The 55952-nt window shown below is 68.6% G+C and carries 51 protein-coding genes and 1 tRNA gene (1 of these 52 running past the window's edge); 28 read left to right on the top strand and 24 right to left on the bottom strand.

What is annotated here, in order from left to right; all coding sequences use genetic code 11:
- Positions 1-1556 carry the start of a penicillin-binding transpeptidase domain-containing protein gene (locus tag ACP7EY_RS15020; protein ID WP_426194930.1) on the bottom strand. It extends 1873 nt beyond the left edge of the window, so 1556 of the gene's 3429 nt are visible here — the first part of the coding sequence; the start codon lies at positions 1554-1556; the stop codon falls past the left edge of the window.
- 245 nt (positions 1557-1801) lie between these two features.
- Between ACP7EY_RS15020 and ACP7EY_RS15015 the strand changes: the two genes are divergently transcribed.
- The 4 genes from ACP7EY_RS15015 (at position 1802) to asd (ending at position 4671) form a co-directional block, all read left to right on the top strand.
- Entirely contained in the window at positions 1802-2050 is a 249-nt protein-coding gene (locus ACP7EY_RS15015; RefSeq protein ID WP_426194928.1) for a hypothetical protein, read from the top strand.
- 154 nt (positions 2051-2204) lie between these two features.
- Positions 2205-2963: a YXWGXW repeat-containing protein gene (locus ACP7EY_RS15010; RefSeq protein ID WP_426194926.1), complete on the top strand. Its 759-nt coding sequence runs from the start codon at positions 2205-2207 to the stop codon at positions 2961-2963.
- A gap of 92 nt (positions 2964-3055) precedes the next feature.
- On the top strand, positions 3056-3787 hold the full coding sequence (locus ACP7EY_RS15005) for a ribonuclease HI family protein (RefSeq protein WP_426194924.1): 732 nt from the start codon (positions 3056-3058) through the stop codon (positions 3785-3787).
- Between the two features lie 32 nt (positions 3788-3819).
- A complete protein-coding gene (gene asd / locus ACP7EY_RS15000; protein ID WP_426194922.1) occupies positions 3820-4671 on the top strand; it encodes an archaetidylserine decarboxylase in 852 nt (283 codons plus the stop codon).
- A 10-nt stretch (positions 4672-4681) separates the two neighbouring features.
- Here the strand turns inward: asd and ACP7EY_RS14995 are convergent, their stop codons facing one another.
- Positions 4682-5596, bottom strand: coding sequence for a LysR substrate-binding domain-containing protein (locus ACP7EY_RS14995; RefSeq protein WP_426194920.1), 915 nt, complete (start codon positions 5594-5596; stop codon positions 4682-4684).
- A 119-nt stretch (positions 5597-5715) separates the two neighbouring features.
- Between ACP7EY_RS14995 and ACP7EY_RS14990 the strand changes: the two genes are divergently transcribed.
- The 3 genes from ACP7EY_RS14990 (at position 5716) to ACP7EY_RS14980 (ending at position 7811) form a co-directional block, all read left to right on the top strand.
- A complete protein-coding gene (locus ACP7EY_RS14990) occupies positions 5716-6315 on the top strand; it encodes an FMN-dependent NADH-azoreductase (protein WP_426194918.1) in 600 nt (199 codons plus the stop codon).
- Between the two features lie 63 nt (positions 6316-6378).
- Positions 6379-7263 (top strand): pirin family protein, encoded by an 885-nt coding sequence (locus ACP7EY_RS14985; RefSeq protein WP_426194916.1) that lies wholly within the window; start codon positions 6379-6381, stop codon positions 7261-7263.
- 26 nt (positions 7264-7289) lie between these two features.
- Positions 7290-7811: a hypothetical protein gene (locus ACP7EY_RS14980; RefSeq protein WP_426194915.1), complete on the top strand. Its 522-nt coding sequence runs from the start codon at positions 7290-7292 to the stop codon at positions 7809-7811.
- Here the strand turns inward: ACP7EY_RS14980 and ACP7EY_RS14975 are convergent.
- Positions 7765-8934 carry an acyltransferase family protein gene (locus ACP7EY_RS14975; RefSeq protein ID WP_426194913.1) on the bottom strand — a complete coding sequence of 390 codons (1170 nt, stop codon included), beginning with the start codon at positions 8932-8934 and terminating at the stop codon, positions 7765-7767. The two genes, ACP7EY_RS14980 and ACP7EY_RS14975, sit on opposite strands and share 47 nt — an antisense overlap.
- A 275-nt stretch (positions 8935-9209) precedes the next feature.
- On the opposite strand from ACP7EY_RS14975, the gene ACP7EY_RS14970 reads away from it, so the two are divergent.
- Together ACP7EY_RS14970 and ACP7EY_RS14965 are read left to right on the top strand one after the other, a co-directional pair.
- Positions 9210-10181, top strand: a complete 972-nt coding sequence (locus ACP7EY_RS14970) for a succinylglutamate desuccinylase (RefSeq protein WP_426194911.1) — start codon at positions 9210-9212, stop codon at positions 10179-10181.
- A gap of 150 nt (positions 10182-10331) precedes the next feature.
- Positions 10332-11183: a substrate-binding periplasmic protein gene (locus ACP7EY_RS14965; protein WP_426194909.1), complete on the top strand. Its 852-nt coding sequence runs from the start codon at positions 10332-10334 to the stop codon at positions 11181-11183.
- On the opposite strand, the gene sugE is transcribed toward ACP7EY_RS14965, so the two are convergent.
- Positions 11124-11444 (bottom strand): quaternary ammonium compound efflux SMR transporter SugE, encoded by a 321-nt coding sequence (sugE, locus tag ACP7EY_RS14960; protein ID WP_426194907.1) that lies wholly within the window; start codon positions 11442-11444, stop codon positions 11124-11126. The two genes, ACP7EY_RS14965 and sugE, sit on opposite strands and share 60 nt — an antisense overlap.
- Positions 11445-11581: 137 nt before the next feature.
- On the opposite strand from sugE, the gene ACP7EY_RS14955 reads away from it, so the two are divergent.
- The 5 genes from ACP7EY_RS14955 to ACP7EY_RS14935 all read left to right on the top strand — a co-directional run bounded on the left by ACP7EY_RS14955 (position 11582) and on the right by ACP7EY_RS14935 (position 16995).
- Complete coding sequence (locus tag ACP7EY_RS14955; protein WP_426194905.1) at positions 11582-11941, top strand: DUF1304 domain-containing protein; 360 nt, start codon at positions 11582-11584, stop codon at positions 11939-11941.
- A gap of 103 nt (positions 11942-12044) precedes the next feature.
- Complete coding sequence (locus tag ACP7EY_RS14950) at positions 12045-12341, top strand: ArsR/SmtB family transcription factor (RefSeq protein ID WP_426194903.1); 297 nt, start codon at positions 12045-12047, stop codon at positions 12339-12341.
- A 10-nt stretch (positions 12342-12351) separates the two neighbouring features.
- The gene (locus ACP7EY_RS14945; protein ID WP_426194901.1) at positions 12352-13410 is read left to right on the top strand and encodes an alkene reductase; all 1059 of its coding nucleotides are present in this window, start codon (positions 12352-12354) and stop codon (positions 13408-13410) included.
- A 212-nt stretch (positions 13411-13622) separates the two neighbouring features.
- Entirely contained in the window at positions 13623-16307 is a 2685-nt protein-coding gene (gene pepN / locus ACP7EY_RS14940; protein ID WP_426194899.1) for an aminopeptidase N, read from the top strand.
- Position 16308: 1 nt separating this feature from the next.
- Positions 16309-16995, top strand: a complete 687-nt coding sequence (locus ACP7EY_RS14935) for a hypothetical protein (protein WP_426194897.1) — start codon at positions 16309-16311, stop codon at positions 16993-16995.
- Positions 16996-17013: 18 nt separating this feature from the next.
- Here the strand turns inward: ACP7EY_RS14935 and ACP7EY_RS14930 are convergent, their stop codons facing one another.
- A complete protein-coding gene (locus tag ACP7EY_RS14930) occupies positions 17014-17847 on the bottom strand; it encodes an aldo/keto reductase (RefSeq protein WP_426194895.1) in 834 nt (277 codons plus the stop codon).
- Positions 17848-18019: 172 nt separating this feature from the next.
- Here ACP7EY_RS14930 and ACP7EY_RS14925 point away from each other — a divergent pair, with 172 nt between their 5' ends.
- Positions 18020-19183, top strand: a complete 1164-nt coding sequence (locus tag ACP7EY_RS14925; protein ID WP_426194893.1) for a DUF1565 domain-containing protein — start codon at positions 18020-18022, stop codon at positions 19181-19183.
- A 15-nt stretch (positions 19184-19198) separates the two neighbouring features.
- Here the strand turns inward: ACP7EY_RS14925 and arsC are convergent, their stop codons facing one another.
- Positions 19199-19546 carry an arsenate reductase (glutaredoxin) gene (gene arsC / locus ACP7EY_RS14920; protein ID WP_426194891.1) on the bottom strand — a complete coding sequence of 116 codons (348 nt, stop codon included), beginning with the start codon at positions 19544-19546 and terminating at the stop codon, positions 19199-19201.
- A gap of 196 nt (positions 19547-19742) precedes the next feature.
- Between arsC and ACP7EY_RS14915 the strand changes: the two genes are divergently transcribed.
- Complete coding sequence (locus ACP7EY_RS14915) at positions 19743-20348, top strand: 1-acyl-sn-glycerol-3-phosphate acyltransferase (RefSeq protein ID WP_426194889.1); 606 nt, start codon at positions 19743-19745, stop codon at positions 20346-20348.
- Between the two features lie 18 nt (positions 20349-20366).
- Here ACP7EY_RS14915 and ureG read toward each other — a convergent pair whose 3' ends face one another.
- The 10 genes from ureG to ACP7EY_RS14865 all read right to left on the bottom strand — a co-directional run bounded on the left by ureG (position 20367) and on the right by ACP7EY_RS14865 (position 30679).
- Positions 20367-20987: an urease accessory protein UreG gene (ureG, locus tag ACP7EY_RS14910; RefSeq protein WP_426194888.1), complete on the bottom strand. Its 621-nt coding sequence runs from the start codon at positions 20985-20987 to the stop codon at positions 20367-20369.
- Positions 20988-21037: 50 nt separating this feature from the next.
- Positions 21038-21703 carry an urease accessory protein UreF gene (locus ACP7EY_RS14905; RefSeq protein ID WP_426194887.1) on the bottom strand — a complete coding sequence of 222 codons (666 nt, stop codon included), beginning with the start codon at positions 21701-21703 and terminating at the stop codon, positions 21038-21040.
- A complete protein-coding gene (ureE, locus tag ACP7EY_RS14900; protein ID WP_426194885.1) occupies positions 21700-22230 on the bottom strand; it encodes an urease accessory protein UreE in 531 nt (176 codons plus the stop codon). Before ureE ends, ACP7EY_RS14905 begins: the two co-directional genes overlap by 4 nt.
- A 12-nt stretch (positions 22231-22242) precedes the next feature.
- Positions 22243-23943: an urease subunit alpha gene (ureC, locus tag ACP7EY_RS14895; protein WP_426194883.1), complete on the bottom strand. Its 1701-nt coding sequence runs from the start codon at positions 23941-23943 to the stop codon at positions 22243-22245.
- Entirely contained in the window at positions 23940-24248 is a 309-nt protein-coding gene (locus tag ACP7EY_RS14890) for an urease subunit beta (RefSeq protein WP_426194881.1), read from the bottom strand. The genes ureC and ACP7EY_RS14890 overlap by 4 nt, the downstream gene beginning before the upstream one ends.
- A 25-nt stretch (positions 24249-24273) precedes the next feature.
- Positions 24274-24576 carry an urease subunit gamma gene (ureA, locus tag ACP7EY_RS14885; RefSeq protein WP_426194879.1) on the bottom strand — a complete coding sequence of 101 codons (303 nt, stop codon included), beginning with the start codon at positions 24574-24576 and terminating at the stop codon, positions 24274-24276.
- Positions 24577-24601: 25 nt separating this feature from the next.
- Positions 24602-25468, bottom strand: coding sequence for an urease accessory protein UreD (locus ACP7EY_RS14880; RefSeq protein ID WP_426194877.1), 867 nt, complete (start codon positions 25466-25468; stop codon positions 24602-24604).
- Between the two features lie 116 nt (positions 25469-25584).
- Positions 25585-27357, bottom strand: a complete 1773-nt coding sequence (locus ACP7EY_RS14875) for a DUF1302 domain-containing protein (protein ID WP_426194875.1) — start codon at positions 27355-27357, stop codon at positions 25585-25587.
- 122 nt (positions 27358-27479) lie between these two features.
- Positions 27480-29189 carry a SulP family inorganic anion transporter gene (locus ACP7EY_RS14870; RefSeq protein ID WP_426195101.1) on the bottom strand — a complete coding sequence of 570 codons (1710 nt, stop codon included), beginning with the start codon at positions 29187-29189 and terminating at the stop codon, positions 27480-27482.
- A gap of 26 nt (positions 29190-29215) precedes the next feature.
- A complete protein-coding gene (locus ACP7EY_RS14865; protein WP_426194873.1) occupies positions 29216-30679 on the bottom strand; it encodes a diguanylate cyclase in 1464 nt (487 codons plus the stop codon).
- A 206-nt stretch (positions 30680-30885) separates the two neighbouring features.
- Here ACP7EY_RS14865 and ACP7EY_RS14860 point away from each other — a divergent pair, with 206 nt between their 5' ends.
- The 3 genes from ACP7EY_RS14860 (at position 30886) to ACP7EY_RS14850 (ending at position 33689) form a co-directional block, all read left to right on the top strand.
- Positions 30886-31617, top strand: a complete 732-nt coding sequence (locus tag ACP7EY_RS14860) for a hypothetical protein (protein ID WP_426194871.1) — start codon at positions 30886-30888, stop codon at positions 31615-31617.
- Positions 31618-31774: 157 nt separating this feature from the next.
- Positions 31775-32746, top strand: a complete 972-nt coding sequence (locus ACP7EY_RS14855; protein WP_426194869.1) for an SDR family oxidoreductase — start codon at positions 31775-31777, stop codon at positions 32744-32746.
- 4 nt (positions 32747-32750) lie between these two features.
- Entirely contained in the window at positions 32751-33689 is a 939-nt protein-coding gene (locus ACP7EY_RS14850) for a Ku protein (protein WP_426194867.1), read from the top strand.
- Between the two features lie 12 nt (positions 33690-33701).
- Here ACP7EY_RS14850 and ligD read toward each other — a convergent pair whose 3' ends face one another.
- Entirely contained in the window at positions 33702-36248 is a 2547-nt protein-coding gene (gene ligD / locus ACP7EY_RS14845) for a DNA ligase D (RefSeq protein ID WP_426194865.1), read from the bottom strand.
- 174 nt (positions 36249-36422) lie between these two features.
- On the opposite strand from ligD, the gene ACP7EY_RS14840 reads away from it, so the two are divergent.
- Entirely contained in the window at positions 36423-36734 is a 312-nt protein-coding gene (locus ACP7EY_RS14840) for a hypothetical protein (RefSeq protein WP_426194863.1), read from the top strand.
- Between the two features lie 99 nt (positions 36735-36833).
- Here ACP7EY_RS14840 and ACP7EY_RS14835 read toward each other — a convergent pair whose 3' ends face one another.
- The 5 genes from ACP7EY_RS14835 to ACP7EY_RS14815 all read right to left on the bottom strand — a co-directional run bounded on the left by ACP7EY_RS14835 (position 36834) and on the right by ACP7EY_RS14815 (position 43988).
- Positions 36834-38252 carry an efflux transporter outer membrane subunit gene (locus tag ACP7EY_RS14835; protein ID WP_426194861.1) on the bottom strand — a complete coding sequence of 473 codons (1419 nt, stop codon included), beginning with the start codon at positions 38250-38252 and terminating at the stop codon, positions 36834-36836.
- The gene (locus ACP7EY_RS14830; protein ID WP_426194859.1) at positions 38252-41449 is read right to left on the bottom strand and encodes an efflux RND transporter permease subunit; all 3198 of its coding nucleotides are present in this window, start codon (positions 41447-41449) and stop codon (positions 38252-38254) included. Before ACP7EY_RS14830 ends, ACP7EY_RS14835 begins: the two co-directional genes overlap by 1 nt.
- A gap of 4 nt (positions 41450-41453) precedes the next feature.
- A complete protein-coding gene (locus tag ACP7EY_RS14825) occupies positions 41454-42674 on the bottom strand; it encodes an efflux RND transporter periplasmic adaptor subunit (RefSeq protein WP_426194857.1) in 1221 nt (406 codons plus the stop codon).
- Positions 42675-42891: 217 nt separating this feature from the next.
- A complete protein-coding gene (locus ACP7EY_RS14820; RefSeq protein ID WP_426194855.1) occupies positions 42892-43797 on the bottom strand; it encodes an alpha/beta hydrolase in 906 nt (301 codons plus the stop codon).
- Positions 43794-43988, bottom strand: coding sequence for a hypothetical protein (locus tag ACP7EY_RS14815; protein WP_426194853.1), 195 nt, complete (start codon positions 43986-43988; stop codon positions 43794-43796). Before ACP7EY_RS14815 ends, ACP7EY_RS14820 begins: the two co-directional genes overlap by 4 nt.
- Positions 43989-44122: 134 nt before the next feature.
- Here ACP7EY_RS14815 and ACP7EY_RS14810 point away from each other — a divergent pair, with 134 nt between their 5' ends.
- Positions 44123-45055: a LysR substrate-binding domain-containing protein gene (locus tag ACP7EY_RS14810; protein WP_426194851.1), complete on the top strand. Its 933-nt coding sequence runs from the start codon at positions 44123-44125 to the stop codon at positions 45053-45055.
- Positions 45056-45077: 22 nt separating this feature from the next.
- Positions 45078-46022 carry a D-2-hydroxyacid dehydrogenase gene (locus ACP7EY_RS14805; protein WP_426194849.1) on the top strand — a complete coding sequence of 315 codons (945 nt, stop codon included), beginning with the start codon at positions 45078-45080 and terminating at the stop codon, positions 46020-46022.
- Here the strand turns inward: ACP7EY_RS14805 and ACP7EY_RS14800 are convergent.
- Positions 46019-46684 carry an ASCH domain-containing protein gene (locus ACP7EY_RS14800; protein WP_426194847.1) on the bottom strand — a complete coding sequence of 222 codons (666 nt, stop codon included), beginning with the start codon at positions 46682-46684 and terminating at the stop codon, positions 46019-46021. The two genes, ACP7EY_RS14805 and ACP7EY_RS14800, sit on opposite strands and share 4 nt — an antisense overlap.
- Positions 46685-46814: 130 nt before the next feature.
- Here ACP7EY_RS14800 and ACP7EY_RS14795 point away from each other — a divergent pair, with 130 nt between their 5' ends.
- From ACP7EY_RS14795 to ACP7EY_RS14780, 4 genes are all read left to right on the top strand, one after another.
- Positions 46815-47114, top strand: a complete 300-nt coding sequence (locus tag ACP7EY_RS14795) for a putative quinol monooxygenase (protein WP_426194845.1) — start codon at positions 46815-46817, stop codon at positions 47112-47114.
- Positions 47115-47196: 82 nt separating this feature from the next.
- Positions 47197-51564, top strand: a complete 4368-nt coding sequence (locus ACP7EY_RS14790) for a DEAD/DEAH box helicase (RefSeq protein WP_426194843.1) — start codon at positions 47197-47199, stop codon at positions 51562-51564.
- A gap of 138 nt (positions 51565-51702) precedes the next feature.
- The gene (locus ACP7EY_RS14785; protein ID WP_426194841.1) at positions 51703-52815 is read left to right on the top strand and encodes a catalase family protein; all 1113 of its coding nucleotides are present in this window, start codon (positions 51703-51705) and stop codon (positions 52813-52815) included.
- Between the two features lie 99 nt (positions 52816-52914).
- A complete protein-coding gene (locus ACP7EY_RS14780; RefSeq protein ID WP_426194839.1) occupies positions 52915-53865 on the top strand; it encodes a 2-hydroxyacid dehydrogenase in 951 nt (316 codons plus the stop codon).
- 7 nt (positions 53866-53872) lie between these two features.
- On the opposite strand, the gene ACP7EY_RS14775 is transcribed toward ACP7EY_RS14780, so the two are convergent.
- Positions 53873-55018, bottom strand: coding sequence for an alpha-hydroxy acid oxidase (locus ACP7EY_RS14775; RefSeq protein ID WP_426194837.1), 1146 nt, complete (start codon positions 55016-55018; stop codon positions 53873-53875).
- A gap of 274 nt (positions 55019-55292) precedes the next feature.
- Here ACP7EY_RS14775 and ACP7EY_RS14770 point away from each other — a divergent pair.
- Positions 55293-55369 (top strand) — tRNA-Arg (locus ACP7EY_RS14770).
- A gap of 128 nt (positions 55370-55497) precedes the next feature.
- Positions 55498-55812 (top strand): hypothetical protein, encoded by a 315-nt coding sequence (locus ACP7EY_RS14765; protein WP_426194835.1) that lies wholly within the window; start codon positions 55498-55500, stop codon positions 55810-55812.
- Positions 55813-55952 lie beyond the last annotated feature (140 nt).

Raw genomic sequence — 55952 nt, 5'->3', positions numbered from 1 at the left:
GCCGGCTGGGCCAGGATCAGGCGCAGCCGCACCACGGCTTCGCCGGCGTCGGCGGCAGGCGAAGCTGAAACCGGCCAGCTGTCGACGCGCCGCCAGTCCTGCCAGCCCTGGCCGACGGATGCGAACAGCCGCGTCGCCGACGCCGGCATGGCCGCCGTCAGGCCGGCGCGCGCGCCACCGACGCTGACCTGCCACTGGCCGTCGGCGCTGCCGCTGGCGTCGGCGCCGGCACCCGTGGCCAGCGGCAGGCGCCAGGCCAGCAGGCGCCGCTCGCCGTTAAAAACGCGCACCTGCTCGCGCACATAGGCGCCGTCGGCCATCCGGTAGAGCCGCTTGAGCAGCTTGATGGCGCCGTCGTCGAGCACCACCCGGTCCCAGCTGGCCAGCGCGCTGGCACGCGCCGCTGCCGGCGCGGCACGCCACAGCGGCAGGTCGCGCGGCGCCAGTTCGGCCAGCCCGGCACTGTCCAGGCGCGCCATGCCGCGCGCGCGCAACTGCTCGAACAGGAACTGGTCTTCGAGGCGAGACGGGAGCAGCGACGGCACCTGGTAGCGCCCCGCCGCCAGCGCGCGCGAGACGAGCGCGCCGTCCGCGCCGTAGGCGCTCACCAGGCCACGGCCGCTGCCGGCGCCGGCGCCGGCGCGCACCACCTGCAGCATGAGCTGCCCGGCCGCGCAGCCGGCGCTGCGCTGGCGCTGGACGTGAATGGCCGCGTCCGGCCGCCACACCAGCCAGCCGTCGGTGCCAAGTGCAACATCGCCGCGTTCGCCCGCGCGCCGGCGCTGGCCCGCATTGTCAGCCGCGCCGGCCGCGCCGGCCTCGCCCGCATCGCCCGCATCGCCCACCCAGGCCGTCGCCGCCGGCGCGTCCTGCCAGCGCAGGCGCAGGGGCGCGGCGGCGCCCAGCGCGTGGCCGGTAATTTCCATCTTCGGCAGTGTGGCGTCGCCACCGAGCGCGACGGCGCGCAGGCCAGGTGCGGCGCCGTCGCCGACCCAGCGGGAAAGCGCGGCGAAGTCGTAGCCGATCCGCAGCGGCACCAGCGCGCCGGCGCCAGCGCCGTGCTCACGCATCTGCTGGCACAGGTCGACGCGCACGGGCGGCGCGGCGACGCTGCCGGCGCCGAGCACGAGCACGCTGGCCGCGCCGTGGCGCTCGATGGCGATGGCGCCGTCAGCCGGCACGGTCAGCGCGGCGCCCGGCACGAGCGCCTGCAATTGCGGCAGCGGGCGCGGCGCGGCCGTCGGCTCGACCGCGGCAGTGGGCGTGGACGTGGATGTGGACGTGGATGTGGATGTGGCAACGGCAGCGGCAGCGGCCAGCGCCTGTGCGTGGCGCACGATGACGACAGCGCCGGCGGCGGCCGCCAGCATCCCGGCCCCGGCAATGATGGCGGCCGCGCCAGGCGCTCGCCAGCGTCCCGCCATGGCGCGCATGGCGCCGGTCACGACATCGCCGCGCGCGGCCGGCGGCGCCGCCGCGCCCAGGTTGCGGCGGCGCCGCCACGCCACCCTGCGCGCGTCGACTGCCTGCAACACGCTACGGATCGAGTCAGCCATAGTATCCTGTACGGCCCGGCTCTGGCGGGCCAGTCAATTGAAGGGGAACAGCAAGCCGGCAGTACCCCTGCAAGGCCCGCAGGACCCTAGCGGGGGGCGGCGAAAAAGCCGTGCGGCCGGTGCATTTTGTCGCCGCCATGTGCATTCCGGCGCGCCGATCCTGCAGCCGGTCGCACGCCGCTGGCGCGGTGCCGGCGCACCCCTTACAGTGGATCCATCGCCACCCCACCTGAAGAGGAAGCACCATGAACATCCTGCACAACGTCGAAGCCGTATTTGCCCTTGCCGCCGGCCTGGCCATCGGTGTCGCCGCCATGCTGCCGGGCGCCGCCACCGGCTCGCACGAGGCGCCGCTGCGCGAGAGCAGCATCGCCACGCCGACCCAGGTGGCGGTGGTGAAGGTCAGCGCGCAGCGCCTGACGGCGGAGCAGAAAATGCGCTCGCTGGAAAATGAACGGGCGCTGGCGCGGGCCGCGGGCGCGCCGCGCGGCTGAGGATCTGGCTGGCATTGGCGCATTTGCGCGCCGCAGCGCACATCTGCGCACACTTGCACGCAGCTGTTTCAGTTGTAAGCAACTGCATCAAATGGCGAAAATTGCCGGGGCGATCGTTATATTGATCTCATCGCATCACCACCGGAGAGAAGACATGAAACGCACACTCAATATCGCCGCCCTGATCGCCATCAGCGCCGCCGCCTGGCTGCCACTGCCCTCGATGGCGCAGTCGGGCGTGAGCCTGGTCATCAACACCGCGCCGCCGGCGCCGCGCTTCGAAAGCGTGCCAGCGGCGCGCCGCGGCTATGTGTGGGCGCCCGGCTACTGGAACTGGGACGGCCGCCGCCACGTCTGGGCGGCGGGCCACTGGGAATCGTCACGCGACGGCTACCAGTACCGTGCCAACGAATGGGTGCGCGACGGCGGCGGCTACCGCCTGCAGTCGGGCGGCTGGGTGCAGGCCGCGGCGGAACGCTACGACGCCGTGCGCATCGCCCCGCCAGCGCCCCGCTACGAGCGCGTGCCCGCCAGCCGCAACGGCTATGTATGGCAACCGGGCTACTGGGACTGGCGTGGCAACCGCTACCAGTGGACCCAGGGTGTCTGGGTCGCCGAGCGTCCCGGCTATGTGTACTCGCGGCCCCAGTGGATCGAGCGCGATGGCCGCTGGTTCTTCGATCAGCCACGCTGGTCGGCGCGCAACGGGCGTGACCGCGACCACGACGGCATCCCCGACCGCTTCGAGCATGGCCGCGACCGTGACCGCGACGGTGTGCCCGACCGTCTCGAACACAACGGCCGGCGCGACAACGACCGTGACGGCATCCCCAACCGCAACGACCGTGACCGCGATGGCGACGGCGTGCCGAATCACCGCGACGACCGGCCGGACAACCCGCGCCGCAACTGATGACGTCCTGGCGGCGTCCATGAAATCCGGGGCTGGCGCCCGATCGATCGATCGGGCGCCAGCCTTTTTTGCGCAACTGCTATGCTGCGCCCATGTTCCCCACCCCGCTCGCGCCTGACGCCACCGACCCCGCCACCCTGGCGCTGCTGTCGAACCGCGCCGAGCGCGCCGCCAGCCGCCGCCTGGCCGCGCGCGGCATCGGCAGCGACGAGGCACTGGGCCTGGCCATGCAGGCGGCCGCCGGCGGCGCCGCCAGGCTGCCCGCCCTGCTGGCACGGCGGGCGGCCGAACAGGCGGCGCAGGCGGCCAGCGCGGCGGCGCGCGAACAGCGCCGCCTGGCCCTCCAGGAGCACCGCGCGGCGCTCAAGCTGGGCGTGCCCACGCCATGGCGGGGCTGGTTCGATGGCTCGGCCTGGCCCAATCCCGGCCGCTGCGGCATCGGCGCCCTGCTCACCGGGCCTGCCGGCGAACACCATGCCAGCGCGCGCGCGGCCGGCTACGGCAACAGCAGCGAAGCGGAGTACCGCGCCCTGATAGCCCTGCTGGAAATGGCGCTGACCAACGGCGCCGGCCCGCTCACCGTGTACGGCGACAGCAAGGTCGTCATCGACGACGTGGGCGCGACCGCGGCGCGGCCAGCGGCTGCGCTGCGCCCCTTGCGCGAACAGGCGCAAGCGCTGCTGGCGCGGCTGCCGCAGACCACCTTGCGCTGGATTCCCCGCCACCGTAACGGCGCCGCGGACGCCCTGTCGCAGCAGGGGCGCGCCGCCGACGACAGCGATGACGCAAACGGGCGCGCCGCAGCCCTCGCCGCCCCGCTATAATTGCCGCTCGTTTATGTTGAAAGGCTGACATCGTGTCTGACCGTCTGAAGGTTTTGCCGCAATACCTGCTGCCCAAGCAGGCGCTCACCAACCTGGCCGGGCGCGTCGCGGGCGCCAGGGGCGGCGTGTGGACGACCAATCTGATCAAATGGTTCGTCACCAAGTACGGCGTCGACATGAGCGAAGCGGTCAACCCCGACATCGCCAGCTACAGCAGCTTCAACGAGTTTTTCACGCGGCCCCTGCGCGACGGCGTGCGCCCTTTGGCCAAGGCCGATTTTGTCTGCCCCGTCGACGGCGCCATCAGCCAGGTGGGCGCCATCGAGGACCACCAGATTTTCCAGGCCAAGGGCCACGCCTTCAGCACCACGGAGCTGGTCGGCGGCGACGCCCGCCTGGCCGCCCACTTCCAGCACGGCAGCTTCGCCAACCTGTATCTGAGCCCGAAGGATTACCACCGCCTGCACATGCCGTGCGACGGTCGCCTCACGCGCATGATCTACGTGCCGGGCGCGCTGTTTTCCGTCAACCCTACCACCGCGCGCGGAATTCCCGGCCTGTTCGCCCGCAACGAGCGGGTGGTGTGCGTGTTCCACTCGCCGCAGCACGGCGAATTTGTGCTCACGCTGGTGGGCGCGACCATCGTCGGCAGCATGCAGACGGTCTGGCACGGCGTGGTCAACCCCACCCGTCCCGGGCGCGTGTGCGAGTGGACCTATGAAGACCAGAACATCGTCCTCAAGCAGGGCGAGGAATTCGGCCGCTTCCTGCTGGGATCGACCATCGTCATGCTGTTCAAGGCCGACACCATCGCCTTCAACCCGGCCTGGGGCCCCGAGCGGCCGATCCGGCTGGGCGAGTCGATGGGCAACCGGCCCGCCTGAGACCTGGCACCTACAGCAGCAACTGCTTCCGCGCCTCTTCGCACGACAGCAACTGCATCATGTCGAGGAAGGCGCGCGTCTTGGCCGGCATCAGCCGGCGCCCCGGAAACACGGCCCATCCCGTGACCGCCGGCAGTTCCCATTCAGGCAACACGCGCACCAGCTCGCCCTTTTTCAGAAACGGCGTGGCGAACAGATCGGAGCTGGCGGCGATGCCGGCGCCGGCGCAGGCGATGCGCGCGAGCAGATCGGGCGAATTGGCGGTCAGTTTGGCCGGCAGCGCGCGCGACCATTGCAGCTTGCCGCGCGTGAGCGCCCACGACTGGGCGCCGCCCGTGCGGCTTAGCAGGCACAGTAAATCGTGCTGTTCGAGGTCGTCGGGCGACTCCGGCAGCCCGCGCAGGGCCAGGTAGGACGGCGCCGCATACAGGCCGATATGCTCGAAGGTGATGCGGCGCGCCGCCAGCGTGGCGTCGTCGGGCAGGTCGCCCATGCGGATGGCGATGTCGAAGTTTTCGGCGACCAGGTCGACCCGCCGCGGCGACAGGTCCAGTTCGAGCGTGATGGCCGGATAGCGCGCCATGAAGGCGGCCAGCATGCCCGACAAACCCAGGTTGGCGAAGTCGCTGGGCATCGACAGGCGCAGCTTGCCGCTGGGCTCCTGTTGGCGGTGTTCGGCCAGCGCCGCCACCGCCTCGACCTGCAGCGCCACCTGGCGCGCGTGCTCGAGCAGGCTCTCGCCAAACTCGGTCAGCACCAGGCGCCGCGTGGTGCGCTGCAGGAGCCGCTCGCCCAGCGCTGCTTCGAGCAGCGCGATGCGGCGCGACACGGTCGATTTGGGCAGCGCCAGGCGCAGCGCGGCCTTGCTGAAACTGCCGCTTTCGGCGATGCGGGCAAACAGCAGCAGGTCATTCGGATCGATCATCGATTGTGCCACTAAAGGAATAATGTTGTCCATTTTACGCTCTTCCGGATGGCAAATGGAACTGTTAAAGTGCTCTTCATTGAAGTCCGACACACCATCAACCCCGAAGGAAGCCACTCATGAACATTCTGCAAATTAACTCCAGCGCCCGCAGCAGCGGTTCCGAATCGACCCGCATGGGCGACAAGCTCGTCGCCGGTCTGCTCGCCGCCAACGCCGGCGCCACCCTGGTGCGCCGCGACCTGGCCAGCGATCCCCATCCGGTGCTCGACGAAGCGAGCCTGGGCGCCCTGTTCACCCCGGCCGACCAGCGCTCGGCCGCGCAGAATGCGCGCATCGCCCTCGACGACGCCCTGATCGCCCAGGTGCAGGCAGCCGACGTCATCGTCATCGGCGCGCCCATGTACAACTTTGGCATCACCACCCAATTGAAGGCGTTTTTCGACGCCATCGCCCGCGCCGGCGTCACGTTCCGCTACGGCGCGAATGGTCCGGAAGGCCTGTTGACCGGCAAAAAAGTGTATGTCAATCTGTCCCGCGGCGGCATCCACCGCGACGGCGCCAGCGACACCCAAGTGCCCTACCTGGGCACCTTCCTGGGCTTCCTGGGCATGACGGACGTGAGCTACCTCTACAGCGAAGGCATGGGCATGGGTCCCGACGCGGTCGCCCAGGGCCAGGCCCAGGCCAACGCGCAGATCGACGCCGTGCTGGCCTGAGTTTTACCGGCACCACGCCAGGGGCGCCAGCGGGCGCCTTTTTCTTTTTTTGGGAGAAGCAGCATGAGCAGTTATCGGGTACACGCAGCGCGCGCCGTGGAGCGCCTCATCAACGGACAATTCGTGATGGATGGCGCCGGCGTCAAGATCAACCGGGTGCTGACGCAGTCGCTGCAGCGCCGCCTCGACCCCTTCCTGATGCTCGACGCCTTCGGCAGCGACAAGCCGGGCGACTACATCGCCGGCTTCCCCGAGCATCCGCACCGGGGCTTCGAGACCATCTCGTACATGATCAATGGGCGCATGCGCCACAAGGACAGCGCCGGCCATGAAGGCTTGATCACCAATGGCGGCGTGCAGTGGATGACGGCCGGGCGCGGCGTGGTGCACTCGGAAATGCCGGAGCAGAACGAGGGCTTGATGGAAGGCTTCCAGCTGTGGCTGAACCTGCCCGCGCGCGACAAGATGATCAAGCCCTGGTACCGCGACATCCCGGCCGAGCAACTGCCGCGCGTCGCCACCGCTGAAGGCGCCGTCGTGCAGGTGATCGCCGGCAGCAGCCACGGCGTCGACGGCGCCGTCCAGCGCGACGGCACCGCGCCGGTCTATCTCGACATCGCGCTGCCCGCCGGGGCCAGCTTCGAACAGCAACTGCCGGCCGGGCACAACGCCTTCCTGTACGTGTTCCGCGGCGAGGTGGTGGTCGAGGGCAAGGCGGTGCCGGCGACCAAGATGGCCATTCTGACCAATCCCGCCGCCGCCGACGGCGTGCGCATCCACGCCGCCAAGGATGCGCGCGTGCTGCTCATCGCCGGGCGCCCGCTGGGCGAGCCGATCGTCCAGTACGGCCCGTTCGTGATGAACACCCAGGCCGAACTGCAGCAGGCGGTGGAAGACTTCCGCGCCGGCCGTTTTGAAGGCATCGAGGCGGGCGACGCCGCCGCCTGAGGCGGCACGGCGCCAGGCGTGCGCAATTGCGCTACACTGGCGCCATGCCCCTTCTCGACACCATCGCCGCCGGCCTCGCCCACTTGTCGCGCCTGTGCGGCTTCGACGCCATCGACGCCTTCCCGCCCGGTCACCGCTACGCCGCCACGCGCTGGAACGGCGCGTATTTCGACATCGCCTCCGACACCAGGCCGGAGCAGATCGAGCGCATCCTCGCCACTGCCATCAGCAACACGCCGCTGGTGTTCGCCCACATCACCCACCCGACCCCACGCATGCAGCACGCGCTGCTGGCGGTGATCGATCAGGTGCTCAAACGGGGCGACCCGGGCGCGCTGGTGGCGCTGCTGATCAAGGCCTACGAGTCGCCCCGCACCGAGGAAGCCATCCCCGGACTGCGCGCCGTCATCGAGGCCAGCGCCGACGGCAATGCGGCCATGCGCGCGTTCGCCGTGCTGGCGTTTTTGGGCGCGATGCCGGCGCCATTCGGCGTACTCGACGTCAGCGCAGGCGGCGTCGAAGGCGGGCAGCGCCGCCTGGCGCGCTGACGGCCGCCGGCAGGTAACGCTCGCGCAAGGCCATGAACGGCGCCTCCACCAGCACGTACAACAGCACCCCGCCCAGCACCGACACGGCCAGCACGATGCCGATGGTCAGCGCGGACTCGGGGCCGAAGCCGGCCGCGGCCAGCGCTTTGGCGGCCAGCACGCCGAGCGGCTTGTGCACCAGGTAGATCGCGTACGACCACAGCGCCAGGCGCTGGCAGCCGGGAATCCGGGTGCGGCCCAGCCAGGCGGCGCGATCGAGCGCGGCCAGCAGCAATAAGCCGAAGCCCAGCGCCAGCAGCGGGTAGCCCCACAGCGTCACGGCGAGGCCGTAACGGTCGAGCAGGAACCAGTAAAACGTGGCCGCCAGTACGGCCAGCCCCAGCGCCAGCGCGGCGTCGCCGTGCCGGGTCAGGCGCTGCCACAGGCCCGGGTGAGCATGCTTGAGCAGGGCCAGCGCGACTCCGGCCAGCAATTCGTCGAGCCGGCACAGGGACGCGTAATAGATATATTTGAAGTAATTGAACTGGGCCGCCGCCTGGCCGTCGACGTGCTCGTGCCACAGCCAGCCGCGCGCGGCCAGACCCAGCGCCGCGGTGGCCGCCAGCGCCGTCCACGCCAGCGCCAGCGGGCGGCGGCGCGCCGCGATCAGCAAGGCCAGCGCCGGCAGCAGCATGTAAAACTGCTCTTCGATGCACAGCGACCAGGCGTGCGAGAAGCCGCTGCCGGGCGCGAGCAGGATATTTTGCGTGAAACTGAGGAAGCGCCAGGGCGACAGCATGGGCGCGCCGTCGCGGAACCACGGCCACAGGTAGTACAAGGCCAGCACCGCGTAGAAATTGGGCAGGGTGCGCAGCAGGCGGCGGCCATAGAAGCGGCCCAGGGAAAAGCCGTCGGCGCTGCGCAGGCCGCTGAAAATCTGGCTGCCGATCAGGTAGCCCGAGAGGGCGAAAAACAGGTCGACGCCGACCCAGCCAATGTCGCCCAGCCAGCCGAAGGTGGATGCACCGCTGACGAACAGCACATAGTGGTGCAGCACGACGACACTGACGGCCAGCGCACGCAGGGTGTCGAGGCCGTGGATGCGGGCGGGGACGCAATTGCGGGAAAAATAAGACGGCGGCATGGGCGGTGGCGGAAGGCTGACGGGGCGATTCTACCGCAGGCCACCGCAGCCGGCCCGGCGGCGCCTTGTTGCGCTAGCAGCCTGTCGGGCTTAGGGAGTCATAGCGAAAAAATAGCTGGGCGAGGACAGATTTTGACGATTTCGCAGTGTCAATAGCGAGCTATTGACCGAGAAAGCGGCGAAATATGGCCCGTCCCAGGTATTTTTGCAGCTGACGATCCTAAGTCCGACAGGCTGCTAGAATATCGGCCACCATTCATTTTTCACGGCCAGCCATGACAAGCGCAAGCGACCTGCAATTCAAATCGATCAACTACACGGGCCTCGGTGAAGGCCCGCGCCTGATCGTCACCGGCGCCGTGCATGGCAACGAAACCTGCGGCACCATCGGCATCGGCCGCGTCATGGCCGAACTCGACAGCGGCGCCCTGCGCATCGCCAACGGCAGCGTCACCTTCGTCCCCGTGACCAACCCGCTGGCCTACCGCCTGCAACGGCGCGCGGGCGACCGCAACCTGAACCGCAACCTGTTCCCCAACCCGGCGCCGCAGGATTTCGAGGACCGCATCGCCAACTGGCTGTGCCCCCTGCTGGCCGCGCACGACGTCTTGCTCGACCTGCATTCCTTCAATGCCGACAGCGAGCCGTTCGTGATGGTGGGCCCGGCCGACAACGACGGTCCCCTGCAGCCGTTCGCCCATGCCGCCAGCGAGAAGGCGCTGGCCAAGCGGCTGGGCGTACGCCGCTTCGTCGACGGCTGGCTGGCCACCTACGGCGCCGGCGTCCAGCGGCGCCTGTCGGACGCCTCGCAATTGCAAACGGTGCTGCGCTACGGCGTCGGCACCACCGAATTCATGCGCAGCACGGGCGGTTACGCCCTCACGCTCGAGTGCGGCCAGCACCGCGATCCGCAGGCGCCCGAGGTGGCCTACCGCGCCATCATGAACACCCTGGCGCACCTGGGACTGATCGACGCGCCGGCACCGCCAGCGGTGGCGGCCGATCAGATCGAGGCGCTGTCGATGGTGGTGGTGCACGACAAACTCGACCAGGGCGACAGCTTCGCCCGCACCTGGCGCAGCTTCGACCCCGTCGAGGTGGGCACCTTGATCGGCACCCGCGCCGACGGCACGCCGGTGCTGTCTGAGCTGGAGGGGCGCATCCTGTTCCCGGACGTCAATGCCGGGCCGAACCAGGAATGGTATTACCTGACCCGGGCCAACCCCGCCTTCGCTGCGCAGGACTGATCGATCGGGTCCCCGGCGAGCGGGGCACCGGCGCGCCGCGCGCGCCCCTGGCGCTCGTGCCTGTATCGCCGGGCCAGCCCGTTACATCGTGTGCCGGGCTGGCCTGCTTTGTGCGAAAATCAATCGATATTGAACAGGCAACGATCTCCCATGCACACACCCGGCAACAGCTTGATGGACGCCACCACCCGCAGCCTGCTTGTGCTGGCGCTGGGCGCTCTTGCGTGCACGACGGGCCGGGCCGGCGCCACCATCACAGTGCCCATCATGGCGCAGGAAAGCGTTGCCCCCAAGTGGATTCTGGACCAGGGCAAGCCGCAGGGCATGTGCGCCGATCTGCTGGCGGCCATCGAACAGCGCGATCCGCGCCTGCATTTCACCGGTTACGACCGCGCCCGCTCGCTGGGCGTGATCGAACAGGGCCTCGAGCGCGGCTCGGTGTGGGCCGCGTGCGCGCTGGTCGAGTCGCCCGTGCGCCGTCGCATCGCCGTGCGCGCCAGCGTGCCGCTGTACGAGGCGCGCTACCGGCTGGCCGCCCTTGCCGGCGACACGGAGGCGGTAGCGGACCTGGACCAGCTGGCCCGCCGCAAAGTACTCATTAATACGGCACGCGGCTCGGGCTATATTCCCGTGCTCAAGGCGCGCGGCATCGAGGTCGACGACAGCACTGGCGACAGCCTGGTCAACCTGCGCAAGACCCTGCACGGGCACGGCCGCTACACCTATCTCAACGAATCGAGCCTGTTCTACTATATCCGCAGTGCCCGGCTGGAACAGCAGCTGACGGTGCTGCCCACCGTATTCGATCCGGGCCTCGTGTATTTTTGGATCAGCAACAAGGCGGATCCGGCGCTGGCGCCGGCGATCGAGGCGGCCTTGCAAAAACTCAAGGCTAGTGGCGAACTGGCGCGCATCTACACGCGCTGGACGGCGCCGGACCGTTTAAGCAGGCGTCAGCATTTTCAATCCGGCAATGCCGGCAATAATCAAGCCAATCGATAACAGCCGCAAGGCGCCAGCCGGTTCGCCCAGCAGCACCATGCCGACGATGGCCGTGCCGACGGTGCCGATGCCGGTCCAGACGGCGTAGGCCGTACCCAGCGGCAAATTGCGCAAGGCCAGGCCCAGCAGGCCAACACTGGCCGCCATCGCCGCCAGTGTCAGCAGCGACGGCCACAGGCGGGTAAATCCCTCCGTGTATTTCAGGCCCACCGCCCACACCACTTCCAGCAATCCCGCCAATACCAGCAACATCCAGCTCATGCCCACTCCCCTGATTACAGTCGTCAAACAGCCGCGACGGTAGCACGGGGGGCGGCCAGCGGCAAGCGGCGCCCGCCTGCCCGCCGGCGACCTTATGTATACTGCAAGCCTCTTTCACCACCGACCCCGGCCGCGCCATGACCATGCTTGCCCATTTCCTGATCGCCCTCATCGCCGTACTCCACGTCTACTTCGTGCTGCTCGAGACGGTGCTCTTCAAAACCCGTGGCCGGCGCGTGTTCGGCCTGAGTGCCGAAAAGGCCGAGATCATGGCGCCTGCCATGTCGAACCAGGGTTGCTACAACGGCTTCCTGGTGGCGGCGCTGGTGCTGGGGCTGCTCCATCCCGATGCCGCCGTCGCCCGCGCCTTCGCCGTGTTCGGCCTGGTGTGCGTGGCCGTGGCCGGCGCCTGGGGCGCCGCCACGGTCAAAAAAACCATCCTGTGGATCCAGTGCGTGCCGGCCCTGCTGGCCCTGGCCGCCTTGCTGCTGGGCTGAACTGCCCGGGCGGCGCCGCAATCAGGCGGCGCGAGCAAGTTTTTTCTACATATCGTAATATGACGATATTAGGTTCGCAGAAACCCGATACAGAAACTTTTATATGGACATAGACGCAATCCACAAGGCCTTGGCCAACCCCGTGCGGCGCCAGATTTTATTGTGGCTCAAAGAGCCGCAGGCGTATTTCGCCCAGCAGGAGCATGGCCTCGAGCTGGGCGTGTGCGCCGGTCTGATCGACGAACGCACGGGCTTGTCGCAGTCGACGGTGTCGGCGCACCTGGCCAGCCTGCAAAAAGCCGGCTTGATCAGCGCCCGACGCGTGGGCCAGTGGATTTTTTACAAACGCAATGAAGACGTCATCCAGGCGTTTCTTCATCAATTGCATCACGGACTTTAGGAGCACCACCTTGAGCACTATTTTCGATCCCCTCGTCGTCGGCGATTTCACTTTGCCCAACCGCATCGTCATGGCCCCCCTCACCCGCGCCCGCGCGATCGGCGGCGCCCGCGTGCCGAACGCGCTGATGGCCGAGTATTACGTGCAGCGCGCCAGCGCCGGCCTGATCCTGTCGGAAGCGACCTCGGTGGTGGCGCAAGGCGTCGGCTACGAGAACACCCCGGGCATCTGGTCCGATGAGCAAGTTGAAGGCTGGAAAGTCGTGACGGAGGCCGTGCACGCCGCCGGCGGCCTGATCTTCATGCAACTGTGGCACGTGGGCCGTATTTCCGACCCCAGCCTGCTCGATGGCGCGACGCCCGTCGCCCCCAGCGCCATCGCCGCCGCCGGCCACGTCAGCCTGCTGCGCCCCGAGCGCGCCTACCCGGTGCCGCGCGCGCTGGAGACGGCCGAACTGGCCGGCATCGTCGCCGCCTACCGCAAGGGCGCCGAAAACGCCAGGCTGGCCGGCTTCGACGGCGTGGAAATCCACGGCGCCAATGGCTACCTGCTCGACCAGTTCCTGCAAGACAGCACCAACACCCGCACCGACAACTACGGCGGCTCGATTGAAAACCGCGCCCGCCTTCTGCTCGAAGTAACCGACGCCTGCATCGCCGTGTGGGGCGCCGGCAAGGTCGGCATGCACCTGGCGCCGCGCCGCGACGCCCACGACATGGGCGACTCGACCCCGGCCGAAACGTTCGGCTACGTGGCGCGCGAACTGAAGGCCCGCAACATCGCCTTCATCTGCGCCCGCGAGGCGGTGGGCGCGGACAGCCTGGGCCCCCTGCTGAAAGAACAATTCGGCGGCGTCTACATCGCCAACGAACAACTGACGCGCGAATCGGCCGATCAACTGATTCAAGAGGGCAAGGCCGACGCGGTCGCCTTCGGCAAACTGTTTATCGCCAACCCGGACCTGCCGCGCCGCCTGAAAGAAGACGCGCCCATGAATCCGCAGCGGCCGCAGCTGTTCTACGGTCCTGGCGCTGAAGGCTATACGGACTACCCTGCGCTGCAGGCGTAAACGGGCATAACCGGGCAGAACCGGGCAGAACCGGGCATAAACGGGCAGAACCGGGCAGAACCCGGCATGACAAGTGAAGGGGACGGCGATGGCGCCGTCCCCTTTTTCGTGGGCGCGCGGGGCCGGCTGGCAGCCGACATGCATATCAAGTTGCAATGTTCATCGGCAATATGCCGTGCTATTCTTTTGCCACCCCCAGCCCAAGGAATGCCGTGATCCCATTTGCCCGCCGTCTGCCCGTCCTCGTCCTCGCCGTCGCCAGCGCCATCGCCACCTTCGCCCCCGTCACGACGACCGCCGCGACGGCGGCCGCGGCCCCGGCCGCGCGCGCGGCCAATACCTATTTGACCGAGCAGGATGCCAGCGCCCGCTCGAGCCGCGTGTCGAACGTCGCCTACGTGCTCGACTTTACCCTGACGGGCAAGCCCGATTTTGCCGGCACCAGCCGCATCGACTTCGACCTGGCCGACAACAGCGCACCCCTGACGATCGACCTCGACAAGGCCAGCGTGGTCGCGGTGAGCGTCAATGGCAAGCCGGTCGAAGCGGCCTATAACCAGTTCTTCATCACCATCGCCGCGGCCGACCTGGCCAAGGGCCGCAACAGCGTGGTGGTGCGCTACACGCGCCTGCACAGCACCAACGGCGAAGGCCTGCACCGCATGGTCGACCCGGCCGACGGCAAGGTGTATACCTACTCGCACTTCGAGCCGGCCGCCGCGCACCAGATGTTCGCCCTGTTCGACCAGCCCGACCTGAAAGCGACCTTCGAGGTCAGCGTCACCGCGCCGGCCGACTGGGTGGTGGTGTCGACCCGGCGCGAGAGCGCGGTCGAGGCCAACCCGGCCGACGCCACCACCCGGCACTGGCGCTTTCCCGTCTCGAAGGTACTGAGCCCGTACAATTTTTCGCTGCACGCGGGCCCCTACAAGGTATGGGAAGACAACAGCGGCAAGTACCCGATGCGCCTGTTCGCGCGCCAGTCGGTGGCGTCGCAGGTGACGCCGGCCGACTGGTTCAAGTACACCAAGGACGGTTTGACCTTCTTCGACAATTATTTCGGCGTGCCCTACCAGTGGGAGAAGTACGACCAGTTGCTGGTGCCGGACTTCCTCTACGGTGCGATGGAAAACGCCGGCGCCGTCACCTTCGGCGAACGGGGATTCCTGCACCAGTCGACCATGACCCAGGCCCAGCGCGAGGGCCTGGCCGGCACCATCATGCACGAGATGGCGCACCAGTGGTTCGGCGACCTGGTGACCATGAAATGGTGGAACGGCCTGTGGCTCAACGAGAGTTTTGCGTCCTTCATGGGCACCATGGCGACGGCCGAGGCGACCGAATTCAAGCACGCCTGGCTGTCGTTCTATGCGGGCGGCAAACAGGCCGCCTACGCCACCGACCAGTCACTCTCGACCCACCCGATCGAGGTGCCGGTGGCCTCGACCGCGAATGCCTTCGACAATATCGACGCCATCACCTATTCGAAAGGCGCATCGACCCTGATGCAGTTGCGCCACCTGCTGGGCGCCGAAGTGTTCCGCAAAGGGGTCCACAACTACCTGGAAAAATACGCCTTCAAGAACGCCCGGCTCGACGACTTCATCGGCAGCCTGGGTGAAGCGGCCGGGCGCGACCTCAAGCCGTGGACCCGCCAGTGGCTCTATGAAGCGGGGGTCAACACCATCGCCGCCAACTACCGCTGCAGCGCCGGCAAGGTGGCCGCCTTCAGCCTGCGCCAGAGCGCCACGCCGGCCCTGCCGACCTTGCGCGAACAGCGCGTGCAGGTGGCCACGTTCACGCGCGACGGCGACAAGCTGACCCTGGCCGCCAGGGCCGACGTCACCTACAAGGGCGCCTCCACCAGCGTGCCCGCCCTGGTGGGCAGCGCCTGCCCGGACCTGGTTTACCCGAACTACGAGGACTGGGGCTTTGCCAAGGTCCGACTCGACAAGAAATCGTTCGCCACCGCCCAGGCCAGCGTGGCCGGCGTCGCCGATCCGCTGCTGCGCTCGATGCTGTGGCAAAGCCTGTGGGACGGCGTGCGCGACGGCCAGTTGCCGCTCAATGAATTTATCGGCACGGCGCTGACCAATGCGCCGCTGGAAAAGGATTACACCCTGCTGGGCAGCGTGCTGGGCATGCTGTCGAGTTCGCACCACTACCTCGACGCCATGCAGGCGGCGCCCGCCTACGCCGCCGCGACCACGGCACAGATGGAAGAAACCGGCTGGCGCGCCGTGCAAGCGAACAGCGCCGACAGCAACTTCCAGCGCCGCTGGTTCGGCTTTTACCTGGGCGCCGCCAGCAGCAAGCCGGGCCTGGACCGCCTCGCCGCACTGCTCGACGGCTCGCTCAAGGTGACGGGCCTGGAGATCGGCCAGGATCTGCGCTGGGCCATCATCGCGCGCCTGAACCGTTTCGATTACCCGGGCAGCGCGGCCTTGATCGCCGCCGAGCAGCTGCGCGACAAGTCCGACGCCGGCCAGGGCAAGGCGCTCGCCGCCAGCGTGTCCCGGCCCGATGCCGCCACCAAGCGCGAATGGCTGGCCAAGGTGCAGGACCAGAAAACCACGCTGCCGTTTTCGCGCGTGCGGGTGGCCATCTACAGCCTCTACCCGGTCGAACAAAAGGTGCTCAACGAGGCCACCGCCGCCGAGCGCCTGGCCAGCCTGCCGGCCCTCGACAAGAGCGCCGGGCCCGTGTTCATGCGCAGCTACGCCGAGATGATCCCGGCCACCTGCACTGCGGCCAGCGTCAAGCGCCTCGACGGCGCCGCGGCGCGCTACACGACGCTGTCGGCCGGCACCCGGCGCGCCCTGCTGACCCTGCGTGAAGAGGACCAGCGCTGCGTGGCGATCAGCCGGGCGATGACGACGGGGGCGCCGAAGGGCTAAGGTGACCATCGCGGGGCCAGCCCAGCGGCAAGGGAGTGCCGCCGGCGTGCCGGCGCGGGCGGCGATCGCCTGGTCGGCCAGCGCCACCGTCGGCGCCATCGCCGGCGGCGGCGCCGGCCTGCTGACGGGGGTGCTGGGCGCCGGCCTGGTCGACTGCCGCTTGCGGACCGCCGGCAAATTTCGCAACGGCGCCACGCGCTGGTGGTGCGTGTCGCACCAGGCCTACTGGGGCGTGAATGCCGACCTGGCGCGCGCCGACGGCCGCTGCCGCGCCGCGTCCACGCCGCTGTCGATCGCGCTCGATCCGCTGCTGATCGATCCGGTCCTGCTCGCTGCCGGCGCCGCCCCGCTGCGGCTTTCCCTGCAGGACGGCGCCATCGCAGTGCAAAGCGCCACGCTGGACCTGCGCGTGCCGGCGCTGGCCTTGCGCGCCGTCGGCGTGTTCCGCCACCCGGCCATCGACCGGGTCGACGTCACCCCGCCGGCACTGGCCGCGATGGCCTTTGCCGACGGCTGCGTCGACTGTGCCCGCTGCGGCTATCCGCACCTGGACCTGGGCGCGTTCGCCGTGCGTGCGCACCGCCGCCATACCTGTGGCCACTGCGGCAACGACAGCACCCACAGCGCCTCGGCGATCGTCTCGAATCCCTTGTTCCTGCTGCGCGAGCGGGTTGGCTTCGCGCCCTAGCAGCCTGTCGGCGATGGATCAGCGCATCGCCAGCGGCGTGGCCCGCCGCGGTGGCGCAAAGGCGGTGTCGAGCACCGCCAGGTCCTCCGCTTCGAGCGTCACGCCCACAGCGGCGGCGTTTTCGCGCACGTGGCGCGCGCTGACCGCCTTGGGAATGGCAATAATGCCGTCCTGGCGCAGCAGCCAGGCCAGCGCCACCTGGGCCGGCGTCACCCCGCGCAGCGAAGCCACCGCGCGCAGGGCGGCCACGCCCAGCATGCCGGCCTGTTCGAGCGGCGAATAGGCCATCAGCGGCACGCCGTGCTGGCGGCACCAGGGCAGCAGGTCCCATTCGACGCCGCGCCGGGCCAGGTTGTAGAGCACCTGGTTGACGGCGACGCCGGCGCCGCCCGCCGTGGCGTGCGCCTCGAGCATGTCGTCGCGGTCGAAATTGCTCACGCCGTAATCGACGATCTTGCCGGCCGCCTTGAGCGCTTCGAAGCCTTCGAACGTCTCGGCCAGCGGCACCCCGCCGCGCCAGTGCAGCAGGTACAGTTCGATGCGGTCGGTGCCGAGGCGGCGCAAGCTGCGCTCGCAGGCCTCCTGCACGGCGCGCCGGCCGGCGTTGTGCGGGTAGACCTTGCTGACGATGTAGGCCTGTTCGCGCCGCCCCGCCAGCGCCTGCGCCACCACGCGTTCGGCGCCGCCTTCCCCGTACATTTCGGCCGTGTCGATCAGGCACAGGCCCAGGTCGAGCCCCAGTCGCAAGGCGTCGGCTTCGCGGTCCCGTTCGGCCGGGTCCTCGCCCATGTTCCAGGTGCCCTGCCCCAGCACCGGGATCGAACGCCCGCCCGGCATGCTCAATGTGCGCATTGCGCCTCCTCGTAATTGACCTTGTTGCCCAGCGTAGCGAAAAACGTGAAAATATGCCAACACGCCTGGGCACCGAACCACGCCGATCCCGCGCCAGTTTGCGCCATTCGAAATCGGGCGCCCTTGCCTTGCTTCAAACTTGAACGGCTTGCCCTTTGATCAGGAGACCGCCATGCCCGACCATCCGTTCCGACTTGCCGTCGTGGCCGTCGCTGCCGCCACTGGCCTGCTGGCGACGGCCTGCCGCTCCGGCAGCGCGCCGCAGGCCGGTCCCGAGGCGCCACTGGCGCCACCGACCCCCTACCACCTGTACGTGGCCACCACCGGCGCCGACAACAACCTGGGCAGCGAATCGTCGCCCTTCCTCAGCATCGAGAAAGCGTCCAGGGCGGCCTTGCCCGGCACCACCATCCACGTCGCGTCCGGCAGCTATGCGGGCGGCTTCAAGACGGTCGCCAACGGCACCGAGACGGCGCGCATCTATTATGTTGCCACCCGGCCCGGCTACGCCCGCATCGTGCCGCCGCCCCAGTCAAGCGGCACCATCGCCTGGGACAACCGCGGCAGTTACGTCGACATCGTCGGCTTCGACATCGATGGCAGCGCGCACCAGGCCGGCGTGCGCTGGCGCCACGGTCTCTACAACGCCGGCTCCTTCGATTCGCTGCGCCACAACCGCGTCCACGACATTGCAAGGGGCATCGCCTGCGACGACGCCGACGGCGCCGCCATCACCCTCGAAAGCTATTTCAAGGGCACGCACGGCGAAGTCATCGGCAACACCGTGCACGACATCGGCGCCATCGACTGCCCCTCGGTGTACGGCATCGCCATCAATACCCCGGCGCTGGTGGCAAACAATCTCGTTTTTCGAGGCGGCAACGCCGGCATCGTCATGTGGCACGATGCCCACCACGTGCGCGTCGTCAACAACACGGTGACCGGTTCGAACATCGGCATCCTGGTCGGTGGCGGCGATTTTTACCTGGCGCCGGGCGCCAACGATTTTACGACCGTCAGCAACAACATCGTGTTCGACAACCAGCGCGGCATCGTCGAGCGCGGCACCACGGGGCGCCACAATGCCTATCGCAGCAACCTGGTGTTCCAACACCCGGCCGGTGACTGGCATCTGGCCGCTGGCATGCAGCATGCCAGGACGGTGGCCGCCGCGCCCCGTTTCGTCGACTATGGCGGCACGGTCACACCCGATTTCAGCCTGGCCGCCGGCTCGCCGGCCATCGGCAAGGGTGAGCTCGAGCATGCCCATCCGGTCGACTTCAACGGCGTCATGCGCACCGCCGCCGGCGTCGACCTGGGGGCGCTCCAGCATTGAGGCACGGGTGCCCGCTTACAGGATTTCCAGCACTTTTTCACTGGGCCGGCACAGCCGCACACCCTTGCCGCTCACCACCAGCGGACGCTCGATCAGCACCGGGTGCGCCAGCATGGCGTCGACCAGGGTGTCGTCGTCGAGCGCGGCATTGTCCAGCCCCAATTCGGCGTAGGCCGCCTCCTTGCTGCGCAGCAGCGAGCGCAGCGGCAAGCCGGCCGCCCCCGCCATGGCCTTGAGCTGCTCGCGCGAGGGCGGCGTCGCCAGGTAGTCGATGATGGTCGGTTCGACCCCGGCGGCGCGGATCAGTTCGAGCGTCTTGCGCGAGGTGCCGCAACGGGGATTGTGGTAAATCGTGATGTCCATGGCGGGGTTCCTTATCAGGTGGACATCATATCAGGCCAGGTCACCGCCTCCCTTGCGGCACCCTTGCCATGCCGCTAAAATAGCTTCCCATTGGAAATACAATGCTGGCCCCCGGGCGTCTTTCTGCCCTCCCGGAGCATGCCAGCGGCAACACAAAACAATCAGTGGGCTGCATGCACAGCCCCGTGGAGACCCGATGAACGACATCATGCGCAGCGAACAGTTGCCGACCTGGCGACAGCGCGCCGCCCTGCGCCTGCTGCAACTGGCCGGCTGGAACATACGTTTCAAGCCCCTGCCCGGCCCGCACGGCGTGATGGTGGTCTACCCGCACACCTCGAACTGGGATTTTATCGTCGGCCTGCTGTGCAAGTGGGCGGTCGGCCTGCCGTTTCGCTTTCTGGGCAAGGACGCCCTGTTCAAGGGCCCGCTGGGGGTCGTGATGCGCTACTGGGGCGGCATGGCCGTCGAGCGTTCCACCTCCAGCGGCGCCACCGAACGGCTGGCCGCCACCATGCGCGCCGAGCCGTGGTGCTGGGTCGCCATCACCCCGGAAGCCACGCGCGGCTACAAGCCGCACTGGCGCACCGGCTTCTATCACCTGGCGCGCACGGCCAGGATACCGCTGCTGCTGGTGTACATCGACTACCCGAACAAGGAACTGGGCCTGGTCGACACCCTGGTGCTGAGCGGCGACCAGGCGGCCGACATGGCCGCCATCGCCGCCGTCTACGCCGGTCACCACGGCCGCTATCCCGAACTGGAAGCGCCGATCGTGCTGGCGCCGCCGCGCCAGCGCTGAGCGGCTGCGGGCCGCGCCCTACCGCTGCGCCACTTCCAGCAGGCCCTGCTCGCGGATGAACGCCACCACCTCGGCGACGCCATCGCCGCTGCGCAAATTGGTGAAGATGAACGGCCGCTCGCCGCGCTGGGCGGCGGCATCGCGCGCCATCACCTGCAGGTCGGCGCCCACGTGCGGCGCCAGGTCGGTCTTATTGATGATCAACAGGTCCGAGCGGGTAATGCCGGGGCCGCCCTTGCGGGGGATTTTTTCGCCGCCGGCGACGTCGATCACGTACAGCGTCAGGTCCGACAGTTCGGGGCTGAAGGTGGCCGCCAGGTTGTCGCCGCCCGATTCGATCAGGATCAGGTCGAGGTCGGGAAAGTCGGCCTGCATGCGGGCGATCGCCTCCAGGTTGATCGAGGCGTCCTCGCGGATCGCCGTGTGCGGGCAGCCGCCCGTTTCCACCCCCATCAGCCGCTCGGCCGGCAAGGCGCCCGCGCGCAGCAGGATGTCCATGTCCTCGCGGGTGTAGATATCGTTGGTGATGACGGCCATGTCGTAGTCGTCGCGCATGGCCTTGCACAGCATTTCGCACAGCGCCGTCTTGCCGGAGCCGACCGGGCCGCCGATGCCGACGCGCAGGGGATTGGAAGTCATGGTGATGCTTTCGTCTGGTAGTAAAATAAGTTAAGTGAAGGGCCGGGCCATCATGAACGATACAGGCGGCCATGCTGCACCTCGTGGCGCATCGACAGGATCGACAGGCCGGGCGACCAGTTCGACAGCGCGTCGTCGGCCAGTTGCTGCGCCAGCGCGGCCGCCGCCTCGATCTCCGGCGCCAGCGACAGCAGCAGGCGCTGGCCCGCCACCTGTCCCAGCGGGATCGACTTGACGCACACCAGCACCTGGTTCTCGGCCCAGGAAAACAAGGAAGCCACCAGCGCGTCGCGGTGGTCGATGCCGAGGGCATCGACGGCGCAGGCAAAGGCGGTCGGCAGCGCCACCTCGGGGCCCAGCACGGCAACCTCGCCCACCCCCAGTTCGGCCAGCAGGCGCGTGAGCGAGTAGCCCATCTGGATCGATTCGGCGCGCAGTTCGGCGCAGTCGCGCGAGGCGATGAAGCGCTCGCTCCACAGGGCGACGGCGGCCAGGTCGCCGTCGCCGAAGGCGCCCATCAGGCGCCACAGCACCGGCGCGTCCCACAGCGCCATCACCTCGTGCAGGTAGCCGGCGATCCAGTCGCGCGCGCTGGCGGCGTCGCGCACCAGGCCCCGCTCGATGGCCGTTTCCAGCCCCTGCGAATAGCTGTAGCCGCCGATCGGCAGCGCCGGGCTGGCGAACTGCAACAGGTGCAGCAACTGGCCGGCGTTCATGCAGTGCCGGCGTCGCCCGGCCGGTGAATGCGCTGGCGCAGCGGCACCGGCGCCAGCAGGTCGCCGCCGTGGCTGTGCCCACCGCCCGAATAGGCGCCCGCCTCCGGCTCGAAGCATGCCTGCTCCTGCACCACGCGCGCGCCCAGGCCCTCGACCATCTCCTTGAGCACGGGGTCGACGCGGATGCGCAGCAGGCCGGCGCCGATCTGCACCTGGGTATGGCGGTTGCCCAGGTGGTAGGCGCAGCGCACCAGCGCGTGCTCGCTGTCGCAATGGACGGCGTAGGTGGGCTCGAGCGCGGCCACCACTTCGATGACCACGCGCGCAGGGTCGTCCGCCGCCCCGCCGCCGAGCAGGTCGCCGTCGCGCAGCACGGTGCCGCGCACGGTAAAGATCGCCACTTCTTCGCCCGACTCCAGGCGCGCGCGCAACCGGCATTTTTCGCGCTGGTCGTAGGGCAGCACCAGCCGCCCATACATGGCCGATGGCGATGGCGCCGTGCCGACTTTACTGTGAAACGTGAGCATGTTGGGTCCGTCCTAGAATAGAAAATAGCGCTGCGCCATCGGTAGCACGGCGGCCGCCTCGCACACGAGCAGCTCGCCATCGGCGCGCACCTCGTACGTCTCCGGGTCGACCTGCATGCGCGGGGTGGCGCCGTTGTGGATCATGTCGGCCTTGGTGAGGCCGCGCGTGCCGCGCACGGCGATGATGGTTTTCGACAGGCCCAGCTGCCTGTCGATGCCGGCGTCGAAGGCCGCCTGCGAGACGAAGGTGAAGGATTTTTTCAGGCCGCCGCCGAAGGCGCCGAACATCATCCGGTAATGCACGGGCTGCGGCGTGGGGATCGAGGCGTTCGGGTCGCCCATCTGCGCCGCCGCGATCATGCCGCCCTTGAGTATCATCGACGGCTTGACGCCGAAGAAGGCCGGCTTCCACAGCACCAGGTCGGCGATCTTGCCCACTTCGATGGAGCCGACCACGTGCGCAATGCCGTGCGTGATGGCCGGGTTGATGGTGTACTTGGCGATGTAGCGCTTGACGCGGAAGTTGTCGTTGTCCTTGCCATCGGGCGCCAGCGGGCCACGCTGCAGCTTCATTTTATGGGCCGTCTGCCAGGTGCGCATGATGGTCTCGCCCACCCGGCCCATCGCCTGCGAGTCCGACGACATCATCGAGATGGCGCCCATGTCGTGCAGGATGTCCTCGGCGGCGATGGTTTCGCGGCGGATGCGCGACTCGGCAAACGCCACGTCTTCGGCAATCGCCGGGTCGAGGTGGTGGCACACCATCAGCATGTCGAGGTGCTCGTCGAGCGTGTTGACGGTGAACGGCCGGGTCGGATTGGTCGACGACGGCAGCACGTTCATTTCGCCGACGGCGGCGATGATGTCGGGCGCGTGGCCGCCGCCCGCCCCTTCCGTGTGGAAGGTGTGGATGGTGCGGCCCTTGAAGGCGGCCAGGGTCGCTTCCAGGAAGCCGCCCTCGTTGAGCGTGTCGGAGTGGATCGCCACCTGCACGTCCATCTGCTCGGCCACCGCCAGGCAGTTGTCGATGGCGGCCGGGGTGCTGCCCCAGTCCTCGTGCAGTTTCAGGCCGATCGCGCCGGCCTTGACCTGCTCGATCAGCGGCTCGGGCAGGCTGACGTTGCCCTTGCCCAGAAAGCCCAGGTTCATGGGAAAGGCGTCGGCCGCCGCCAGCATGGCGTGGATGTGCCAGGGACCGGGCGTGCAGGTGGTGGCGGCGGTGCCCACCGCCGGCCCGGTGCCGCCGCCGATCATGGTGGTGATCCCGCTCATCAGGGCTTCCTCGATCTGCTGCGGGCAGATGAAGTGGATGTGGGTGTCGATGCCGCCGGCGGTGACGATGGCGCCTTCGCCGGCGATGATCTCGGTGGCGCCGCCGATGGCCATCGTCACGTCGGGCTGGATGTCGGGATTGCCGGCCTTGCCGATGGCGGCGATCAGGCCGTTCTTGAGGCCGATATCGGCCTTGACGATGCCCCAGTGGTCGATGATGACGGCGTTGGTGATGACCGTGTCCATCACCTCGGCGTGCACGCGCTGCGACTGGCCCATGCCGTCGCGGATGGTCTTGCCGCCGCCGAACTTGACCTCTTCGCCGTAGGTGGCGTAGTCGCGCTCGATCTCGATGAACAGTTCGGTGTCGGCCAGGCGGATGCGATCGCCCGTGGTGGGGCCGTACATTTCGGCGTAGGCGGCGCGGCTGATGCGGCTCATGGCAGCGCCCCCATCACCAGGGCGTTGAAGCCGTAGACCTTGCGCTCGCCCGCCAGCGCCACCAGTTCGACGGTGCGGCGCTGGCCCGGCTCGAAGCGCACGGCGGTGCCGGCGGCGATGTTCAGGCGCATGCCGAGGGTGCCGGCGCGCTCGAACAGCAGTGCCGGATTGACCTCGTAAAAATGAAAATGCGAGCCGACCTGGATCGGCCGGTCGCCGCTGTTGGCCACCACCACGGTGGTGGTGGCGCGGCCGACGTTGAACTCGATGTCACCCGGCAGCAGCCGGTATTCGCCCGGTATCATATGACGCCTTTTTTTCGCTGGTGGTTCATGGAATGGGATGGTGGACGGTGACGAGCTTGGTGCCGTCGGGGAAGGTCGCCTCGACCTGGATGTCCGGGATCATTTCGGCGATGCCTTCCATGACGTCGGCGCGGGTGAGGATGGTGGCGCCCTCGGCCATCAGTTCGGCCACGCTCTTGCCGTCGCGCGCGCCCTCCATGATGGCGGCGCTGATCAGGGCCACGCTCTCCGGATAATTGAGTTTCAGGCCACGCGCCAGCCGGCGTTCGGCCAGCAGGCCGGCGGTAAAAATGAGCAGCTTGTCTTTTTCGCGGGGGGTCAGGTCCATGGTGTCTCTCTTTTGTCTTTGGGGTTCAGGTGTTCCAGATGCGCGGCACCGGCGCCGCGCAGCCCAGCAGGTGGGGCCGCAGCAGTTGCCAGGCGGCCGTCACCAGCTGGCGCGCGCGCTCGCTGTCGTCGCACAGCAGCCGGGCCACGAACACCGACTTGACCTGGCTGGCCGCCAGGTCCGGGTCAAGCGCGCGGATCTGCGCCAGCAGGGCCGCCGGCAGCGGCGCGCCAACCCCGGTCAGGGTGGCGCAGACGCTGGCGCCGCCCAGGCCGAAGGGGCTGTGCATGGCCGCGCCGGCGGCAGCGAGCGTGCCCTGCTCCCACCACAGCAGCTTGCCGGCACTGCGAATCTGCGTGCGTTGGCGAATCACGCCGCCGCGGAAGGTCTCGCCCGAGGCGCGCCGGCCGAAGCACAGGATCTCGGCGCCGATATAGCGCGCGCCCGCTGCCAGCTCGACGCTGTGATCGAGGCGGACGTCGGCGTCGTTGAAAAAAATGGTTTCCTGCGGCAGCCATTCGAGCGCAGCGCCGGCGCCCGCCGCCAGCCGCACGTCCTGGCGCGACTGGCGGCCGTTGGCGCGGTACCACTTGGCCGCCCCCGGCGTGGTGAGCAGCGCGTGGCCACCGGCTTCCACCGTGGCGTCGATGGCCAGCATATCGCCGCCCACCACGCCGCCGGGCGGATGGACGACGATGGCGTGACAGATGGCGCCGCCCTCGGGATACAGGGCTTTTTGCACGCGCAAGGGGCCGCTGTGGCGCCGCTCGACGAGTCGGGTGACGCCGGCGTCGTCGACGAAACGCAGGCGCAGGCTGGCCTGCCACGGCGCGTGGGCACGCGGCGGCGCAACGGGGACAGGCGAATCGGGAACGGCAAGACAGTCAGGCATGCAAACAAATTAGCACGTACCATGCCAGCCCTGCAGAAACACTTCGCACCGGGCGCGGGCAGGCACGGGGCAAGGTTCACCATGCCCGCAGAAAATGCACCATGCTGGTGCATTTATTAAAAGGAAAAGCCGGCCGAGATGGCCAGCACGTCGCGGTCGGCGGTGGCGTTGTAGTCGCCGCCCCAGACGGGCAGCCAGGCCACCTCGACGTGGTAGCGCTGGCGGTACACGGCGCGCACACCGAGATTGGCGCTGCGCCGGCCCTGGTTGATGAGGGCATCGGCGGACCAGCCGCGCACATCGTGGACCACGCCCAGCGCGGCGGTGGCGCTGAGCGCCTCGACCAGCGGCGGCAGCGGCAGTTCCACGCGCGCGCGCCAGGCGGCGGCGTTGCGGCTGACATAACCGCGCTCGCTGCATTGCAGGGCCGGCACCGTCATGTTGGCGTTGCACAGGCCCTGCACGGGCCCGGTGCCAAACACGTCGGCGCGGCCGTAGCGGCGCAGCGCCTGCCCGGGCAGGCCGGCGACATGCTTGAGCACCACCTCGGCCGACCAGCCCAGCGCCACCGGCCCGTCCCCTTGCCCCCGCACACCGAGCTGCCCCTGCCACATGGGGTAGCGCTCGTAGCCATGAAACACGGCGCCCGCGGCGATGGCGTCGGCGTCGCGCCGCAGCAGCGACGGCGCGGCGGGATTGAGAAAGGGCGGCAGCGCGTCGCCGGGGCCGAACAACAAGGGCTGGCGGGGCCGGTATGACAGTTCGCCATAGGCCCCGCCGCTGTGGCTGAACGTGAGCGCGTCGATGCGCAGCGCTTCCGGGTATTCGGTGAAGAAGGCGATATTTTTGCCATCGGGGTCGCCGGCGATGAAGGCGGGGCCGGCGCGGCTGGATTTGTGCAGGCTGGGCACCGCCGTGCGGCTGGTGTAGCGGGCGTGATAGGCGCCCAGTTGCAGGCCCAGCGCCGGCCAGCGCCAGCGCAACGCGGCGCCGAACTGGCTTGCCTGCGGCGGCGGCGTGGGCAAGCGCCTGAGGTAGGCGCCCAGCGCCACCCGGCTGCGGTCGTCCACCGCCGGGGCGCCGCTCATGACCTTGTCGCAGCCGTCGACCAGGTAGTCGTTGACGGCAAAGAAGGTGCCGCACATGTCGATGGCGTTGGGCCGGAAGCGGCCCTGGTAAAACAGCTCGACGGCGCTGGCGCCGTCGACTTCGGCGCTGGCGAACAGCATCGGCACGGGCACCTTGACGTCATCCGGCCGCGCGCCGGCACGCCGGCTGGCCGGCAGGTCGCGTGGCGTGAGCACCTCGAGGCCGCCGCCAAAACCCATCCTGGCGCCCCAGTCCAGGCTTTGCTGGCCAGCGCGTGCCAGCAGGCGCCAGCGGCCCGCGTCGATGCGCTGCTCGACCCAGGCCTCGCCCACCACCACGCCGGAAAAACGCGACAGCGGCGGCGCGCCGGCGTCGCTGAGGGCCTGGCCGGCCGCGTAATTGTTGGCGGCGCTGCCCCAGGGGCGGCCGTCGCGCAGCAAGGCGTCGTCGCGCCAGCCCTTGACGCGCAGCAGCGCGCGCGTGTCCTGGTAGCGGGCGCCCACATCGACGCTGGCGCTGAGGGTGCGCGAGACGGCCTGGTGGCGGCGAAAATTGAGGGTGGCGTCGTCGGCGTTGGCGCCGGTGCCATTGCGCGTTGTCACCCCGGCGACGGCGCCGTTGAGGGCGAACGGCAGGCGCCGGTCGGGCTCCTCGAGCCGGAACACGGCGCCCAGGTCGATGCGGCCGCCGATGATGAAGACGGGCGCGGCGTGGACGCAGCGCACGGCCAGACCAAGGCCCAGCGCCAGCCCGACCACTGCCCGCAGCGCCACAAGCCGGTATGCATCGACTGTCGTCACGGGGCCCCCGTACGTGAACGGGTCAACGATAACGAGCGCTTTGCGCACGGTCAATCGCTATCGGGGGTGGATCATCAAGTCATGCGGCGCGCATCGGGCTGTGGCGTTTTCGCCGCGCCCGCCTATGCCTTGGTCAGCGCATCCCAGGCGTTCGCGGTGCTCAGGTAGACATTGCCGCTGATCGACTCGAGCAGCTTGACCGCCTTCAGGCGGTCCATCACCGGCCCCTTGACTTCGGCCAGGTGCAGCAGTACGCCGCGCGCGGCCAGCTGGCGGTTGATGTCGGCCAGGCCGAACAGGGCCGAGGTGTCGATGGCGTTCACCGCCGACAGCACCAGCACCAGGTGGCGCAGGCCCGGCCGCGCCGCCAGTTCGTCGTCGATGCGGGCGCTGACGGCGTCGATATTGCCGAAGAACAGAAAGGCATCGACCCGCAGCAGCAGCACGCTGGGCGCGGTGCCGCCCGGATAGCGCTCGACGTTCCTGAAATGCTCGCTGCCGGCGATCCGTCCCAACACGGCAATGTGGGGGCGGCTGGCGCGCCAGATCAGGGTGCCCATCGACAGCAGCACGCCGATGACGACACCCGCCTCGACCCCGGCCACCAGCACCCCGCCGGCGGTGCCCGCCAGCGCCAGCGCATCGCTGCGGTCGTAGCGCAGCGCCGTGCGCAGCGTTTCCAGTTCCAGCATGCCCAGCACGGCGACGATGATGGTCGCCGCCAGCGTCGGCATCGGCACCAGCGCCAGGTAGCCGGTGGGCGCCACCAGCGCCAGCGCCAGCAGGGCCGCGCTGATGATGCTCGCCAGCGGCGTGTTGGCGCCGGCGGCGTGGTTGACGGCGCCGCGCGACATGCTGCCGGTGACGGGCAGGCCGCCACTGAGGGCGCTGCCGATATTGGCCACGCCCAGGCCCAGCAGCTCCAGGTTGGCCGCTGGTTTGACGGGCGCCGGCGCCGGTTCGTCGCCGGCGCGCCCGCCCGCCTGCGCCAGCGCCTGCGCCGACGACATCGAAATGAGAAAGATCATGAAGCCGATCAACAGCGCCGGCTGCAGCAGCGCCGACCAGTACGAGGACGCCGTCGCCAGGTTGAGCGTGGGCAGGCCGGCCGGCACGGCGCCAATCGTCGCCACGCCGGCGGCCAGGCCGGGCGCCAGCGCCACCACGGCGCTGGCGACGACCACCACCAGCATGGGCGCCAGCCGCGCGCCGATGCTGGCGGCGCCGGGCGCCAGGCCGGCGCGCCGCAACAGCGATGCCAGCGACCGGCGCGCCCACAGCAGCGCCAGCGCCGACAGGATGCCGAAGGCGGCGCTGGCCGGGTGCACGGACAGCCCGGCGAAGCTGGACACCATGGGCACGATGGGCAGCGCGTGCGGCGCGCCGGTGCCCAGCAGCGCCGCCAGCTGGCCCCAGGCGATCAGCAGCGCGGACCCCAGCGTAAAACCGCTCATCACGGGACGCGAGAAGAAATTGGCCAGGAAGCCCACGCGCGCGACGGCGCACAGCAGCAGCAGCCCGCCCGACATCAGCGCCAACTGTGCCGCCAGCACGCCGTACAGGGCCGAACCGGGCACCGCCAGCGGCGCCAGGCTCGACGCCGTCATCAACGAGATGATCGCCATCGGCCCCACCGACTGCGTCATGCTGGTGCCGAACAGCGCGTACAGCAGGGGCGGCACGATGCTCGCGTACAGGCCCACCACGGGCGGCAGCCCGGCCACCATGGCGTAGGCCATCGCCTGCGGCACCATCATCATGGCGACGATGACGCCGGCGCTGACGTCGCCGGCGAGCAGGCGGCGCTGGTAGGGCCGCGCCCAGCCCAGCAGCAATTTCAGGGGAGCGGCGCGACTGCTCACTGCATCGCCAGTTCCACGCAGTTGCGCCCGGCCCGCTTGGCGCGCGCCATCGCGGCGGCGGCGCGCACCATCAGCGCGTCGGCGCTTTCATCGGCGCCGGCCTGGGCCACCGCCATGCTCACGGCCAGCCGGTCGAAGCCGGGAAAGGTGGTCGCGCCAATCGCCTGGCGGATTTTTTCGGCCATTTTAAGGCCGTCGATGGCGTTGGTGTGGGTGGCGACGATCTGGAATTCGTCGCCGCCCGAACGGGCCAGCCAGTCGCTCGAACGCAGCTCGGCGCGGATCGCCTGGGCCAGCACGCGCAGGGCGGCGTCGCCCACCGGATGGCCGTAGCGGTCGTTGATGGCCTTGAAATGATCGACGTCGATGGTGATCAGGGCCAGCGGCGTGGCGTAGCGGCGCGCGCGCTTGATTTCCTGTTCGAGCAGTGCTTCGCCGCGGCCGCGGTTGGCCACCCCGGTGAGCGCGTCGAGGGTGGCCAGGTCGGTAAGGCGCGCCAGCAGTTGCTCGGCGTCGCCGTTCATCTCGGCCAGGCGCAGGCCCAGGCCCACTTCACGCGCGAGCGCCTCGAGCGTGGCCAGGTCATCGGCCGACAGGCGCTGCGCCGTCTCGAACATCAGGCACAGGGCGCCCAGCGGCGCGCCGGGGCCGCGCGCGGCGATCGGCACGCCCACCACCATCGCCACATGCATCGCCGCGAGCGCGCCAGCGAGGCCCGCATCGGCGCACCGGTCAAGGTCGTCGAGCACGGCCAGTTCGCCGTCGCAGGCGGCGATCAGAGGCGGAAACCGGTGGCGCAGGGGCGAGTCGAGCAGCGCGATGGCCGGGTCGAGCAGGTGCGCCAGGTCGAGCGCGCCCCTTGCATGCTGGGCCGAGACGATCAACTCGCCGCGCGCCGAGGTTTCCAGCAGCGCCGCGTGGACCACGCCGGGCCAGCGCGCCAGCGCCGCGCAGACGGCGCTGGCCAGTTCGGCGCCGTCGTCGGCGCCGGCCACCGCCTGCAACATGCTGCTGCGCAGCGCCAGCAAGGACCGCAACGCGTTCACGGTGGCGCCAGCCTGGCCGGCGCTGGCGCCGGCCAGGCTGGCATCGATGCGCTGCCCCAGTTCGGCGGCGCCGGCCGGTTCAAGCAGGTAGTCGAGCGGGCCGAACGGGGCCAGTTCGGTCAGCCAGTTGGCGCGGCCATAGGCGCACAGCAGCAGCACGGCGGCGCCGGCGCGCTGGCGCACCAGTCGGGCCAGCGGCGCGGCGTCGATGGCGCGGTCGAAACGGTCCAGATCGATGATCAAGAGGTCGACCGCTTCCTGCGCCAGGATGCGCGCGGCCTCGTCGGCATCGGCGGCGACGAACAGGCGCCCGAACCGGTCGCCGCTGTCGGCCTGAAACTGCACGCGACGCGCCGGCACCGGGTTCAAAAACAGCCCCACCTTGCGGGCACGCTCGGCGTCCGGGTGCGTCATACACTCTCCTGAAAAAAATAAACGGGGCACAAGCTCCAACTGGCGCCAGGCGCCCGCCCGTAGTTTGCCATAAAGCACCCTAAACACGGAAGGAAAGGCGCGCGCTGAACGGGGCAAACGCCGTTTCAGCGATTATTTGCCATTTGAGCAATGTGTGTCATACACTCACGCGGCAGCCCCCACCCACCGGGCACAGGAAAGTGCGCATGAAAATAGCATCGTGTCGAACCGCAGCAACGGCGCCCTGGGCGCTGCTCACCCTGGTCATGGCGCTTGCCGGTGGCGCCGCCACGGCGGCGGCCGCGGCCCCGCCGTTCGCCTTCGAGGCGGTGACAACCCTGGACGAAATGGCCAGCCTGATCCGGGCGCGATTGCCGCTGGGCAGCGCCAGCGCCACCGTGCGGCGCACCTTCGTCGAGGAAGGTCATGCCAGCCTGAAGACCAGGGCGGGCGCGCCGGGTATCGAAAAATACCTCTATGACATCGATTTATGCCACTACTATGTGTGGCGCTGGAACATCTCGGCCGATTACGATGAGCAGGGCCGCCTGCTGCAGGCTTACGTGAACGGCAATATCGTCTTCCCGAACGGCGCGCCGAAGGTCATCATCTCAAAAGTCGCGGAAGCGGGCAAAAAGGCCGCCATCTACCGGGCGCAGCGCCCCCGGCCGGAAGCGTACAAGGGCGAGAAGTCGCTCGGCTTCCTGCTGTTCGACCGCGACGGCGACCTGGCCAGCACCGACGACCAGGCGCTGATGGGCGCCGGCCCCAGCCGCGCCGATCCGGCCAATATGGGCACGATGGTCGTGTACAGCGAGGTCGATCCGTGGCGCTCGATTTTCGACGCCGATCCGGCCGGGCGCATTCATCCCTACGCGGGGCGTTGCGACGATGCCGACCGCCTCCACGACGCGCAGCGCCAGGCGCCCAGGCCCTGATCGATTGCGTCACCGAGTCGGGCGCCGTGCAGCGAGGCGCACTGGTCGACTGCGCGCCAGCCCGATTGCCCGCTATGTGCGAACGCGCACGGAGCGCCGGCGCCAGTGCGCCCGATACTCATGTTTACCTATCAAACAAGCATGAGGAAAACACGCAATGGCAATCCAGGACGAGGTCGCGGACACCCAAAAAGCCATCCAGAGCCGGCAGGACCAGAAGGACGCCGCGGCCACGCCGGCGGCCGAACACCGGCAAGCGGTGCAAACGGGCCTGGTCGACCAGCCCGGCCTGCCCCTGCCCTCGCAGCACCTAAGCAAACCGGGAGTCGAGGCGCAGATGACGCTCAAGCCCCGCTTCATGGCCGAGCACTACAAGGGCAGCGGCAAGCTGCAGGGCCAGGTCGCCATCGTCACGGGCGGCGACTCCGGCATCGGCCGCGCGGTGGCCGTGCTGTTTGCCCGCGAAGGGGCCGACGTCGCCATTTTCTACCTCAATGAACACGAGGACGCCGCCGCCACCCAGCAATACGTGCAGGCCGAAGGGCGCCGCTGCGTTACCGTCGCCGGCGACGTCAAGGACATGGCGTTTTGCCAGGAAGCGGTGGACAAGGTGGTGGCCGAATGGGGCCGTCTCGATGTGCTGGTCAATAACGCCGCCTTCCAGGAGCACGCATCCTCGCTGCTCGACCTGACCGAAGAGCGCTTCGACGAGACCATGCGCACGAATATCTACGGCTACTTCCACATGGCCAAGGCCTGCCTGCCCTACCTCAAGCGCGGCGCCGCCATCGTCAACACGGGCTCCGTCACCGGCCTGAAGGGCGCCGAACACCTGCTCGACTACGCCACCACCAAGGGCGCCATCCATGCCTTCACCATGGCGCTGGCGGCCAATCTGCTCGACCAGGGCATCCGCGTCAATGCCGTCGCCCCCGGTCCCGTATGGACGCCCCTCAATCCGGCCGACCAGACGCCCGAGAAGATCGCCAGCTTCGGCGCCGCCACATCGTATCGCCGCCCGGCCCAGCCGGAAGAGCTCTCGCCCGCCTATGTGTTCCTGGCCTCGTCCGTGTGCTCGAGCTACATCACCGGCGTGATCCTGCCGGTGACGGGCTCGGTGGGAGAATAAGACCATGGCCCGCAGCTTGTGGAAAGGGGCGATCAGTTTCGGCCTCGTGCACATCCCCGTCGAGATGTTCCCCGCCACCAGCGAGCACGCGCTCGACCTGACGATGCTCGACCGGCGCGACTTTTCCCCCGTCGGCTTCAAGCGCTACAACAAGGGCAATGACCAGGAAGTGGGCTGGGACGATATCGTCAAGGGCTACGAGTACAGCGAGGGCGAGTACGTCGTGCTGTCGGACGAGGACCTGCGCGCGGCCAATCCCGAAAAGACGGGCGCCATCGACATCGTCTGCTTTGTCGACGCCGGCGCGGTGCCGCTGCTGCACTACGACACGCCCTATTATCTGGCGCCCGCCAAGGGCGGCGACAAGGTCTACGCGCTGCTGCGCGAAACCCTGCGCAAGACGGACAAGATCGGCATCGCCACCGTGGTGATCCGCGTCAAGCAGCACCTGGCCGCCCTGCTGTGCGTGGACGACACCATCGTCCTGCAGACCTTGCGCTACCCCGATGAAATCCGCGCCACCGACGACTTGCACATCCCGGCGGCTTCGGCCAGGTCGGCGGCGGTGACGGACAAGGAAGTGAGCATGGCGATGGCGCTGGTCGAAGGCATGAGCCAGGCGTGGACGCCGGCGCAGTACCACGACAGCTACCGCGAAGACGTGCTGGCGCTGGTGGACAAAAAGGTCAAGGCCAGGCAGACCCGGACCATCACCGCGCCCGACACGACGGCGCGGCCGGCGCCGTCCTCGAACGTGGTCGACCTGGTGGCCTTGCTGCAGCAAAGCCTGGGCAAAAAATCGGGCGGCGAGAAAGCGGCCACGCCCGCCAGGGCCAGCAAGGCGGTGCCCGGCAAGATCGCGGCGCCGGCGCGCAAGAGCGCGGCCAGGCGGGCGCCGGCGGCCAGCAAGCCGAGCACGCGGCGCAAGGCCGCCGCAGCGTAGCAGCGGCCTCAGTTACGCCTTGGGCGCCCCGTTCAGGCGCTTGATCGCCGCCGTCAGGCTCTTCGCGCTCTTGGCGTAGGCGGCCCACGGCGCGTTGCCCTGCGCCAGGCGCGCGTGGACGGTGGCGATGGTCCAGTGGTCGCCCCCGTTGACGTCGGCCAGTTCATCCCACCCGATCGGCACCGAGATGCCCAGGCCGGGCCGGGCCCGCGCCGACCAGGCCGCAGCCGTGGTGGCGCCGCGCCCGTTGCGCAGATAGTCGATGAAAATCCGGCCGACCCGGTTCTTCGGCCCGCTCTTGAACGCAAAGCGCTGCGGCAAGGTATTGGCCATGTGGCGCACCACCTGCTCGCTGAAATCCTTCACCGCGTCCCAGCCATGGCGGGGCTTGATGGGCACCACCACGTGCAGGCCCTTGCCGCCGCTGGTCTTGAGAAAGCCCACCAGTCCCAGTTCATCGAGAAACGCCTTGATGAGCTGGCCTGCCTCGCGCATGGCGGGCCAGTCGACGCCCTCGCCCGGATCGAGGTCGAACACCATGCGGTCGGGCTGCTCGTAATGGCTGGCGACGGCGTTCTGGCTGTGGAACTCGACGACGTTGAACTGCGCGGCCGACAGCAGGCCCGTGGCGTTGGCAATTTCGAGCATGGGCGGATGGTCGGGGTCCAGGTCCTGCGGCAATTGCAGCACGCCGGGCAGCCGGGCGACATCGGCATGCTTCTGAAAAAACAGCGCACCACCCACGCCGGCCGGCGCCCGCACCAGCGACACGGGGCGGTGCGTCAAGTGGTCCATCATCAGGCTGCCGACCAGGGCGTAGTAGTGCACCAGGTCGAGCTTGGTGGCGCCCGACTGCGCATCGATGACGCGCGCACCGTTGCTCACCTTGAACCCGGCGGGCAGCGCGGCGGCAGCGCGCCCGCTGTGCGTGGTTGACGTGTTCACCTTGTCCTCCAGTTGCTGTGGTACTTCGCGCATGATGGCAGTGGCCGGCTTGTCCTCGCGCAGGCCGTGAAACACGGCGTGGCGCACGGCGCCGCCGGCGGTCCAGTCGGCAAAGCTGATCTCGCACACCAGTTGCGGCTTGACCCAGTGGTGCTTGCGGCCCGCCACCGCACCCGGCGCAAACGGGCTGACATCGGTCTCGAGCGCGCCCAGCCGCTCCTTGAGCCGCGCCAGCATGGCCCCATCGAAGCCGGTGCCGACATTGCCCGCGTAGTGCAGCACGCCGTGCGCATCGTGGGTACCCAGCAGCAGCGCGCCGATGCCGACCCGCGCACCCTGCGGATCGGTATACCCGCCGATGACGAATTCCTGGCGCTTGCCGCATTTGAGCTTGATCCAGTCGGCCGAGCGCCGCGCCACGTAGGGCGCATCGCGGCGCTTGCCGATCACCCCCTCGAGGCCCATGCGGCAGGCGGCCTTCACCAGCGCCTGCGGATCGTGGCCGAATTCATCGCTGAAACGGACCATGGCGCTGCCTTGCACGTGCGCGAGCACATTGGCCAGCGCGGCGCGGCGCGCCACCAGCGTGCAGCGGCGCAGATCGTGGCCCTGCAAATACGGCACATCGAACAGAAAATAGGCGATATGGGCCGTATTGCTGCCGTCGAAGGCTTGCTGGAGCAGGCCGAAATCGGGCTTGCCGTGCGCGTCGTTGACGACGATCTCGCCATCGTACCAGCCGTCGGGCAGGCCCAGGCGGGCCAGTTCGTCGCGCAGCGCGGGCAGCCTGGCCGTCCAGTCCTTGCCATTGCGCGTGTACAGGGCGGTGTGCCCGCCTTCGACCCGGGCGAGCATGCGGTAGCCGTCGAACTTGATCTCGAACACCCAGTCCTCCGGCTGGCCCGGCGCCGTCTCGACCAGGGTGGCCAGTTGCGGCTTCAGCGTGGCCGGCAAGGGCGATGGGCGCGCGCCGGGCGGCGGGCCGTCCGCGCCGGGACCGGCGCTGGCAGTAGCGGCAGTAGCTGCAGTAGCGGCAGTAGCGGCAGGGTCGGCAACGTCGGAGGGCGGGGCCAGGCCGGCAACGCTGTCGGGCATGGCGTCGACCACGGAAAACGCGCTGGCCGGGCGCACGTAAGCGTCTTTCTCCTTGATCAGCAGCCAGGGCGGCTGCTTTTCGCCCTTGCCCTTCATGCGGATCAAGGCCCAGTTGCCGTGCATTTTGTGGCCGTGCAGGGCAAACTTCAGATTGCCTTCTGCGTAGCCGGCGCGCGCATCGACCAGCGGCGTCCAGCTGCCCTGGTCCCAGATGATCACCTTGCCGGCGCCGTACTGCCGGGCGGGGATGCTGCCTTCAAAGCTGGCATAGGCGATCGGGTGATCTTCCACCTGCACGGCCATGCGCTTGTCGTGCGGATCGTAGCTGGGCCCTTTCGGCACCGCCCAGCTTTTCATGGTGCCGTCGAGTTCGAGCCGCAAGTCGTAGTGCAGGTGGCTGGCCCAGTGCTTCTGGATGACGAAGCGCAGCGCCCCCGTCGTCGGCGCGCCGCCCTGCTCCGGCTCGCTGGTGATCTTGAAATCGCGCTTGTCCTTGTAGGCCTTGAGGGGGTCGGTCATGGCGTCGCCTTGGTCGATGCAATGGCAAAAGTGTAAGCCTGGGCGCAGCGCCCTACCGTTCGTTGGCGAACCTTTGTAAGGGAATGTAATTGCTGTCATCGGCGCACGGCGCGCGGCCGTTATTGGATCAGGACGGCGCAATCGCTGCCGCCACCAACTTACCAAGGACCTGCCATGAACAAACTGATCGCCACCCTCGTCGCTGCCCTGTTCGCCACCGCCGCCATCGCCCAGACCCCCGCCACCGCACCGGCGCCTGCCGCCAAGGTGAGCGCCGCCCAGGCACAGGAACACAAAACGGCTGCCAAGGCCGATGAGAAAGTGGAAAAAGCCAGCGCCGACGCGACTGCCGACAAGGCTGTCGCCAAGGCCGACGCTGCCAAGACCAAGGCCAAGGCACACAAGAAAGTGGCCAAGGCCAAGGCTGAAGCGAAGGCCGACAAGGCCGCCGCAAAGGCCGACATGAGCGCCGCCGCACCGAAGTAAAGCGCCGCCCGTTCGCCAAAAAAAACGGCATCGCGCTCGTTCAGAACGCGATGCCGCAAGGGCAAACATCATCGTAATAGCGGCCGCGGCCGCTATTATTTATTGGACGACGCTCCAGCCGCCGCCCAGCGCGCGGATCAGCGCCACCGTCGTCACCGCCTGGTTGCCACGCAACTGGGCCGCATTGCGTTCGGCCGAGGCCAGGTTGCGCTGGGCGTCGAGCAAGTCGAGGTAGCTCGAGCGGCCCGCGTCGTACAGCTTTTGCGCCAGGTCGGCCGAGCGGCGCGCATACACCACGCCGGCGTCAACCTGCTCGGACTGGCCCGCCAGGATGCGCAGGCCGGCCAGGTTGTCTTCCACTTCGGCGAAGGCGACCAGCACATTTTGCCGGTACGCCGCCACCGACTCTTCCAGCACCGCTTCGCTGCGGGCGATATTGGCCTTGTTGCGGCCGCCATCAATGACCGGCATCGACAGCAGCGCACCCAGCAGCCACGACTGACCACTCAATTTGAGCACATTCGACAGCGCCACCGATTCGCCGCCGCCGGCAGCCGACAGGCCCAGCGAAGGGAACATGGCCGCGCGCGCCACGCCGATGCGTTCATTGGCGGCCACCATGGCGCGCTGGGCGGCGGTCACGTCGGGACGGCGCTCGAGCAGCTGCGAGGGCAAGCCGGCCGGGATCACCGGCAAGACGCCGGCATCGAGCAGGGGATTGGCGCCGGCGCTGAAGGCGGCCGCCGGCTTGCCCAGCAAGACCGCCAGCGCATGCTCGAGCGTGACGCGCTGGCGCTGCAGGCCGATTTCCTCGGCACGCGCGGCGGCCAGCTCGGTCCTGGCGCGCACCAGGTCGAATTCGCCGATGTCGCCATGGTCGAAGCGGCTCTGGTTGACCTTCACGCTCTGCGCGCGCAGGTCGGTGGCGCGCGCCAGCGTCTGCAGTTCGGCGTCGAGGGCGCGGATCCGGTAATAGGTCTGGGCGACGTCGGCCTGCAAGGACAGCAGCACCGAGCGGTAGCTGGCGCTGGCGCCGTCGGCGTCGGCCTGCGCCGCCGAGACGCCCGCGCCGATGCGGCCGAACAGGTCGACCTCGTAGCTGGCCGAGAGCTGGCCCTGGTAGGTGCTCGCCGCCGGCTGCGACGGGCTGCCCGCGCGCTGGGCGTTGACGCCAGCGCCCACCTGGACGCTGCGCTCGCTGCTGGCGATGCCGGCAAGGGCGCGCGCCTGCTTGACGCGGGCCGCCGCCACCGCCAGGTTGGCGTTCGCTTCGGTGGCCTGGGCAATCAGGCCGGTCAGGGTGGCGTCGTTAAAGGCGAGCCACCACTGGCCGCGCGGCGCGGCCTCGGCCGGCTGCGCCACTTTCCAGGCGCTGCCATCGGCGGCGGTCACGGGGGTGGCCGCTTCCTTGTAGGCGGCTGGCACCGGCACCATCGGCGCTTTCAGCGCGGGGGTGCTCGAGCAGCCGGCCAGGATCAACAGCGCCAGCATGGGCGCCAGGGCGAATTTATTGCTCATTAATGAACTCCTTCAATCGTCGGGGCCAGCGGCGCGATCAGCGGCGCCGGGGCGACGGGAACGGCCTTGTCGAAGCGCTTGGCCAGCGTGCGCAGCAATACATAGAACACGGGGGTGAGGAACAGGCCGAAGAAGGTCACGCCCAGCATGCCGGCGAACACCGCCACACCCATCGCGTGGCGCATTTCGGCGCCGGCGCCGTGCGAGAACACCAGCGGCACCACGCCCATGATGAACGCGATCGAGGTCATCAGGATAGGCCGCAGACGCTGGTGGCAGGCCTCCAGCGCCGCCTGCACCACGGTACGGCCATGGTCTTCCAGTTCACGGGCAAATTCGACGATCAGGATGGCGTTTTTCGACGCCAGTCCCACCAGCACGAACAGGGCGATCTGGGTAAAGATGTTGTTGTCGCCGCCCGTCAGCTTGACGCCGACGAGGGCGCACAGGATCGACATCGGCACGATCAGGATCACCGCCAGCGGCAGCGTCCAGCTCTCGTACTGGGCCGCCAGCACCAGGAACACCAGCAGCACGCACAGGGGGAACACGTAGATCATCGTGTTACCGGACAGGATGTCCTGGTAGGTCAGCTCGGTCCACTCGAAGCTAACACCCTTGGGCAGCACGTCCTTGACGATCTTTTCCATCGCCGCCTGGGCCTGGCCGGACGACACGCCGGGGGCGGCGCCGCCGTTGATGTCAGCCGAGACGTAAGCGTTGTAACGCTGCACGCGGTCCGGGCCATAGCTGTCCTTCACCCGCATCAGCGAGGACAGGGGGATCATCTCGCCCTTGTCGCTTCTCACCTTGAGCTGGGCGATGTCTTCCGGCTTCGAGCGGAACGGCGCGTCGGCCTGCACGCGCACCTGGTAGGTACGGCCGAACTGGTTAAAGTCGTTCACATACAGCGAACCGAGGTTGATCTGCAAGGTCTGATAGATGGTCGCCAGCGGCACGCCGAGCTGCTTGGCCTTGGTGCGGTCGACGTCGGCGAACAGCTGCGGCACATTGATCTGGAAGCTCGAATAGACGCCTGCCAGGCTCTTGTCGGCCCAGGCCTTGCCCTGCACTGCCTGGACCGCCTTGTACATCTCGTCGTAGCCGACGTTGCCGCGGTCTTCCAGCATCAGCTTGAAGCCGCCGGTGGTGCCCAGGCCGTTGACGGGCGGTGGCGGCACCACCATGATGAACGCGTCCTGGATGCCGCCCAGGCGCTTGTTGATCTCGGCGGCGATCGAGGCGCCGTCGAGGCCCTTGCCGCTGCGCTGGTCGAACGGCTTCAAGGTGTAGAACACGATGCCGGCGTTGGAGGCATTGGTAAAGCCGTTGATCGACAGGCCGGGGAAGGCCACCGACGATTCGACGCCCGGCACCTTGCCGGCGACGTCGGTCATCTGGCGGATCACCTTGTCGGTGCGCTCCATGGTGGCCGCGTCGGGCAGCTGGGCAAAGCCGATCAGGTACTGCTTGTCCTGGGCCGGCACGAAGCCGCTCGGCACCGCCTTGAACATGAAGATGGCGGCCACGCCCAGCAGCAGGTACACCGCCACCGACAGCGTCTTGCGCTTGAGGACGCCATTGACGCCGCGCTCGTAGCGCACCGAGGTGCGACCAAAGAAGCGGTTGAACCAGCCGAAGAAGCGGCCAAATACCTTGTCCATGCCGCGCGTGAGGGCGTCTTTCGGCGCGTGGTGCGGTTTGAGCAGGGCGGCGGCCAGGGCCGGCGACAGGGTCAGCGAGGAAAACGCCGAGATCACGGTGGAAATGGCGATGGTCAGCGCGAACTGGCGATAGAACTGGCCCGACAGGCCGGACACGAAGGCAATCGGCACGAACACGGCGCACAGCACCAGGGCGATGGCAATGATGGGGCCACTGACTTCCTTCATCGCCTGGATGGTGGCCTCGCGCGGGTTCAAGCCCGCTTCGATATTGCGCTCGACGTTTTCGACCACCACGATGGCGTCATCGACGACGATACCGATCGCCAGCACCAGGCCGAACAGGGACAGGGTGTTGATCGAAAAGCCGAAGCCGAGCATGACGGCGAAGGTGCCGATGATCGACACGGGCACGGCCACCAGCGGAATGATGGAGGCGCGCCAGGTTTGCAGGAACACGATCACCACCAGCACCACCAGCGCCACCGCTTCGAGCAGGGTGTGGATGACCGCCTTGATCGATTCGCGCACGAACTGGGTGGGATCGTAGACCACGCTGAAGTCGACGTCCTCGGGGAAGTCGTTCTTCAGTTCGGCCATCTTGGCACGCACATCGGCCGACAGTTGCAGCGCGTTCGAGCCGGGCGCCTCAAAAATGGCGAGGGCGGCGGCCGACTTGTTGTTCAGCAGCGAGCGCAGCGCATATGAGTTCGCGCCCAGTTCGACGCGGGCGACGTCCTTCAGCTGCGTGATGGCGCCGTCGCTGCCGGTGCGCACGATGATGGCGCCAAATTCCTCGATGGTCGACAGGCGGCCCTGGGTATTGACGGTCATCTGGAACTCGGCGTCTTTCGACGGCGAGGCGCCCACCACGCCGGCGGCCACTTGCACGTTCTGCTCGCGGATGGCGGCGACGACGTCGTTGGCGGTCATGCCGCGGGCGGCGACTTTTTGCGGGTCGAGCCAGATGCGCATGGCGTAGTCGCCGGCGCCGAACAGCTGGACGTCGCCCATGCCGTTGATGCGCGCAAGCTGGTCCTTGACGTTCAGGACCGCGTAGTTGCGCAGGTAGACATCGTCATAACGTCCCTTGGGCGAGACCAGGTGGACCACCATGGTCAGATTGGGCGAGCTTTTGACGGCGGTGACGCCGATCTGGCGCACCTCTTCGGGCAGGCGCGGCAAGGCACGCGCGATGCGGTTCTGGATCTGCGTCTCGGCCTGCTCGACGTTGGTGCCGACCTTGAACGTCACGGTCAGCGCCAGCGCGCCATCGGCGGTCGACTGCGAGGCCATGTACAGCATGCCCTCGGTGCCGTTGATCTGCTCTTCCAGCGGCGCCGCCACCGTCTCGGCGATCACCTTGGGATTGGCGCCCGGGTACTGGGCGCGCACCACCACCGATGGCGGCACCACGTCCGGGTACTCGGAGACGGGCAGCGCGAAGATCGACAGCAGGCCGGCAACGAAAATGATGACCGACAGGACGGCCGCGAAAATCGGCCGGTCGATGAAAAATTTGGAGAAGTTCATGTTCTTATTCCTTGTTATTGGTCGCTTTGGCGGCGACCTTGACGTCCGCTGCCGGGGCGACCTTGACGTCGTCCTGCATCGGCACGAGCTGCGCGGTGATCGGCGCGCCCGGACGCACGCGCTGCAGGCCATTGACGACGATTTTTTCGCCCGGCTTGACGCCGTCTCTCACCACGCGCAGGCCGTCGACCATGGGGCCGAGGGTGACGGGGCGGTATTCGGCCGTGTTGTCAGCCTTGACGACGAAGACGAACTTGCGGTTCTGGTCGGTGCCGATGGCGCGGTCGGCGATCATCGTCGCGGTTTTTTTGGCCGCCGGGTCGCCCGACAGCTGCACGCGGGCGAACAGCCCCGGTACCAGCGTGTTGTCGCTGTTGGCGAAGCTGGCGCGCATGCGCACGCTGCCGGTGGCGGCGTCGAGGCGGTTGTCGACGAACTGCAGCTTGCCCTGGTGCGGGAAGCCTTCCTCGTTGGCCAGGCCGATTTTCACCACCACCGGGGCGCCCTTTTGCGCCACCCGGGCCACCCGCAGATAGGTCTCTTCGTCGCCGTCGAAGCTGGCGTAGATGTCCTTGTTCGACACCACCGAAGTGAGGATGGCGCTGCCGTCGACCAGGTTGCCGGTGGTGATTTCCGCTTTCGAGACGCGCCCGGCGATGGGCGAAGTGACCCGGGTGTAGGCCAGGTTCAGGCGGGCCGCTTCCAGCTGCGCCTGGGCGGCGCGCACGTTGGCGTCGAGCTCCTTGAGGCTCGCGCCTTTTTCATCGACCTCGCGCTGGGCGATGGCCTTGTCGGCCAGCAGGCGCTCGGCGCGGGTCAGTTCCAGCCGCGCCAGGTCGGCCTTGGCGCGCGCCGACACGGCCGACGCCTCGGCGCGGTTGGCCTCGGCCTGGAACGGCCGCGCATCGATGGTAAACAATACGTCGCCCTTTTTCACCAGGCTGCCCGGCTCGAAGTGGACGGCGGTGATGAAGCCGCTGGCGCGGGCACGGATGTCGACCCGTTCGACCGCTTCGAGGCGGCCGGAAAATTCCTGCGTCTCGTTGACGGGGCGCTCGAGCACCAGGGCGGCGGTGACGGGCGGCCCGCCGGCGGCGGCCGGGGCGGCCGCCTGGGCCGGCTGGTCCGGGCCACAGCCCGACAGGACCAGCGCCAGGAGGGCGGCGCCGGCAGCGAGCGGCGTCAGGTTGAGAAAGCTGCGGCTGGAGTGGTGTGGGCTTGTCATGTTGTTTTCCCTGGTGTTGGTGAAGATGGGTACTGAAAAAAATCGGCTGATACAAAGGTGAAGCAAAGCGACCGGCAAGACGACGGCCTGCGCACCCGAAGGCATGCAAAAAAGGCAACTATTAAATGCCGGCGAATAGCCGTCCCCGGGCTTCGCACAGGAAGCCGGTCGGACGGTCAGATTGGCACGGCGGTCGCCTCGAACGAGGCGCTATGATTTAGCTGGGCGGGTTGGAAGCCATATCGGTCTCCTCGGAAGCATCCGGTGAAACATCGAGGGCGGCCAGGAAGCGGCCGATTTCACTGAGCGCCGCAGCCTTGCAGGCGCAATCGTTGCGCGCGCCGCTGTCCTGCAAGGGGGCCGGCGACAGGCGCTTCAGGGTGGTGGTGACGCCGTTGGCGGCGAGCTTGGCGGCGTACTGCTCGGCCTCGTCGCGCAGCGGGTCGTCTTCGGCCGACAGCACCAGCGCGGGCGGCAGGTTTTTCAGGCGGCTCGATTGCAGGGGCGACGCGTAGGGGTGGGTGCGGTCGGCCGGATTGGGCAGGTAGCCGCGGTAGCTGGCGGCGCAGGTGCTGGCCACATCGGCCATGCCGTCATCGGCGGGCACTTCGCGCATCGAGCAGGTCGTCAGCGCCGGATCGAGCATCGGCATGATGAGGATCTGGCCGGCCAGCGCGGGGCCGCCACGGTCGCGCGCCATCAGCGCGCAGACGGCGGCCAGGTTGGCGCCCGCTTCGATCCCCGCCACCACCAGGCGCTTGCCGCTCCAGCCCAGGCGCGCCTTGTGCTTCTTGACCCACAACAGCACCGCGTGGGCGTCTTCCACCGCCGCCGGAAACGGCTTGACGGTGGCCAGCGTGTAGCTCGACGAGAGCACCACCACGTTGCTGCTCTCGTCGGACAGGTGGCTGAGGAAGACGTCGCCGTCATCGATGCTGCCGCCGACGAAACCGCCGCTGTGGAAGAACACCATCAGGGTGTCCTGGCGGGCCGCCTTGCCACTCGTTTCGCGGCCGGCCGCATGGCTGTAGAGCCGCGCCGCGAGCAGGCCGTCGGCGCCGCCGACCTGCATGTCACGCACCGTCACTTGTGGAAAATCCACGACATTGGACGGTGTATTCATTGCTTGCTCACCACCAGTTGGTCGGCGCGGGCAAGCTCGGATTGGTCGAACAGATCATGTGCAAGTGCGTCAAAACCACCGACTTCGATGCGCGCGGCCTGCTGGAACTGCTCGGTATAGGCCAGGCCCGTCAAGGTCGACAGGCTCAGCACCAGGGCAAGTCCGGTAATAAAGGCGTCTTTAAAGCGCATGATCGTTCTCCCACTCTGCTCAATTCATTGCTGGCTCTTTTGATCCAGTACGGCCAGTATAAACATCGACTACAATCCGATAAATAGGGTGAAACTGAATTGATTGTTCAGATCCATGAACAATGAGGGAATAAATGAACAAACTACAAGCAATGGAAGTGTTCGTCCAGGTGGTCGACACGGGCAGTTTTACCCGCACGGCCGAGCAGATGCAGTTGCCCAAGGCGACCGTGTCGACCCTGATATCGGCGCTCGAGAACGACCTGGCGGCCAAGCTGCTGCACCGCACCACGCGCCACGTGAGCGTGACCTCGGACGGCGCCGTCTATTACGAGCGCTGCCTGCGCATCCTGGGCGACGTGCGCGACGCCGAGGAAGCGCTCTCGCGCAACCGCGCCAGTCCCAGCGGGCGCTTGCGCATCGACGTCGCCACCGGCGTGGCCAACGACATCCTGATCCCCGCCCTGCCCGACTTTTTCGCCCGCTATCCCGACGTCATGCTCGAACTGGGCTGCGGCGACCGCACCGTCGATCTGGTCGAGGAAGGCATCGACTGCGCCATCCGCGGCGGCGCGTTGCCGGACTCGAACCTGATCGCGCGGCGCGTCGGCGTGCTGCACTTCGTCACCGCCGCCACCCCCGCCTACATCGCCCGCCACGGCCGCCCGCTGCACCCGAGGGAGCTGTCGGAGCACGTCTGCGTGAATTATTTTTCATCGAAGACGGGCAAGGTGCTCGGCTGGGATTTCGTGCGCGGCGACGAGGAACTGCTGATCGATTTGCCCGGCAGCCTGGCCGTCAACGATTCGACCGCCTACATGAACGCGGGCCTGGCCGGGCTGGGCATCATCCAGATGGCCAGCTACGCCGTCACCCCGCACCTGGCCCAGGGTACGCTCGAATTGCTGCTGGAAGACTGGACCAGTTCACCATTGCCCGTCCATGTGGTATATCCTCAGAATCGCCACCTGTCGGCCAAGGTGCGCGTGTTTGTAGAATGGGTGGCCGACTTGTTCCTGTCGCACCCCGGGTTCGAACTTAAATCGCCAGTCCGCCAAGCGGCATAAGGGCATCAGAATAGGGTAACTCATGCACCAGATCGTTTTCCTCGACCGCGACAGCCTGCCCGCCACCGTGCGCGCGCCCTCGTTCGCCCACCAGTGGCGCGACTACCCGGCCAGCACCGGCGCCGAAGCGGCCGCGCGCCTGGCCGGCGCCACCATCGCCATTACCAACAAGGTGCCCCTGCGCGCGGCCGATATCGCCCGCCTGCCGGACCTGAAAATGATCGCGGTGGCCGCCACCGGCACCGACATCGTCGACCTGGCCGCCTGCCGCGAGCGCGGCATCGTCGTCGCCAACATCCGCAACTATTCGCTCGTGTCGGTGCCCGAGCACTGCTTCACCCTGATCCTGGCGCTGCGCCGCAACCTGGCCGCCTACAGCGCCGACGTCGCCGCCGGCAAATGGCAGGTGGCGCCCCAGTTCTGCCTGTTCGACCATCCGATCGCCGACCTGGCCGGCAGCACGCTGGGCATCGTCGGCTACGGCGCGCTGGGCCAGCGGGTGGCGCAGATCGGCCGCGCTTTCGGCATGAAGGTGGTGGTCAGCTCGCGCTCACCCGTGGCCGACGCCGACGTCAGCACGCTGCCGCTGGCCGAACTGCTCGCCACGGCCGACGTCATCAGCCTGCACCTGCCCCTGAACGACAAGACGCGCCACATGATCGGGGCGGCCGAACTGGCCAGCATGAAGCCGACCGCGCTGCTGATCAACACGGCGCGGGGCGGGCTGGTCGACGAACTGGCGCTGGCCGCTGCGCTCAAGGCCGGCACCATCGGCGGCGCCGGCTTCGATGTGCTGACGAAGGAGCCGCCCACCGACGGCAATCCCCTGCTCGAACTGGACCAGCCGAACTTCATCCTGACCCCGCACATCGCCTGGGCCAGCGCGGGGGCCATGCAAACCCTGGCCGATATGCTGGTCGATAATATCGAGGCCTTCGTCGCCGGCGCGCCCACCAACGTAGTCTAAGGCGCTTCAGCGTCCACGGGGATGACGTCGACCAGCGCAAAATGCAGGGTGACCAGTTCGAACTCGTCGTGCAGCTCGAGCGGCGTCAGCGCCTCCCGGTGGCACTGCAGGAAGGCCGCGGCGCTGTCGAAGCCCTCGCCGCGCCAGACCTCCTCGGGAATGGCGCCGCACTTGATGGTGTAGACCTTGGTGGCGCGGATGATGCAGCGCAGGCGCTGGCGCAGGTCGTACACTTCGATCAGCTCGCCCGGCGCATAACTGCCGTCGCCGAACGGGCCGTAAGGCTGGTAGTAGGCCTCGACGGTGTCGGCGGTGACGCTCTTGCGGCCGGCAATGACGTCCAGCGGCAGCGAATCGTCGTCGTCGTGGGCGCCCCAGAAGGTCAGGCGCTTTTTGCGCGCCAGCGGAAGTCCGGCGGGGCGCGGATCGACCGGCTCGCCCGGAATGACGGCACCGGCACCGGCACCGGCGCCCCTGGCCAGGCCGAGCCGCTGCACCATGTAGATCAGCGTGCCGATGGCGTTGTAGTCGTGCGGCGCTTCGAACGCCAGGTGCAAGGCGCGCTGCGCATGGCGGCGCAGGGTCGATTCGGCCGCCGCGGCCGAGGCGAACAGCAGGCCGTCGACGCCGACGGCGCCATCGTGGTACAGGCTGATTTTCATGGCTGGCCATTGTTGGTGGGGGCAGGCGTCGAGCATAATCGACTATTGATCATCCGGCAATCTTGACGCGCCCGCATACCCCGGCGTAGTGATAAGCTGCTGTTCATTCCAACCACCGACAGGCTCCCCCATGATCACCGAATTCGCCGAAATCCGCATCCAGCCCGGCACCAGCGAGGCTTTCCTGAACGCTGTCGCCCAGGCCGCGCCCCTGTTCCGCCGCGCGCGCGGCTGCTCCTCGATGCGCATCGAGCAGCGCATCGAGGAGCCGGACATGTACGTGCTGATGGTCGGCTGGGCCACGCTGGAAGACCACGAGGTGCACTTTCGCCAGAGCGCCGATTTCCAGGCCTGGCGCGCCCTCGTCGGCGGCTTTTTCGCCGGCCCGCCCACCGTCACCCACACCCAGCCGATACAGACGGGTTTCTAATTTATGCGCAGTTGCGCATAAATTGAACTGAACGGCGCCGCGCCGCTTGTCGTTCGCGTCGGCGCCCGCATATGGGCCTGAGATGAGCAAGCGCGCCCCCACCCCTGCCAGCCACGACTTCCACCCCGCCGTGGCGGCGTGGTTCGATGCCAGCTTCCCCACTGCCACCGAGGCGCAGCTGCGCGCCTGGCCGCTGATCCAGGGCGGGCGCAACACCCTGGTGGCGGCGCCCACGGGCTCGGGCAAGACCCTGACGGCCTTTCTCGCCGCGCTCGACGTGCTGGTGCGCGCCAGCGGCGAGGCGCCCTTGCCGGACGAAACGCGGGTACTCTACATTTCTCCCCTGAAGGCGCTGTCGAACGACATCCGCGTCAACCTGGAAGCGCCGCTGGCCGGCATCGGCGCGCAACTGGCGCGCCTGGGCCTGCCCCCGCACGGCATCCGCAGCGCCGTGCGCACGGGGGACACCACGCCGGCCGAGCGCAACGCCATGAAGCGGCGCGCGCCGCACATCCTCGTCACCACGCCGGAGTCGCTGTACGTGCTGCTCGGCTCGGACAGCGGGCGCGCCATGCTCGCCACTGTGCGCACCGTCATCGTCGACGAGATCCACGCGGTGGCCGCCAGCAAGCGTGGCAGCCACCTGGCGCTCAGTCTCGAGCGCCTCGACAGCCTGGGCGGGCGTAAAAGCGTGCGCATCGGCCTGTCGGCCACCCAGAAGCCCTTGTCGCGCATGGCCGAGTTTCTGGTCGGCGCCGCCGGCGCCTGCGCCATCGTCGACGTCGGCCACGCGCGCGCGCGCGACCTGGCGCTCGAACTGCCGCCGCTGCCGCTGGAGGCGGTGATGGCCAACGAGGTGTGGGAGCGCGTCTACGACCGCATGGCCGAACTGGCGGTGCTGCACCGGACCACGCTCATTTTCGTCAACACGCGGCGCATGGCCGAACGGCTGGCGCGCCACCTGGGCGAGCGGCTGGGCGCGCAACTGGTGGCGGCCCACCACGGCAGCCTGGCAAAGGAAACCCGGCTCGACGCCGAGCAGCGCCTGAAGCGGGGCCAGTTGCAGGTGCTGATCGCCACCGCCTCGCTCGAGCTGGGCATCGACATCGGCGACGTCGACCTGGTCTGCCAGGTGGGCTCGCCGCGCAATATCGCCGCCTTCCTGCAGCGCGTGGGCCGCTCCGGCCACCAGGTGGGCGGCACGCCCAAGGGCCGCCTGTTCCCCACCTCGCGCGACGACCTGGTCGAATGCGCGGCGCTGCTCGACTGCGTGCGCCGCGGCGAACTCGATACCCTGCGCCTGCCGCGCGCGCCGCTCGACGTGCTGGCCCAGCACATCGTCGCCGAAGTGGCCAACCGCGAGTGGGGCGAAGACGCCCTGTTCGCGCTGCTGCGGGGCGCCGCGCCGTATGCGGGCCTGCGCCGCGAACAATACGACGCCGTGCTGCGCATGCTGGCCGACGGCTACGCCACCCGCGTCGGCCAGCGCGGCGCCTACCTGCACCGCGACGCCGCCAGCGCAAGCCTGCGCGCGCGCCGCGGCGGCAAGCTGGCCGCCGTCACCTCGGGCGGCACCATCCCCGACAACGCCGACTACGCCGTGCTGCTCGAGCCGCAAGGCCACGCGGTGGGCACCGTCAACGAGGACTTCGCCGTCGAGAGCCTGGCGGGCGACATTTTCCAGCTCGGCAATACCTCCTACAGCATCCTGAAGATCGACGCCGGCAAGGTGCGTGTCGAAGACGCCCGCGGCGCGCCACCGAACATCCCGTTCTGGCTGGGCGAGGCGCCCGGGCGCAGCGACGCCCTGTCGATGGGGGTGGCGCGCCTGCGCGGCGCGATCGAGCAGCAGCTGGCCGGCGGCGCCGACGGTGCCGACGCCCTGGCGCGCGCGCGCGCCTGGCTGGTCGGGGAACTGGGCCTGGGCGTCGACGCGGCCGACCAGATCGCCGACTACCTGGCCACCGCGCGCGCCGCGCTGGGCAGCCTGCCGACCCAGGACACGCTGGTGATGGAACGCTTTTTCGACGCCAGCGGCGGCATGCAGCTGGTGATCCACTCGCCCCACGGCAGCCGGATCAACCGCGCCTGGGGGCTGGCGCTGCGCAAGCGCTTTTGCCGCAGCTTCAATTTCGAGCTGCAGGCGGCCGCCACCGAGGACGCCATCATCCTGTCGCTGTCGGCGGGCCACAGTTTCGCGCTCGACGAGGTGTGGCGCTACCTGCGCGCCGACAGCGCCGAGCACCTGCTGATCCAGGCCCTGCTCGAGGCGCCCCTGTTCAATGTGCGCTGGCGCTGGAACGCCACCACCGCGCTGGCCCTGCCCCGCTTTACGGGCGGGCGCAAGGTCGCGCCGCAACTGCAGCGCATGAAAAGCGACGACCTGCTGGCGGCCGTGTTCCCCGACCAGGCGGCCTGCCTGGAAAACCTGGTGGGCGAGCGCGAGCTGCCCAGCCACCCGCTGGTCGAGCAGACCGTCGACGACTGCCTGCACGAGGCGATGGACAGCGAAGGCTGGCTGGCGCTGCTGCGACGGATGGAAGCGGGCACGGTGCGGCTGGTGGCGCGCGACCTGCCGGCGCCGTCGCCGCTGGCGCTGGAAATTCTCAACGCCCGCCCCTACGCCTTTCTCGACGACGCCCCGCTGGAGGAGCGCCGCACGCAGGCGGTCCTGCGCCGCCGCTGGACCGATCCCACTTCGGCCGACGACCTGGGCGCGCTCGACCTGGCGGCGATTGCCAGCGTGGCCGAACAGGCCTGGCCGCAGCCGGCCAACGCCGACGAGATGCAGGAAGCGCTGGTGGCGCTGGGCCTGATCACGGCGCAGGAAGCGCAGCGCGAGGACGGCTGGCGCTCGCTACTGGCCGAACTGGCCGATGGCGGCCGCGCCACCCGCCTGACGGGCGCCGGCGTCGATTGCTGGGTGGCCCTGGAGCGGCTCGACGGCGTGCGCGCCGTCTACCCGCAGGCGCAGGCCACGCCGCCGCTGGCCGTCCCGCCCGGCCACGCCGGCCACGACGGCCAGCCGTGGACGCGCGACGCCGCGCTGGTCGAACTGCTGCGCGCGCGCCTGTCCGGCTTCGGCCCGCAGGACGTGGCGACGATTGCCGCCGCGCTGGCCCTGCCCGAGAGCACGGTGACGATCGCCGCCGCCGCGCTCGAGGCCCAGGGCTATCTGCTGCGCGGGCGCTTCAGCCCCGGCGTGCAGGTCGAACAATGGTGCGAACGCCACCTGCTCGCGCGCATCCACCGCTATACCATCGGACGGCTGCGGCGCGACATCGAACCGGTCGAAGCGGTCGACTTCATGCGCTTCCTGTTCGACTGGCAGCACCTGACGGCGGCCACCCAGTTGCGCGGCGAAGACGCGCTGCCGCTGGTGCTGGCCCAGCTCGAAGGCTGGGAGGCGGCCGCCGGCGCCTGGGAGGCGGACCTGCTGGCGCTGCGCCTGCGCGACTATTCGATCCTGTGGCTGGACGCGCTGTGCCGCTCCGGCAAGCTGGTGTGGGCGCGCGTGGGCGCGCCGCGCGCGGCCGCGGGCGGCCCCTTGCGCAGCACGCCGATGGTGCTGCTGCCGCGCCGCCAGCTGGCCTTGTGGCACGCGCTGCCGACGCCGACGGGGCCGCCCACCCTGTCGCCCCGCGCCGCCCACGTACTGAGCCAATTGCAGCGCGACGGCGCGCTGTTCATCGACGAGCTGCAGCAGGGCGCGCACATGCTGCCGGTGGAACTGGAAAAGGCGCTGGGCGAGCTGGTGGCGACGGGCCTGGTCAACGCCGACAGCTTCGCCGGCCTGCGCGCGATGCTGGCGCCGGCGGCGCGGCGCGCCAGCCACGACAAGCAGCGCCGCCGCGGCGCCGGCCCGACCATGGAAGAAGCGGGCCGCTGGGCGCTGCTGCGGCGTGAAGCCGGCCCCGAAGAGCCGGCCGGCGCCGCCAGTGCGCGCCGGCGCCTGCCGCCCGAGACGCTCGAACAGGTCGCCCTGACCCTGCTGCGCCGCTACGGCGTGGTGTTCTGGCGCCTGCTCGAACGCGAAGCGGCCTGGCTGCCGACGTGGCGCGAGCTGCTGCCCGTGTATCACCGGCTCGAAGCGCGCGGAGAAATCCGCGGCGGGCGCTTCGTGGCCGGCTTTTCGGGCGAGCAGTTCGCCCTGCCGGAAGCGATTCCCCTGCTGCGCGACGTGCGCCGCCGCGCGCCCAACGGCACCCTGGTGCTGGTCGCCGGCGTCGATCCCCTGAACCTGTGTGGCAGCGTGCTGGCCGGCGACAAGCTGCCTGCGCTGGCCGGCAACCGCGTGCTGTTTCGCGACGGCGTGCCGGTGGCCACCGTCAGCGGCGGCGACATCGGCTGGCGCATCGATCCCGGCGCGCAGCGCGCCCTGCTGCACGCCCGGCTGGTGGGACGCCAGTGCGCGCGCGCCGATGTGGCGGCGACACCCTCGCCTGCCTGAGCTGCCCGCTCGAGGTGCCGGCGGGCCGTAGCCGACGCTTCTGCGGCCGATTATGCGCAGAAATTTCGCCCTTTGGTCTAGCCTTGTGAGCTTGACCGGGGCGCCGCCGCCGGCATTTTCAGGGAAACGGACACCGCCATGGACATCCGCCACGCCGACACCATCGCCCCGCTGCGCTACCAGCCCTCCTGCGAAGTGGCCGAGGAGGACGAGGCCGCCACCATCGACACCATCCTGCACAGCCTGCACCACATTTACACCACCACCTATGCCGATGGCGGCCACGCCATCCGCAGCGTGCACGCCAAGTCGCACGGCATCCTGCGCGGCGCGCTGACGGTGGCCGACGCGCTGCCGCCGGCCTATGCGCAGGGCCTGTTCGCCCGGCCGGGCAGCTACCCGGTGGTGGCCCGCCTGTCGAGTTCGCCCGGCGACATCCTCGACGACAAGGTGTCGACCCCGCGTGGCATGGCCATCAAGATCGTCGGCGTGGACGGCGCGCGCGTCGACGGCAGCGAGAGCGACCGCACCCAGGATTTCGTGCTGGTCGACAGTCCCGTGTTTACTGCCTCGTCGGCCAAGCGCTTTGCCGCCAGCCTGAAGCTGCTCGCGCCCACCACCGACCGCGCCCCGCGCCTGAAGGTGGCCTTGTCGGCGGTGCTGCGGGGCGCCGAACAGCTGGTCGAAGCGGTCGGCGGCGAGAGCGCCACCCTGATCGCGCTGGGCGGCCACCCGGCCACCCATCCGCTGGGCGCCACCTATTTCAGCCAGGCGCCGATCCTGTACGGGCCTTACATGGCCAAGGTGGCGCTGGCGCCCGTGTCGGCCGCGCTGACGGCGCTGACCGGGGCGGCGGTCGAACTGCACGGCACCCACGACGGCCTGCGCGATGCGGTACGGGCCCACTTCGCCCGCGCCGGTGGCGAATGGGAACTGCGGGTGCAGCTGTGCACCAGCCTGTCGAGCATGCCGATCGAGGACAGCACGGTGGCCTGGCCGCAGGAACAGAGCCCGTATGTCGCCGTGGCGCGCCTGACGGTCGCGCCGCAGGCCGGCTGGAGCGAGGCGCTGTCGAAGGCGGTCGACGACGGCATGCGTTTTAGTCCCTGGCACGCGCTGGCCGCGCACCGCCCGCTCGGTTCGATCATGCGGGCACGCAAGGCGGCCTATGCGGCGTCGTCGGCGTTCCGCTTCGCGCGCTGCGGGGTGGCGCAGGCCGAACCGGTCGACCTGGACGGCCTGCCCGTCTGACCGGCACGGCGCACGCGCTGATGCCGCCGCGCCGCCGTCAAGGGGCCTATAATCGTCCTCCATTATCACAGGAGGGCAGGCCGCGCGCCTTCACTGACCATGTCAAAACCCGACGTCCTCGTATTTGCCCAGAGCCCCTCGCACGCCGTCATGGCGCAACTGGCCCTGCAGTTCAACTGCCACCACGTGTGGCAGCAGCCGGCATCGCAGCACAGCCGCATGATCGACAGCGTCGCCGCGCGCATCCGCGCCGTCTGGACGGTGGGCCCGCTGGGCCTCGATGCGGGCCTGATCGCCCGCCTGCCGCAGCTGGAAGTGGTGGTGGTCAATAGCGTCGGCGTCGACCGCATCGACCTGCCCGCCCTGGCCGCGCGCGGCATCCAGGTCAGCAATACGCCGGGCGTGCTGACCGACGACGTCGCCGACCTGGCCGTGCTGCTGCTGCTGGCGGCGCAGCGGCGCCTGCCGGCGATGGACGCCTATGTGCGGCGCGGCGATTGGGCCGCGGGCGAGCGCCTGCAACCGGCCCGCGGCCTGCGCGGCAAGACCGCCGGCATCTTCGGCTTTGGCCGCATCGGCCAGGCCATCGCCGCCCGCCTGGCGCCGTTCGGCATGGAGATCGCCTATTTCCAGCCGCGCGCCATCGATGGCGTCGCCGCGCCACGCGCCGCCTCGCTGCTGGAACTGGCCGCGCGCAGCGACTACCTGGTGCTGGCCGCGCCCGCCACTGCCGCCACCCGTCACGCCGTCGACGCCGAGGTGCTCACGGCGCTGGGGCCGCAGGGAGTGCTGGTCAATATCGCGCGCGGGGCGCTGGTGGACGAAACGGCGCTGGTGGCGGCCCTGGCCGACGGCCGCCTGGGGGCGGCGGCGCTGGACGTGTTCGAGGCTGAACCACAGGTGCCGGCGCCCCTGTGCGCGCTGCCCAACACGGTGCTCACGCCGCACATCGGCAGCCTGACGGTGGAAACGCGCCACGCCATGGGCCAGCTCACGCTGGACAATCTGTGCGCGCATTTCGCCGGGCGGCCCCTACTCACGCCCGTCTAGCCGGGCGCTAGTACGTACCGGGCAACAGGATGTTCTGGTCGACCTGGTTGATGTCGCGCAGGCCGCAAAACGCCATCGTCACATCGAGCTCGTTGCGGATGATGTCGAGGCACTTGCGCACGCCCGCCTCGCCGCCGGCGCCCAGGCCATACAGGAAGGGGCGGCCGATATACACGCCTTTCGCGCCCAGCGCGCGGGCGCGCAGCACGTCCTGGCCCGAGCGCACGCCGCCATCCATGTGCACTTCGATCTGGCCGCCGACGGCGTCGACGATGGCCGGCAGCGCTTCGATGCTCGACTGCGCGCCGTCGAGCTGGCGGCCGCCGTGGTTCGACACGATCAGGGCATCGGCGCCGCTTTCAACGCACAGGCGGGCGTCCTCGGGGTCCATGATGCCCTTGATGATCAGTTTGCCGCCCCAGCGCTGCTTGACCCACTCGACGTCGGCCCACGACATGGCCGGATCGAACTGCTGCGAGGTCCAGGCCGACAGCGAGGACATGTCGGAGACGGCGCTGGCGTGGCCGACGATGTTGCCGAAAAAGCGGCGCTTGGTGCCCAGCATGCCCAGGCACCAGGCCGGCTTGGTGGCCAGGTTGATCATATTGGCGACGGTCAGCTTGGGCGGCGCCGTCATGCCGTTGCGGATGTCCTTGTGGCGCTGGCCCAGCACCTGCAGGTCCAGCGTGAGCACCAGCGCCGAGCAATTGGCGGCGCGCGCCCGTTCGATCAGGCGCTCGATGAAGGGCCGGTCTTTCATGACGTAGAGCTGGAACCAGAATGGCTTGGTGGTGTGCGCGGCGACGTCCTCGATCGAGCAGATGCTCATGGTCGAGAGGGTAAAAGGCACGCCGAATGCTTCGGCGGCGCGGGCGGCGAGGATTTCGCCGTCGGCGTGCTGCATGCCGGTCAGGCCCGTCGGCGCCAGCGCCACCGGCATGGCGACCTCCTGCCCTACCATGGTCGAGCGCAGGCTGCGGTCGGCCAGGTTGACGGCGACGCGCTGGCGAAACTTGATCTTGGCGAAATCGGTTTCGTTGGCGCGGTAGGTCGATTCGGTCCACGAGCCCGCATCGGCGTAATCGTAGAACATGCGCGGGACCCGCTTCTTGGCCAGAATGCGCAAATCTTCGACGGTGGTGATGATGGTCATGAAACGGCGCTCCTTGGTGGACAGGCTGATAATTTAACAGAACGGGGCAAGCCGATCGACTGTTTGCCGATCTTTGCTGCAAACATCATTACCCTGAACGCAACACTGGACAAGCGCTGAACTCCCCCGTACAATGCTGCTTCTTCGGAGATGCATGCTCTCCGGTACCGATGCAAAACACCGCAACGGCACACCAGGCAAGTCCGTTTTTGCTCCGCAGCCAGAAATTTTGGTCTTCCGGAAACAAGACGAAACTGCTAGAATACATGCTTCAGCGGCTGTAGCTCAGTTGGATAGAGTACTTGGCTACGAACCAAGGGGTCGTGGGTTCAATTCCTGCCAGCCGCACCAAAATTCGTGTTTTGAAATCAAGGACTTAAGTGGCTCACGCTGCTTAGGTCCTTTTTCATTGTGCACCCCTTCACCGATGCGTCGCCACCAGCCGCGGATTCATCGACGGCAACCAGCGTACCGCCTGGGTGATCGGCCGCCTGTTCCTGGCGATCAAGGGCGAGACTCTTGCCTTCAGTAATGCCGATGCTATCCACTTGATGCTCGTCGCGGCCACCAATATGACGGAACTGCAGGTGGCGCATTCGATACGGCAACGCCTGATCGCAGCATGCCCCCCCACGCCGCCGCCTTCGTTGCAGATCATTGTGGCTCGCGGCGATGCCAGGTTGACCCACGTTGCGAATCCCCCCATCTCGGCACGCCTGGAATCCTCGACGTTCTCACCGTTGAATGTGGAGTTTCCGAAAGGATTCTGCCCTGCCGACAGCACCAACCTCTGACGATCAAAGCGCCAAAAAAAAGGCGCTTTCACCGTTTGCTGTGGGTCGACCCCGAACCGATTTGAATTGCTGAGGTCAAACCTGCTCCACCAACGTGATGGGAGAGCAGCATGGCACAAGGCAAGCAGGTCCGTCCGAAT

This window comes from Massilia sp. DWR3-1-1 (assembly GCF_049898325.1).
Lineage (GTDB): Bacteria > Pseudomonadota > Gammaproteobacteria > Burkholderiales > Burkholderiaceae_D > JAFCUW01.
The sequence above is the reverse complement of the archived record's forward strand: the minus strand, read 5'-3'. Positions and strand labels throughout refer to the sequence as shown.

What these genes read in the sequence shown, in the direction of transcription:
- ACP7EY_RS15015 (WP_426194928.1), top strand. Translation starts at nt 1,802, where the DNA reads ATGAACATCCTGCACAACGTCGAAGCCGTATTTGCCCTTGCCGCCGGC.
- ACP7EY_RS15010 (WP_426194926.1), top strand. Translation starts at nt 2,205, where the DNA reads ATGAAACGCACACTCAATATCGCCGCCCTGATCGCCATCAGCGCCGCC.
- ACP7EY_RS15005 (WP_426194924.1), top strand. Translation starts at nt 3,056, where the DNA reads ATGTTCCCCACCCCGCTCGCGCCTGACGCCACCGACCCCGCCACCCTG.
- ACP7EY_RS14995 (WP_426194920.1), bottom strand. Translation starts at nt 5,596, where the DNA reads ATGATCGATCCGAATGACCTGCTGCTGTTTGCCCGCATCGCCGAAAGC.
- ACP7EY_RS14990 (WP_426194918.1), top strand. Translation starts at nt 5,716, where the DNA reads ATGAACATTCTGCAAATTAACTCCAGCGCCCGCAGCAGCGGTTCCGAA.
- ACP7EY_RS14985 (WP_426194916.1), top strand. Translation starts at nt 6,379, where the DNA reads ATGAGCAGTTATCGGGTACACGCAGCGCGCGCCGTGGAGCGCCTCATC.
- ACP7EY_RS14975 (WP_426194913.1), bottom strand. Translation starts at nt 8,934, where the DNA reads ATGCCGCCGTCTTATTTTTCCCGCAATTGCGTCCCCGCCCGCATCCAC.
- ACP7EY_RS14970 (WP_426194911.1), top strand. Translation starts at nt 9,210, where the DNA reads ATGACAAGCGCAAGCGACCTGCAATTCAAATCGATCAACTACACGGGC.
- ACP7EY_RS14965 (WP_426194909.1), top strand. Translation starts at nt 10,332, where the DNA reads ATGCACACACCCGGCAACAGCTTGATGGACGCCACCACCCGCAGCCTG.
- sugE (WP_426194907.1), bottom strand. Translation starts at nt 11,444, where the DNA reads ATGAGCTGGATGTTGCTGGTATTGGCGGGATTGCTGGAAGTGGTGTGG.
- ACP7EY_RS14955 (WP_426194905.1), top strand. Translation starts at nt 11,582, where the DNA reads ATGACCATGCTTGCCCATTTCCTGATCGCCCTCATCGCCGTACTCCAC.
- ACP7EY_RS14950 (WP_426194903.1), top strand. Translation starts at nt 12,045, where the DNA reads ATGGACATAGACGCAATCCACAAGGCCTTGGCCAACCCCGTGCGGCGC.
- ACP7EY_RS14930 (WP_426194895.1), bottom strand. Translation starts at nt 17,847, where the DNA reads ATGCGCACATTGAGCATGCCGGGCGGGCGTTCGATCCCGGTGCTGGGG.
- ACP7EY_RS14925 (WP_426194893.1), top strand. Translation starts at nt 18,020, where the DNA reads ATGCCCGACCATCCGTTCCGACTTGCCGTCGTGGCCGTCGCTGCCGCC.
- arsC (WP_426194891.1), bottom strand. Translation starts at nt 19,546, where the DNA reads ATGGACATCACGATTTACCACAATCCCCGTTGCGGCACCTCGCGCAAG.
- ACP7EY_RS14915 (WP_426194889.1), top strand. Translation starts at nt 19,743, where the DNA reads ATGAACGACATCATGCGCAGCGAACAGTTGCCGACCTGGCGACAGCGC.
- ureG (WP_426194888.1), bottom strand. Translation starts at nt 20,987, where the DNA reads ATGACTTCCAATCCCCTGCGCGTCGGCATCGGCGGCCCGGTCGGCTCC.
- ACP7EY_RS14905 (WP_426194887.1), bottom strand. Translation starts at nt 21,703, where the DNA reads ATGAACGCCGGCCAGTTGCTGCACCTGTTGCAGTTCGCCAGCCCGGCG.
- ureE (WP_426194885.1), bottom strand. Translation starts at nt 22,230, where the DNA reads ATGCTCACGTTTCACAGTAAAGTCGGCACGGCGCCATCGCCATCGGCC.
- ureC (WP_426194883.1), bottom strand. Translation starts at nt 23,943, where the DNA reads ATGAGCCGCATCAGCCGCGCCGCCTACGCCGAAATGTACGGCCCCACC.
- ACP7EY_RS14890 (WP_426194881.1), bottom strand. Translation starts at nt 24,248, where the DNA reads ATGATACCGGGCGAATACCGGCTGCTGCCGGGTGACATCGAGTTCAAC.
- ureA (WP_426194879.1), bottom strand. Translation starts at nt 24,576, where the DNA reads ATGGACCTGACCCCCCGCGAAAAAGACAAGCTGCTCATTTTTACCGCC.
- ACP7EY_RS14880 (WP_426194877.1), bottom strand. Translation starts at nt 25,468, where the DNA reads ATGCCTGACTGTCTTGCCGTTCCCGATTCGCCTGTCCCCGTTGCGCCG.
- ACP7EY_RS14865 (WP_426194873.1), bottom strand. Translation starts at nt 30,679, where the DNA reads ATGACGCACCCGGACGCCGAGCGTGCCCGCAAGGTGGGGCTGTTTTTG.
- ACP7EY_RS14860 (WP_426194871.1), top strand. Translation starts at nt 30,886, where the DNA reads ATGAAAATAGCATCGTGTCGAACCGCAGCAACGGCGCCCTGGGCGCTG.
- ACP7EY_RS14855 (WP_426194869.1), top strand. Translation starts at nt 31,775, where the DNA reads ATGGCAATCCAGGACGAGGTCGCGGACACCCAAAAAGCCATCCAGAGC.
- ACP7EY_RS14850 (WP_426194867.1), top strand. Translation starts at nt 32,751, where the DNA reads ATGGCCCGCAGCTTGTGGAAAGGGGCGATCAGTTTCGGCCTCGTGCAC.
- ligD (WP_426194865.1), bottom strand. Translation starts at nt 36,248, where the DNA reads ATGACCGACCCCCTCAAGGCCTACAAGGACAAGCGCGATTTCAAGATC.
- ACP7EY_RS14840 (WP_426194863.1), top strand. Translation starts at nt 36,423, where the DNA reads ATGAACAAACTGATCGCCACCCTCGTCGCTGCCCTGTTCGCCACCGCC.
- ACP7EY_RS14835 (WP_426194861.1), bottom strand. Translation starts at nt 38,252, where the DNA reads ATGAGCAATAAATTCGCCCTGGCGCCCATGCTGGCGCTGTTGATCCTG.
- ACP7EY_RS14830 (WP_426194859.1), bottom strand. Translation starts at nt 41,449, where the DNA reads ATGAACTTCTCCAAATTTTTCATCGACCGGCCGATTTTCGCGGCCGTC.
- ACP7EY_RS14825 (WP_426194857.1), bottom strand. Translation starts at nt 42,674, where the DNA reads ATGACAAGCCCACACCACTCCAGCCGCAGCTTTCTCAACCTGACGCCG.
- ACP7EY_RS14820 (WP_426194855.1), bottom strand. Translation starts at nt 43,797, where the DNA reads ATGAATACACCGTCCAATGTCGTGGATTTTCCACAAGTGACGGTGCGT.
- ACP7EY_RS14815 (WP_426194853.1), bottom strand. Translation starts at nt 43,988, where the DNA reads ATGCGCTTTAAAGACGCCTTTATTACCGGACTTGCCCTGGTGCTGAGC.
- ACP7EY_RS14810 (WP_426194851.1), top strand. Translation starts at nt 44,123, where the DNA reads ATGAACAAACTACAAGCAATGGAAGTGTTCGTCCAGGTGGTCGACACG.
- ACP7EY_RS14805 (WP_426194849.1), top strand. Translation starts at nt 45,078, where the DNA reads ATGCACCAGATCGTTTTCCTCGACCGCGACAGCCTGCCCGCCACCGTG.
- ACP7EY_RS14800 (WP_426194847.1), bottom strand. Translation starts at nt 46,684, where the DNA reads ATGAAAATCAGCCTGTACCACGATGGCGCCGTCGGCGTCGACGGCCTG.
- ACP7EY_RS14795 (WP_426194845.1), top strand. Translation starts at nt 46,815, where the DNA reads ATGATCACCGAATTCGCCGAAATCCGCATCCAGCCCGGCACCAGCGAG.
- ACP7EY_RS14790 (WP_426194843.1), top strand. Translation starts at nt 47,197, where the DNA reads ATGAGCAAGCGCGCCCCCACCCCTGCCAGCCACGACTTCCACCCCGCC.
- ACP7EY_RS14785 (WP_426194841.1), top strand. Translation starts at nt 51,703, where the DNA reads ATGGACATCCGCCACGCCGACACCATCGCCCCGCTGCGCTACCAGCCC.
- ACP7EY_RS14780 (WP_426194839.1), top strand. Translation starts at nt 52,915, where the DNA reads ATGTCAAAACCCGACGTCCTCGTATTTGCCCAGAGCCCCTCGCACGCC.
- ACP7EY_RS14775 (WP_426194837.1), bottom strand. Translation starts at nt 55,018, where the DNA reads ATGACCATCATCACCACCGTCGAAGATTTGCGCATTCTGGCCAAGAAG.